Source organism: Leucobacter sp. UCMA 4100 (assembly GCF_027853335.1).
Classification (GTDB): Bacteria; Actinomycetota; Actinomycetes; order Actinomycetales; family Microbacteriaceae; genus Leucobacter_A.
The window spans coordinates 2,179,302-2,236,972 of the sequence record NZ_JAFEUS010000002.1 but is presented as its reverse complement, the minus strand read 5'-3'; the positions used below and the strand labels follow the sequence as shown (position 1 = coordinate 2,236,972).

Sequence of the window (57,671 nt, the reverse complement as noted above, 5' to 3'; positions counted from 1 at the left end):
GAAACGTCTCGGTGTTGAACTCTTCGCCCGCACGAGCAGAAGCGTCGCCCTGACACCGGCAGGCGAAGCCCTCCTCGAACACGGGCGGCACGCACTCAACGCAATTGATGCTGCCGCTCGCGCCGCCCGAAGGGCAAGCGAAACCGCTTCCCTTCGCTTGGCGATGAAACCAGGCGGAGACGGCGGGGCTCTCTCGGCCCTTTTGGAAGGATACGCGCAGCACCCCGGAGCGAGACAAGTCGACATCCTGTTTCACCCAGGAGCAGAGCGGGCTTCGCTCGTTCGCGAAGGTCTCGCCGATGCCGCGCTGCTCTACACCCCGTTCGAAGACACGGCAGGGCTCACGACGATCACCATTCACAAAGAAGGGCGGATCGCGCTGCTCCCCTCTCATCACCGCTTCGCAAGCCGAGCAAGCGTTGACACTGCCGAGCTCGACGGCGAGATGTTCGCCCAGTGGTCTTTTGACCGCAGCGAAACGACCGGTGCCCATACCGTGACAAGCGTCACCGAGCTCATGCCGCTAGTGCGCCTCGGCCGTGTGATCGCGGTGCTGCCTCGTTCACTCGCGGGAGCCCCCGCAGAGGGTGTCGCATACGTGCCGGTGGCCGACGCGTCACCCAGCGCAATAGTTATCGGCTGCCGAGCGAATGACACCAGGGAGGCGGTTCGCGGCCTCATGAATGCTGCTCTCGCCCTCCGATAATCGCTCTCTCATGCCCTCAGCGCGCGCAACGCAACTGTGACCAGAGCGCAAGCAAGTAATCAGGGCGGGCACCTTCGAGCGGCAAGAGCTCGCGTAGCCGCCGCAGCCGGTAGCGCACGGTTTGCTCGTGCACCCGTAACTGCTCTGCGGCTCTGCCCACGTTTCCCGCCGCCGCAAGCCACTCAATGAACGTCTCGATGAGCTGCTGGCGACCCTCGCCCGCGTCGAGCAACTCTCGCACTTCTGGCAGCATCAGCCGGTCGTCAAGGTCGAGCTGGGCTCGGCAGGCAGCCAGAAACAGCTGGGTGCGAACCCCGGCAACCGTGCCCACTGGTTCAGCCACATCACGTGAGTGCTTCGCAACATCGCGCGCTTCGTTCACTGCGAAGGGCAGCCGTGTCGTAATCGTGTGCGGATCGCTCACGCCGACGCGAAGGCCGCTGGCGGTGTCGGCAGAGAGGTCGGCGAGCGCTTCAAGCGCCCACCCACGCACCTCGTCGACGCGCTCGGTGGGGCACAGGGCGATGATCTCGTTGGCTTCTGCCGAAACAACAACGTTCGGAATATACATCGCAAGATGCCTCGCAAACACTCCCCTCGCCTCAGCGATACGCCCGGCCGAGCGTGGGCCGGCAGCAACCTCGGCAACGAGAATTACCCCCGCCGCTTCCCCCGTCGGATCGAGCGCTTCACGATCGCCCTGCTGGGCGGCAGCAATGAGCACCCTGCGTAGCGCCGACTCCCTGCGAGACGTTGAGCGATTCGTCGCTTTCCACGCCTCGAGTAGCGTTCCCGCGGCCATCGTAGCCGCCTGTTCAAGCACCTGCGTCTTCGCTTCGGCGAGCGCTGCGCCCTCGGCCTCAGTATCTGCTTGCGGATCGAGGGCCCAGATCGATCCGAGTGGAATAGTACCCGCCCGAACCGCGATCGCTACTCGTGGCAGATAGTCTCCGTATCGAATGAACCGCACGGGACCCTCGGCTTCGAACACTCTGCGGTAGCGATCCTCATTGACGGGTGCGTCACCCGCGCGACGAAACAAGATGCCCGTTGTACGCAACTCGTCGATGGCTTGGCCCGAGACCGAAGAGTGGGCGAGAATGCTGCGTTGGTGGTCTTCGATCGCGACCGATCCGCCGAACACCCGAGCCACGGTGTTCGCGAGGGCAAAGAGCTTGTCGCCAACCGACGGGGCGAGGGTGAGCGACTGTGCGTGTTCGCCAAGCGTGGTCGTAAGCAGCCCGTCAAACTCCCGCCAGCCAACATCAGGGTGCAACGCCACCGACGCAAGGCCAGCGTTAAGAATTTTCGCTTCAATCACACTGCGCGCTCCCTCGTCAGAGAGTTTCGTCACGACCGCTGCACACTCACTCGCGACCGCAAAGTCGAGGGCACGCTGAACCTCGCGCTCACGCATCGCCTCGGCCGAGACGAGACAGAGCAGCATCCCTCCCCCGCCCTGGTCATTCGACTGGGCGGAGCTCGAGGCATCATAGAGGTCGAGCGAACGAACGAGAGGGCTCTGAGCACCCGGCGGCAGTTCGACCTTCATCACGTCACTACCAAGGCGTTCCTCGACCGTGAGCAGCGCGAGCCCGGCTTCTTTGCCGTCGGCACGTAAAATTATCGGTTTCAACACTGACATGACAAAACCCTATCGAAACCGATAAGAATCGCGCACCCGCACTCATCTAGCGTTGAAGAAGCGGGCCAGTAAGTCGGCCCTCCAGACACCGCGACACCCGACAATGAAGCCGAGGTTTGATTCGATGAGCGACACTTCCCTACCCCCATCCCTTGCCCGCCTGTTACCTAGTACAGCGGGGATCGACGACACGGGAGCACTCACCATTGGAGGGTGCTCGGTGACCGACCTCGCGGGCCGCTTCGGCACCCCACTCTTCGTGTACGACGAACTGCATCTTCGAGAAACCATGCGGCGATACCGCGAAGGGTTGCGCAGTCGGTGGCCCAAGTCGCGAGTGTGTTTCGCCTCGAAGTCGTTGCCGTGCATCGCCGCCTACGCGATCGCAGAAGCCGAGGGACTCTCGGTCGATGTCGCGGGTGAGGGAGAATTGCGCATGGCTCTCGCAGCCGGGGTGACCGCAGCCAACATTGTGTTGCACGGCAACGCAAAGAGCAGTGCAGAAATCAATCTTGCGACCAAGGTCGGCGTCGGCCTCATCGTCATTGACAATGACCACGATGTCGCCCTCATCGAAGAGCACGCGACGACGCCACAAGACGTACTCATTCGGGTTCTTCCCGGTGTCGAAGCCGACACCCATCCCTCCATTCAGACCGGCGGCACGCACTCGAAGTTTGGCATGCCCATCGAGGCAGCTCTCGCGCTCATCAGGCGGATCGAAGGGAGCGAACGAGTACGGGTGCGCGGCGTGCACGTGCACATTGGTTCGCAGATTCTCGACGTCGAGCCGTTTCTCGAGGCGCTTCGGGTCATCGCGAACGTTGGCAGTTTCGACGTATACAACCTCGGCGGCGGGCTCGGGGTGAACTACTCAGAAGCCGACGACGCCCCTGAAATCGAAGAGTACCTCGATGGACTCTGCGGGCTCGCCGCAACGGTGCTTCCTGACGACGTCGAGCTCATCATCGAACCGGGTCGCTCGCTCGTCGCGCGTAGCGGCATCACGGCCTATACCGTGCGCACGGTGAAACGCTCGCTCGAAACATTCGTCGCTGTCGACGGCGGCATGTCAGAGCTCATGAATATCGCGCTCACCGACGACCGGTTCACCGCGGTCGTAGCCGATCGCGTCACCGAGGCACCCGACACCCTCGTGCAGCTCGTTGGCAGACAGTGTGAGTCAGGCGACCTTCTGGTCGACCGAGCACCACTTCACGCACCGGCCCCCGGCGACACCGTTATCATCGCGGCAACCGGTGCATACGGCTATACCTTCGCCAATAACTACAATGGCGCGCTGCACCCGGCTGTCGTGTTCTGCCGCGACGAAGAAGCAACGCTCGCGGTCAGGCGGCAAACGTACGAGGGCTATCTCGAAGCCCACGAACCTGCACTAGAGCACGACTGGACGCGATTGCCTGTTCTTACTTCCCAAAAATCCTGACCAGCCCATTTCCAGACCACCAGAGAAACAATGCCGTTTCAGTTTGAAAGGAACACCCATGTTACGAAAGACTCGACCCCTCATGCCCCTCGCCGTCGCAGCAACCGCCTTGCTCGCGCTCAGTGCTTGTAGCGCTGAGACCTCAGGCGAAAACGACGATACGGTCGCCGCCAACGGTGGTGGTAGTCAGGGCACGCTCTCACTGCAGCAAACTACCGACTTCAGTGTTGAGACCGACGAGGCAGCATCAGCCCTTCTCCCCTCAGAAATCACTGAACGGGGTACCGTTCGGGTCGCAATGGGAGTGCCTTACCCGCCCTTTATCGAGGTCAACGATGACAACGACCTCATCGGCGTTGACGCTGACATGTCAATTGCGCTCGGCGCTAAACTTGGCGTCGAGTTCACGGTCGAGCACCAGCCCTTTGAATCAGTGATTCCCTCGCTACAGTCTGACCGCCACGACATCATCATGATGGGCATGAACGATTCAAAGGAGCGCCAGCAGACACTGAACTTCATTGAAGAGATTCAGGCTGGCTTTGCAATCGTCGTCGCCAAGGGAAACCCAGAAAATATCAAGACCCTCACCGACCTTTGTGGCCACAGCGCCTCAACGCAGAAGTCAACGCTTCAGGCCGAGCTGCTCGCAGAGCTCTCAGAAGAATGCATCGCGAGTGGCAAAGAGGGCATCGAAGTGCAGGCGCTTCCCGTCGCCCAGGACTCACAAACCGCGCTCCGTGCGGGCAGGGCCCAGGCCTACATCGTTGACGCTCCCGTCGCGGCCTATACCGCCCGAACCGCAGGAAACGGTGAGTACTTTGAACTCGTCGAAGACCCCGAGAACCCCCAGGGGTTCAACCCGGTATACACGGGATTCGGTCTTCTCAACGACCGCACCGAGCTGACCGACGCACTCCAGGCGGCTATGCAATCACTCATCGACGACGGAACCTACCAGGCCATTCTCGATGAGCATGGCATGGGATCACTCGCGCTTGACTCAGCGCTCGTGAACGCAGCAACCGAGTAAGGCGAACGCTCATGACGAAGGCAATAACGCCGCAGGGCCCGAGCAGGGAGTTCGACAACGTCGTTCACTCGCTGCGCCGCCCCTGGCGCTGGGTCAGTACCGTCGTGATTGTGTTTTTGTTGGTGGCGTTTGTGCAGGCAATCGCCACCAACAAAAACATTGATTTCGCGACCATTGGTGAATTCATGTTTCACCCGCGCATTCTCTCGGGGGTGCGTCTCACCCTCATCATCACCATCATTGCCATGTTTGCCGCCGCTCTTCTCGCGGTACTCATCGCGGCAATGCGAATGTCTGGTAACCCGGTACTCGTGGCGGTTGCTGCGGTATACGTTTGGGCGTTCCGAGGAACTCCACTGCTCGTGCAAATCGTTATTTGGGGCTACTTTGGTCTCATCTTCGAGAAGATCACCATCGGTATTCCATTTACCGACATCGTGTTTTGGCAAGAGGACACGAACAAGCTCCTCACCGCGCTTGTCGCAGGCATCATCGCACTGACGCTCAACGAGGCCGCATACTCCTCTGAGATCGTTCGCTCGGGCATGCTCTCGGTCGATGAGGGCCAGCAGGAAGCCGCTGCGTCGCTCGGCATGAGCCCGAGCTATTGCTTCAGACGTATCCTCCTACCACAGGCGATGCGAGTCATTATTCCGCCCATGGGCAACCAGCTCATCTCAATGATTAAAAACACCTCGTTGCTCTCGCTCATTGCCGTTCTTGAGCTCTACACACAAGCCACACAAATTTCGGCCCAGAATCTGCGTCAGGTCGAGCTACTCATCGTGGTGAGCATTTGGTATCTCGCCATCGTCTCGGTCCTCTCGGTGCCACAGCACTACCTCGAGCGGCACTTTGGCCGGGGTAGCAGCCGCAACCAACCGCAGTCACTCATGGCGAAAGCGAAAGAGTATACCGGCTCAATTCAGGTCCAGAGAGCACGCAAGAAGCAGCGTAAGGAGCAGCGCAATGCCTGACCAAGTACTCGATGAAACTGCATTTGTGCGCCTCCGAGGTGTACGCAAACGCTTCGCTTCGCTCGAGGTGCTTAAAGGAATCGACATGGATGTGCGCGAGGGTGAAGTGACCTGCTTGCTCGGGCCCTCTGGCTCAGGAAAGTCAACCCTCCTGCGTTGCATCAACCACCTCGAAACCATCAACGGTGGCAAGATCTTTGTCGACGACGAACTCGTTGGATACCGCGAGAAAAATGGTGAGCTCTACGAGCTGCACCCTCGCGCGGTCGCGAAACAGCGCCGCAAGATCGGAATGGTGTTTCAGCGCTTTAACCTGTTCCCGCATAAAACCGCCCTCGACAACATCATGGAAGCTCCAGTAGGAGTTGCACACCGGCCCAGGTCTGAAGTGCGTCAAGAAGCAATGCACCTGCTCGACAAGGTGGGGCTCGTCGAGTGGGCCCAGCATTACCCGGCTCAGCTCTCGGGCGGTCAGCAGCAACGCGTGGCGATCGCACGAGCCCTCGCGATGAAGCCAAAGATCATGCTGTTCGACGAGCCCACGAGTGCGCTCGACCCGGAACTCGTTGGCGATGTTCTCGAGGTTATGCGTGACCTCGCGCAGGCCGGCACAACGATGGTCGTCGTGACCCACGAAATCGGCTTTGCGAGAAGCGCCGCCGACACTGTGGTCTTCATAGACGATGGCGTGGTCGTCGAGTCCGGTAACCCGAATGAGGTATTCGATAACCCGCAGAGTGAACGGACCAAGAGCTTTCTCGCAAGCGTGCTTTAGCTCGGCAGGAGTGCTGTTGACGGCCATAAAGAGCAGCCGTTCGATTCTTCGGCTGCGCCACTCCCGCGTCTACTTGACGAAAAGCAGGGTGTTTGAGCGCTCACACCCTACTTTTCGTCAAGTAGACGGTAAAACCCCGCGCAAGAGCCGCGCGAGCCCCGAGCAAAGCCCGAGCAAGCCCCACACACGCGGATCGCCGACCGGTACCAAGCACGCCACGAGAACCGGCACTCTCAAGAACCGACCCCCACAAGAACCTGCACCCACCAGAACCGGCGGCAGCAGACGACCCGGCACCTCAGACGAACGACTAACGCGGGAAGGCGGGAGCGATCCGCCGCCTGGACAGCGAAGCGCAAGCCTCGATAGGCTTGCCTGTGACCTAGGGGTCATCGTATCGATGAAAAGAGTCAAGTCGCGCGACTCTCAGCATTCGCGTTGACACATACACAGGGGGAACGATGGGGAACGTTCGAGGTCTCACACTTCGACCACGGTTCGCACGGGCTGCGCTCGCAATTGGCACGGCTTTCACACTGGCGTTCGGGGCGCAGGTGGCGCTCGCGCCGCAAGCTTCGGCCGATGAGTCAGACGCACCGATCGTGTTCGCTGACGATCAGCTCACGGCGTGCATCAACAAGGGGATCGGCTCCGGGCGCGCGCCCGACGAGACCATCACCGAGGCCGATCTGAAGAAGTTCTTTTCGCTGAACTGCAACGACTCGTTCGCGGTGAAGAGCCTCGAGGGCATCGAGCAGGCCAGCGAGATTCGGAACGTGACTTTTATTGGCGCACAGCACACGTTCCGAGATGCCGACTCGCTGAAGCCACTCTCGGGGCTCCCCAAGATGACTTCGCTCATGCTCACGAGAACCGATCTGACCAACGAGGCGTTTGCCGGGCTTGAGCTCCCCAAGGCGCTCAGCACTCTCAAGGTGACGTATAGCCCAGAGCTTTCAGACATTAGCGCGATGAAAGAGATGACCGGTCTCAGGACCGTTGACATTTCGTTCAACTCGCCGAAGCTCACTGATCTCTCGCCGCTCTCGGGCTTGACAAAGATCACGTCGCTCAGCGCGGCGGCGCTCTCTGATCTCGAGAACCTTGAGCCCCTCGCCAGCCTCGAGTCACTGCAGTACCTCAACGTTCAGAAGTCGAAGGTGTCTGATCTCAGCCCGCTCGCCGAACTCACCTCGATCTCGACGCTGACCGCCTCTTCGACGCTCGTTGAAGATTTGCGCCCGATCGCGGGACTCGTCAACATGAAAAACCTCGACCTCGACCACGCGAAGTTACAGAGCCTCGAGGGCATTGAAGCGATGCACAAGATGACCGACCTGCACGTCATGAACAACATCGGCATCGCCGGCAACCTTGATCCGCTTCGCAACAACCCGACGCTCTCGCGCATTCACATGAACGCGATCGGCGTCACCTCGATTGACGCACTGTCGAACCTGCCAAGTCTCAAGAACATCCAGGCCCTCTCAAACCACGTGACCTCGCTCGTGGGCCTGCCTGCAGCACCAGAGGCCGTGTCAGTGGGCACCTTCGCGATCACTGCGCAGGACATTTCTTTCCCCGACCAAAAGCAGTACGTGCCCACCGGGGCGAAGCGCTTCATGTATGACACGACGGGCGACCTTGAACTGCGCGAGCAAGGCCAGTTTCCAGACTTCGGGGGCAACCTCGAGCCGCTCGAAACCGACGCCATGCCGGTCGTCACGATCGAGGTGCGCAAGGCGTGGCCAGATCTTGAGTACTCGTTCTCGCAGAATCCGAAAGGCAACGACCGCTTCGCAGGTACCGTCAAAATGCCCATTGTGTGGAGCTCGATCACGAGCGAAGATAGCGCGACCGTAAGCCTCGGCGAGCACTTTGAGCAGCAGATCGAGACCACCGAGGGCTTCCCCGCAGCCACCTACACCATTAAGCCAATGGACGACGACTCTGCGATGCCCGACTGGGTCACGCTCGACGAGTCGACCGGCGTTCTCACGATTGAGCCCGAGGGGCAGGACGCCATCGGCTATTGGGCGTTCACCGTGCAGGTTGCTGACGCCCTCGGCAACACCATGACCGACCGGTTCGACCTCCTGGTTCCTGAGCCGGGGAAAACGATTTTTGAGATTGGCGAAGACCAGCAAGTCGAGGCGGGCGAAGACCTCGTCTTCACCGTGACCCGTGCCGACGCCGACGAGAACCCCTTCACCGGAGCGGCAAGTGTGCAGTACCGCACGGTTGATGGCAGTGCCGAAAGCAGCGTGCACTACACCAAGACCGAGGGAACCCTCTCCTGGGGGCCAAACGACACCGCGGACAAAACGGTCACCGTGCCAACGCTTACCGACGAGAACGCGGCGGGGTCGCCCGGCGTCGCCATGACGCTTGAGCTCAGCAGCCCTCTGCCAGACGGCGTCTCTGAGCTCGGTGGCGGTTTTTCGAGCGACGGCTTCATCGAGTTCCCCGCCCCAGAGCCGTCATCGTTCACGATCAATGAGGCATACGAGGTCGAGGCGAGCACGGTAGACACGCAAAAGGCAACGCTCACGGTTTCTCGCAACAAGGCAGCCAAGAACCACTGGAATGGCGCGGCCAGCGTGCACGTCATGACGCAGGACGGCTTTGCGCGAGCGGGAACGCACTATGAGCCCGTGAACACCGTGCTTGAGTGGGGCCCCGGCGACTTCGAAGATAAAGAGATCGAGGTCACCGTACTTCCCGGTGCGGCCGGAACCCCCGACCTTGACTTCGGAGTCGAGCTCGTGGATCCGAGCACGCACATGGAGCTCGGGGTTCCAGAAACAACCCTCATGACCATTGCATACCCCGTTCCCGAGCCTTCGCTCCTGTCGCTCGGCGGCGATCAAACGGTAGAACCGGGCGCCGAGACGGTCACCTTTACCGTCAGCCGAACCGATGCCGATAAGAACCCCTGGCTGGGTGAAACGAGCGTTCGCTTCATGACCCATGATGGGACCGCGAAAGCGGGCGAGCACTACGAGGCCGTCGATACGGTGCTCACTTGGGCCGCGGGCGAAACTGACGATGTAACCGTTGAGGTGCCGCTCAAGGCCGGCGCCGCTGGTGACCCCGAGCGACACTTCACGGTCGAGCTCAGTGACCCCAGCGAGTACGCCATCGTCGGCGCGCGAGCAACCGCGTCAGCGACGATCCCCTACCCCGTGCCGCACCCAACAACGCTGAGCATCTCGGGTAAGCAAAGCACCCGTGCTGGCGAACCGCTCGTTTTCACGATCACTCCAGAACAACTCGACGAGCCTGCGTGGGCAGGCGAACTGAGCGTTCGCGTGTTCACGAACGACCAGGAGGCAGAGGCGGGCACGCACTATGAACCGGTCGACGAGGTGATCACCTGGCAGCCAGACAACCGCGACCCGATCGAGGTCACGGTCACCACCATGTCTGGGTTCAAGGGAAGTAGCCCGAGAGCCTTTACCATCGAGCTCGCCGATCCGAGTGAGTACGCCGAGCTGGGCGAAAGCGCCACCTCGGTTGGCACGATCATCTACGAAGCCGATGACCAGGTCGTACCGAACCCCGGTGACGGGGGTGGCGACGGTAGCGGAGGCACAGGCGGCGGCACCGACGGCGGCTCGAATGGCGGCGGATCAAGCGCTGGCGGCGGGACCGGCGGCGGGAGCGGATCCGCACTCGCCGACAACGGCAAGAGCGACGACGCGCGAGCCCTCGCAGCCACGGGCGCACCTTGGACACTCGGGATCGCGATTGGAGGAGCGGCGATTCTGGCGCTCCTCGCTGGCTCGATGCTCCTCGTGGCGTGGAACAGGCGGAGCCTGCGCAACTAACGCGCCGCAGGATGCATAACCGGTTTGCGCGGGCCAGAACGGCTCGCGCAAACCGGTTTTTTGTTAAACCGAGGTGACGGCGTCTTCTTTGGGCCGGGGCGCAAACCAGAGGGTCACGATAGCGCCGATAATGATCGCCACGGCCGGCAGCAGTATTGACTGGGCCATCGCCTCGGCGTAGCCATCTCTAAACTGTTCAGCGAGCTGCCCCACCGTTTCAGTGCCGATGCCAGCATCTTCACCAAGCTTGCTGCTCAGACGTGCCGACATGAGCATGGCCATGGCCGCCGAGCCGAGCACCGCACCAAGCTGGCGGCTCGTGTTGTAGACGCCAGATGCGGCGCCCGCGTGAACCGGGTTGACGTTGTACATCGTGATCGAGGCGAGAGGCCCCCACATCATCGAGTTAGCGACGCCGAGAATCGTACTCGGGATGAGCAACAGCGCGATGTGCCCCTCGCCCAGCATGAGCGGAACATAGCTCGCGATACCGATGCCCTGCAGTGTGAGGCCGAGGGTGTTGACGCGGCGGCTGTCGCGGCGGTCGACGAGCTTACCGATGGGCCTCGCGAGAATAATCGAGAGCACCGCCTGAGGCAAGAGCATGAGCGCCGACTGAGCCGGGGTCAGGCCGCGAACGAGCTGCAGGTAGAACATGAGCGGCAGCGCGAGGGCCGTGGTGGTCAGCCCAACGAGCATGATGGCGATGCTGCCAACCGAGAAGTTGCGGTCTGAGAACATAATGAGGGGCATGAGCGGCTCGCCGCGCTGCACCTTTTGCCACACGACGAAGAGCGCCAGCACGATAACGCCGGTGATGATGAGGCCCCAGATGCTCACCGGGCCCCACATTGTGCCCCAGTCGAAGGTTTCACCCTCCTGAATTCCGAAGACCACGAGGAAGGTGCCGAGGGCGCTCAGCACGACGCCGAGAATGTCGAAGCGGTGTGCGTTGGTGGGCAGCACCGGCACGTTGCGCATGGTCAGCCAGAAGGCGACGACGCCCACGGGCACGTTGATGAAGAAGATCCACTCCCAGCCCACGGCACCGAGCAAGAAGCCGCCAAGAATGGGCCCGACGAGCATTGCAACGCCAGCGGTCACGCCCCAGATCGCCATCGCGCTCCCGCGCTGGTTGGGCGGGAAGATGCGGGTGATGACCGACATCGTCTGCGGGGTCATGCACGAAGCGCCAATGCCCTGCAGCGCGCGGGCCGCAATGAGCGTCTCGATGTTCGGCGCGAGGCCACACATGAGCGAGGCAATCGTGAAGGTCGCGAGGCCGACGAGGTACACGCGGCGCGGGCCGAAGCGATCGCCAAGACGACCGGTAATAAGCAGCGGCACCGCGTATGCGAGCAGGTATGCGCTCGTGGCCCAGAGCGTGGCCGTCATCGTGGTATCGAGGCCACGCATGATGGTGGGGTTTGCCACCGACACGATCGTCGTGTCGACGAGAATCATGAAGAATCCGAGCACCAGGGTCCATAGGGCCGCCCACGGTCTAATGGTCGTATTCTGCTTCATGGATCCCTCTCTTCGTGAACCCTCAGAGTCTACTCCAGCGCTGTTCGACTCTCCTGAGCCTCGGTCGCCCTTTTCGCCTTGACTTTTCGCGGTCGATACCAGACGGTAAACCACACGGTCGCGAGAATCGCGAGCGCGACAAGCGCCGAGATCGCCGGCGGAATAGCGCCGGCAAAGCGCATAACCGACGACTCAAGCGTGAACTGTTGCTCGACGGTAAAGACGCTGCCGAGGCTCGCCGTTCCGTTCGTGATCACGAGCAGCACCCCGACAATCACCGTGAGCGCTCCCCCAATGATCTGGGTCCACGTGTTGCTCCAGCGCCCGATCTGAACGGTTCTTGGCCGAACGAGGGTGCGGATCGCGGGAGTCTTTTCCCACAACAGCGCGAGCACGAGCAGCGGAATCACCATGCCGGTCGCAAACGCGAACATAATGAGCCCGCCGTACAGCGGGTTCGCGCCTGCGCCAGCGACCGTGAGCACCGCGCCAAGCAGCGGGCCGGCACACACGCCAGCGACGCCGTAAATCGTGCCCAGCGCAAAGACCGAGGCCACCGAGGTCGACTCTGCACTACGCTGTCGCGTCAGACCGGGAATGGGCAAGCCGAGAAGCATTGCCGCCCCGAGAACAATCACGAGCACGGCGGCGACGAGCACAATGGTTTCTCGGTACTGCTGAATCCACAGCCCAAGCGAGCCCGCGAGCAAACCGAGCGGAACGAGCGTCACCGAGAGCCCCGCGAAGAAAATGCCCGTGCGGGCGATGATGGCGCCCGGGTTGGTAAACGCGTAAGCGAAGAAGGCGGGCAGAAGCATCACCGAGCATGGGCTCAGGAGCGTGAGCATGCCCGCGAGCAGCGCCCCGAGAAGACCGATCGACACGGGTTATCGACCCGCGCTCTCCAGCTGCTGGTCAATGACCTGCCTGAAGGTGTCGATCTCTTGAGCACCGTTGAGCTGCTGCGAGTCTGCGAGCGTGCCCGAGGTTGCAACGACGAAGAATGGCACCCCGCTGATGCCCATCTGCTGGGCCTGCTGGGTGCTCGCCTGCACCTCCTGGCGCAACCCTTCGCTCGCGAAGTCTTTCGCGAAGGTGTCGAGATCAAGGTCGAGCTCGGCAGCGAGATCGGTCAGCTGCTGCTCGTCGAGGTTTGGCTTAGCCCCGTCAGCGCTCAGCCCGTACACCTTAAAGAGGTAGTCAAAGTAGTGGTCTTGCAGACCGGCGGCCCTGGCAGCAACAGCCGCGTCTTCGGCCTGTTCACCGATAAAGGTCACGTCGTGCACCTCGAGGCGCACCTTGCCGCTGTCGATGTACTCCTTCACGATCGTCGGGAGCGTCTCGCGGTGGTAGAGGCCACAGTATGGGCACGTGTAGTCGGTCCACTCATAGATCGTCACGGGAGCATCGGCCTCACCGAGCACCATGTAGGGTTCTGCGCTGAGGTCGGGCTCGGCTGCGGTCTGGTCACCGCCGTCGGCGATCTGCTCAGTGTCACCCTGCGCATGATTCCCATCGCTCTTCGTCTCGCTCCACAGGAGACTATAGGCGACCCCCACAAAGACGAGCGCAATCGCAAGAATGAGGCTCAGGATACGCTGCTGCCGCAGCTTCTTTGAGAGCTGGGCAACGGTCTGTTCAGAGTGTGTCACGTTCATGGCCTTTCAACCCTATAAGACGCTTGTGCTTTTGACCTGGACAGCCTTCGACGTTCTAGCTGAGCGACATCGGCTTCACGATGTCGGCATAAATGAGCAGGAGCGTCATGCCGAGCAGGAGCGTCGCGACGACGAGGGTCACGGGAACCATCTTTGCGGTGTCAACCGGGCCGGGATCTCCCTTGCCGAACAGCTTCCAGAGGCGGCGTTTTGCCCCCTCGTATACAGCGCCGGCAATATGCCCGCCATCGAGTGGCGTGAGCGGAATGAGGTTAAAGACGAAGAGCGCAACGTTCAGCGAGGCGAGAAGCCCAACCATGGCTTGTGCTTTGTCGACGACCGGTGTCGCGTCGTTACTCACGAGATCACCGGCGATGCGGCCAACGCCGACCACGCTCACGGGGCCGTTCAGTGCACGCTCTTCGCTCCCGAAAGCCGCCTGCCACACATCAACGAGACGCTGTGGCATGTGGATGATCACGTCGCCCACGGCCCGAATGTTGTCAATAACGAGGGCGGGCGCCGCGGTCACGGGCTGGCGTTCGAGTTCCATGGTGGGCACGACGCCCATCATGCCGACCGATTCAACCTCGACCTCACCGTCTGGTCCAACAATCTTCGCTCCAGAGGCATCGGCACGCGCACGCTCGTTGACCGCGGGGGTCAACTGCAGCGTCTGCGTTTTCCCTTCACGTTCAATTTCAAAGTTCAACGGCTGTTCCGGATTCGCCGCGACGATCTCGCGAACACGATCCCACTCGGTCATCGCTTCGCCGTCGATCGCTACCACTGTGTCGCCGGGTAGCAGGCCCGCGGCCGCTGCCGGGGCCTCCGGCATGTCGCTCGTGCACTCCGTCGCCTGCGCATTTGCAGACACGAGACACTCGTTGACCTGCCCTACCGTGGTCGTTGCCTGAGGCACGCCAAACCCGGCAACGAGAATCGCGTAGAAGACGATCGCGAGCACGAGATTCATGAGCGGGCCACCGAGCATGATGATGACCTTTTTCCACTCGGCAAGCCGGTAGAACGCTCGGTCGTCGTCACCGACGGTGATCGTCTCGGCGCTCGCTTTTCGGGCCTCACCGACCACTTCCTGGAAGAAGCCAGTGGTTGATTCTCGCGAGACCTCGCCCGGATGCTTCGGCGGGTACATGCCGATCATCGAAACGTAGCCGCCCAGCGGAATCAGTTTGAACCCGTACTCGGTTTCGCCTTTCTTCCGGGACCACAGGGTCTTGCCAAAGCCCACCATGAACTGCGTGACCTTGACCCGAAAGAGCTTTGCGGGCAGCAGGTGCCCTACCTCGTGCAGGGCGATCGAGAGCGCGAGGCCCACGAAAATAATGAGCACCCCGAAGAGGTAGAGCAGCGCGTCTTGCACGATCGGGGGCTACTGCACGGTGGCGGGCATTGAGCCCAGGATATCGAGCACGAAGACCATCACGTCGTCTTCTTCGTGGCCCATGCTCTTCAGACGCTCGCCGCCGTAGCCACCGTCTTCGGCAGGCACGATCGACATCACGCGTGAGCCAACGGTTTGCCCCACGAGCGCGTCACGAAAACCGCGAATGACGGGTAGCTTCGCGCCGACCTCAGCTGCCTCTTCATCGGTTGCAGCATTGAAGTGGCTGAATTCGCCACGCGACCAGCTTGAGTCGAACTCTTCTCCGGTGCGCATGATCACGCCGCGGTAGTGAACGAAGACGGTGTCACCGGGCTTAATCTCGTCGCCTTTGCCCTTCACCATCGTCTCGACCGTCAGCGTTTCAGGCGCCTTCGCCGAGTCAGGAATCGTGATGGTCGGCTCACCGTTCTTGGCGACCGACACTTCGGGCAGATCGGCAGGAAGCTTCACCTCTTCGCCCTCGGCTTTTTCGAGCTCGGGAACATAAAGATCAGAAACGATGACGAGCGTCTCGTCAGCCTTTGCTTTGTCCTTACCCACGACGTCCTGCTTCGGGGTTACGATGACGACGCGCTCGCCACCTTTGGCGCAGTTCAACGTCTGCTTCACCCAGGGCGAGTAGCTGCCCGTCGCGGTGAGCATCGTCTGGGTGAACTCGGTCACGCTGCCATCAGTGCCGTCAAAGACGGTGAGGCTCGTAAAGACGTTCTCGTCTTCGCCGATGGCGTCGCTCTTGCCGCGTTGGTCGGTCTCGAGCACGGTGCGCTCAACCTTGTCAGCCTTGATGGGCTTATCGACGTCAAGCTTCAGCTGCTCACCGAAGCCACCCTCGACCTTCACCGAGTCGCTCAGCGACCCCGGCTCGACACAGCCATCGGCGACGGGCTTCTCATCGCTCGTGCACGAGGTGAGCGTGCCGGCGAGCAGCAAGACGGCAGGAATAAGGGCGAGCGTACGTTTCACGAGACTCCATCCAGGGGTTCAGCGGCGCCACTTGGGCGAAGATCATTCGCTATCGAGTATCGCGCGTGAAGCTCTCGAAAAGCTGAAGATTCGCGGTGTCTACTATTCTGTTGAATATGCCTTCTCACGTTGCGACTCGCCCGGGGTGGCTCTACTTCGTCGGCAGAAGCGTTTTACGGCCTTTGCTCTGGGTTCGTTACCACCCACGCGTCATCGGTTCGGAATCGGTGCCGCACAACGGGCCTGTGCTGCTCGTCAGCAACCACCTGTCGGGCCTCGACACCATTCTCATCCCGTGTTTCTCACCACGACAGGTTCGCTTTCTCGCGAAAGCATCGCTCTTTTCGAACCCGTTCAAGAACTGGGTCATGCGAGGCGTTGGCGCCGTTCCCGTACAGCGAGAGGCGAGCAACGAGGCCCAGGAAGCGCTCGAAACCGGTCGTGACCTTCTGCTCTCGGGTAGCGTCTTCGCCGTTTTTCCCGAGGGCTCCCGTTCGACCACGGGGCTCTTAAACAAGGGCCGCAGCGGGGCCGCCTGGCTCGCCCTCGAAACGGGTGCGACCATCGTGCCCATAGGCCTCCAGGGCACGGGCCATCACTCCCCCGAGGGCCACGGGAAACAGCCCGTCGTCATGCGTTTTGGCGCGCCGCTCGAACTCGATGATCTCAGCGATCTGCCGCGCGGCCGTGCCCGCCGAGAGGTCACAGAACGCATCATGCGCGCGATCCAGGAGCTCAGCGGTCAGGAATTCTCTGGTGAATACGCCGAGGGCGGCAGGGGCGCCTAGACCGTCGAGGGCTCACTCTTCGAGGGCGTAGGGGCGCCCATTCGGGCGAGAATGCGACCCGACTGCCGAACGACAAATACGACGAGGAGCGCTAACAGCACGAGGTCGAGTGCAATATAGATATAGTGCCACGGCGACTGCCCCGGATCGGCTCCCGCGAGCACCTCGTTCGTGCGGGCATTGAGCGGCGGCCGAACGACGGCAACCTTGAGCACGAGCACGATGACGATGCTCAACAGCAGCCCTTTGAGCCCGGCGGCGAGCGCCGTCGCACGCGGCCAAAAGCTCACCACGATGAGGGCGAGCGCCAGGACAACCTCAACGGCGTTGAGTGCGGTGAACACGAGGCGGCCGATGCCGAGCCCCAACGGAATCGTGATGCCGGGTGCCTGAAACTTCAGCGGCGCCTCGATAAAGGAGATGGCGAAAACGACGCCGATCCACAGCACCGGCAATACCAGCTGCCAAATCATCGCACGCTGTTGCCGCACGCCTTGCTCACCCATCGTTATCCCTTCTCAGCGAGCGCTTGCTCGTACAGTTCTCTCGCGACGAGACCCGTTTCTTGAGCGACCTGCTTGGTCGCGTCTTTGAGGCGAACACCGGCCGCGACCCGGTCACGCACGAGCCCGAGCCCGTCGCTCAGCGAAAACACCGCTGGTTCGCCACCGGCGACAACGATCACGACTTCGCCGCGTACGCCCTCGGCTGCCCAGTCGGCGAGCTCGGTGAGCGTTCCGCGCTGCACTTCTTCATAGAGTTTCGTCAGTTCACGGCACACCGCCGCGCGGCGCTCTGCCCCCATCGCTTCGGCCATTGCACGCAGCGTCGCTTCGACCCGCTGCGGCGCCTCAAAGAACACCATCGTGCGCCGCTCTTCGGCGAGCGCAGAGTACGTACGCGCCTGCTCTTCATGCTTTCGCGGCGCGAAGCCCTCGAAGCTAAAGCGGTCGGTCGGCAGCCCCGAGAGCGCAAGAGCGGTCGTCACCGCCGACGGCCCGGGAATCACCGTCACATCGACACCCTGTTGCACAGCCTCTTGCACGAGTCGGTAGCCCGGGTCAGAGACCGTCGGCATACCCGCGTCGCTCACAACGACGAGGTCTTCATGCCTGGCGCGCTCGACCAGGCCCGCTGCTCGTTCGCGCTCATTGTGATCGTGTAGCGCGAGCAACTCGGGCCGGTTTTCAATCTCGAGCAGACGCAGCAGGTTTGCCGTGTGGCGCGTATCTTCGCAGGCGATCACCGTCGCCCCCTCAAACACCTCACGCAGTCTCGCCGAGGCGTCGCCGAGGTTACCGATGGGCGTTGCGGCGAGAATAATCATGGTGCCATCGTACCGTTCAGGGGCGCGTCGGGCTTTTTCATACACAGGCACTAGACTTCGTACGTTCAGCAGTGAGTGAAGTTTACGGTAGAGAGGGCGAATCATGGACGGCATCAAGCAGGTTCTCTCTCATACCGGCAAAAGCTACTTTCCCATTGCGTTTGTAGCGCGCCTGCCCTACGCGATGATGGTCGTGGGCGTACTCACCCTCGTCGTTTCGGGACGCGGCTCAATGCAGCTCGGTGGCCTCAACTCTGCCGCGGTCGGGCTCGGTGCCGCAATCTTCGGTCCGCTCATCGGTGCCGCGGCCGACCGCTTCGGCCAGCGAGCAACCCTGCTCGTCACCGCGTCGATTAACGCAGCGGCCCTCGGAGCCCTCGCGTGGATCGTCTACAGCCCCCTGCCCAACTGGGTCATGCTACTCGGGTCGTTCGTTGTGGGAGCCTCTGCCCCGCAGACCTCGCCCATGTCCCGTTCACGCGTGGTCACGATCGTGAAGACGAAGGTTCCCGCTGCTGGCCGAGACCGCGTGCTCGGTGGAGCGATGGCCTACGAGTCAACAGCCGACGAGCTCGTGTTCGTCTTCGGCCCCTTCATCGTGGGCGTGCTCGCGGTCGCGTTCGGCGCTGGTGCACCGATTATTGGCGCGGCGATTCTCACCGTCTTCTTCGTGGGGGCCTTTGCACTGCACCACACGGCAGCTCCGTCGCAGTCGGCCGAAGAGCGAGCCGCAACGCTCGCCCCGGCGAAAGAGCTGTTCGCGCCGCGGCTCATCATCATCGTCGCCGGCATTCTTGGCGTCGGCCTCTTTTTCGGATCGATGCTCACGGCCCTCACGGCGTACATGCAGAGCTTCGGAGCTTCAGAGCGCGCCGGCATTCTTTACGGCATCATGGGCATTGGATCTGCAATCTTCGCCCTCTCGGTTGCGTTCTTCTCGCCACGTTTCACGAAGCGTTCACGCTGGCTCGTGTTCTCGCTCGTGATGCTCATAGGCGCCGTCTTTTTGCAGTTTGCGACAAGCCAGACAATGATCATTATCGCCCTCGCATTCATTGGCTGCGGCATCGGCCCGGTGCTCGTCACGCAGTACAGCTTCGCCGCCGACCGCAGCCCCGAAGGGCGTAGCGCAACGGTCATGACGATGCTCGGCTCGGCGATCATCGTCGGCCAGTCGACCACGTCGGCAATTACCGGGTGGATCGCAGAATCGCACGGTCCAGACGCCGCTTTCCTGGTGCCGCTTGGCGCCACGATCGTGGTTGTCGTTACGGGCATCGCAAACTTCTTCATGACCCCCGCCGGTTTTACGCCGTCAACGCACACTGGCCAACTCCCTGTGCAACCATCAGCATGAAGTGGAACAATGGAGGAATGGCTACGGTTCTCTCTCCACAAGAAGTTCAGCACCACCGTCAAGGCTTTCCCTTCTTTGCCAATCCACCGGTGGTGAACGGCAAACCACTCGCCTATCTCGACTCGGGGGCCACCTCGCAGCGCCCGGCGCGTGTGCTCGACGCCGAGCGCGACTTTCTCGAACGGGCAAATGCCTCGGTGCACCGCGGCGCAAGCGTCGCAACCGGCTCAGCCACTGAGGCGTTTGAGGGCGCCCGCCAGGCCGTCGCAGGCCTCGTGGGCGCGCAAAGCGACGAGATCGTGTGGACGATGAACGCGACTGATGCGCTCAACGTGCTTGCCCAGGGCATTGCCGAGGCAAGCGGCCCCCTCGCGGGCGTCGGGCTCGGCGGGGCAACGAGCGAACGTTTTGCGCTTTCTACGGGCGATGAAATTCTCGTCACCGAGGCAGAGCACCACGCGAACCTCATCCCGTGGCAGCGCCTCGCTCTTCGCACCGGAGCAACACTGAAGTGGATCCCGGTCAACGAGCACGGCACGTGGTCGCTCGACGATATGCGCGAGGCCATCACCGAGCGAACGAAGATCGTAGCGTTCGCCCACGTTTCGAACGTGACCGGGTTCGTCGCCCCCGTCGCTGAGGTGGCCGAAATTGCCCGCGAACGCGGAGCGTTGACCGTGCTCGACGCCTGCCAGTCGGTGCCCCACATCCCCGTGAACCTCGCCGACTTAGGCGTTGACTTCGCCGTGTTCTCTGGCCACAAGATGCTCGGGCCGAACGGCATCGGGGTGCTCTACGGCAAGGCAGAGCATCTCGCAGAGCTGCCCCCAGCGCGCACCGGCGGGAGCTCGATCATGCGCGTCACGATGGAAGAAACCACGTTCTTGCCCGCACCGCTCAAGTTTGAGGCCGGCACGCAACCCGTGTCACAGGTCATCGGTCTTGGTGAGGCGGCTCGCTACCTCGCAGAGGTCGGCATGCCCCGCATCGAGGCAAGCGAAGCGGCGCTCGTTGAGCAGCTCGTCGACGGAGTGCAGGCCAATCAGGGCCTCCGCCTACTCGGCTCGCCGGGCGCCCAAAACCGCGTGGCGCTCGCTTCTGTCGAGGTGCTCGACATTCACGCGCACGACGTGGGCCAGGTGCTCGACGGGCTCGGCGTGCAGGTTCGGGTCGGCCACCACTGCGCCCAGCCCCTGCACCGCGCGGTCGGCATGACCGCGAGCGTTCGCGCAAGTGTGCACCTCACAACAACCCCCGATGAAATTGACCGTTTTCTTGAAGGCCTGCGCGAGGCGCAGCGCTACTTCGGAGTGGAGTAAACCCCTTTGTCACACGAACTTGACGACCTCTACCAGCAGCTCATTCTCGAACACTCTCGCCGCCCCATGGGCAAGGGCGAGCTCGACGCTCCTGAGGGGGCAATAACCGCATCACACCACGAGTACAACCCAAGCTGTGGTGACGAGCTCACCCTCTCGATTGCGGCCGACCCCGAGACGGGCAAGCTCACCGACCTCAACTGGGAGGGCCAGGGTTGCTCCATCTCGATGGCCTCAGCGTCGATCCTCTCCCAGCTGTTCAAGGAAGAGGGCGGTTTCACCCTCGAAGAGGCTGAAACCCGCATCGCAGCGTTCCGCGAGATGATTCAGTCGCGCGGCGCGATCGAGCCCGACGAAGATCTGCTCGGTGATGCGGTTGCATTGCGTGGTGTTTCGCAGTTTGTCATGCGCGTCAAGTGCGCCATGCTCGGCTGGGTCGCCCTTGAAGCCGATCTGCGTCACGTGCGCGCCGCACTCGTGCGAGAATAGAGCCGTGACGAATACGCAAACCCCCGCGCAATACGCCAACTGGAACCACCTGTACTCGGGCAAGGTTCGCGACCTCTACGAACCAGCTGACGGCTCACGCGAGCATCTACTCGTCGTCACGAGTAACCGGGTGAGCGCATTCGACTTCATGCTTGAGCCCCCCATCCCTGAGAAGGGTGCCGTGCTCACGGCGCTGTCTCGTTGGTGGTTTGCCGAGCTCGGGGTTCCCCACCATCTCGCGAGCGAAGGCCCAGAAGCCCCAGCCGAGGTCGCCGACCGCTCGATGGTCACCATGCGTCTCGACATGCTCCCCATTGAGTGCGTCGTGCGCGGCGCGATCACCGGGTCGGGCTACGCCGAGTACCGCGAGACCGGTGCCGTGTGCGGTATCGAGCTGCCAGAGGGACTCTCAGACGGCGACCTGCTCGAGACGCCCATCTTCACGCCCGCGTTCAAGGCAGAACTCGGCGATCACGACGAGAACATCACCTTCGAGCGCGCTTGCGAAATTGTAGGGCCTGAAATCGCGGCCGAGTTGCGCGAGCTCTCGCTCACGATCTTCACCCGTGCTCGCGACCTCGCTGCCGCCCGCGGCCTCATTCTCGCCGACACCAAGTTCGAGTTTGGCCGGCACCCAGAAACGGGCGAGCTCATTCTCGCCGACGAGGTACTCACGAGTGACTCAAGCCGCTTCTGGGATGCCGACGCATATGAGACCGCAACCGGGACTCAGCGCATGCAGAGCTTCGACAAGCAGATCGTGCGAGATTGGCTCAGCGCCAACTGGAACAAGCAGGGCGAGCCGCCCGTGCTCCCCGACGAAATTGTTGAGCGCACGCGCGCCCGCTACCTCGAGCTGTTCACCCGCCTTACCGGCAACGAACATCTCGCCTAAACTGCTGGCCGCTCTTCAGCTATCGACCGTTAAACTACCAATACCCCATCAATACAACGCAGAAACGGAGCCACCCGTGCCCAAAATTGTTGTCGAAGTCATGCCGAAACCGGTACTGCTTGATCCGCAAGGAAAAGCAGTCTCAGGCGCCCTCGAACGCCTCGGCAAGGGAAAGTTTCACAGCGTGCGCGTAGGCAAGCGCTTTGAAATGGTCGTCGACGGCCCCATCACCGAAGAAGTGAAGTCAGAGGCCGCGCAGGTCGCCTCGGTCGTATTCGCTAACTCGGCAATTGAAGACGTCGTCTCAATCACGTTTGAAGAGGCCGAGTAATGCGAGTTGGCGTTCTCTCTTTTCCCGGCTCACTCGATGGCCGTGATGCTGAGCGGGCCATCTCGCTCTCGGGCGGCGAAGCCGTAGCCCTGTGGCACGCTGATGCCGATCTCGACTCGGTAGACGCCCTCGTCATTCCCGGCGGCTGGTCATACGGCGACTACATGCGTGCCGGTGCCCTCGCTGCGATGGATCAGCCCATGCGTGCCGTCGCTGCAGCAGCCGAGGCGGGCATGCCCATCATCGGTCTTGGCAACGGCTTCCAGATTCTTGCCGCGGCCGAGATTCTGCCCGGCACCTTCACCGTCAACGACGGCCAGGAGTTTCTGCGCGCCGATCAGAAGATCAGTATCGAGTCGGTCGCAACCCCGTTCACGAGCGCATTCGAAAAGGGCGAAGAGATCGTTCTCCCGCTTCGCGCCAAGAGCGGCCGCTACGTGCTCGACGCCGATACGCTCGCATCACTCGAAGACCAGGGCCGCATCGTTGCCCGCTACGTCGGCGAGAACCCGAACGGCTCTGTCGGAGCCGTCGCTGCTGTCTCGAACGAGCGCGGCAACGTCGTTGGCATCATGCCCCACCCCGAGTTCGCCGTTGAGGCTGGCTTCGGCCCCGATACCCCTGGCGCGATGCGCTCGGGCATCGACGGCGCACGCTTCTTCGACAGCTTGCTCGCGACGGTGAACGCGTAACCCCTTCGAATAACGAAAGCGGCGGATCCACTCGGGATCCGCCGCTTTTTCATGTCACGAGATCGACCGCTCGCGCGCCCCTCGCGCTAGTCGCGGTTGAGCACCGAGAAGTCTGGCTGCCCATCGGCCTTCATCGGGAACGGCGTTCCATCGGCAAAGGTCGGCCACGGGAGCAACGGCTGGCCCTCGGCATTTGTGGCGGGGGCGGGCTGCTGGGGCTGCGGCTGGGGTTGTTGCTGCTGCGCCGGCTGGGGCTGCTGCGGCGCCGGCGGGAGCTGCTGCGCGACAGGCTGGCCCTGGTAGGCAGCGGGAACTTGGAGGCGCTGCGACGGCGCGTACGGCGGCTGACCCATCGGATAGTGCGGCGCCTGCTGGAGCGTCTGCTCTGCGGCTGCTGCGCGCTCCTGCGATTTGAAGTACCAGGTGAGCAAGAGCGTCACCGCGATACCGAGGCCAGCGAGAATGAGCGTTGCCACCGCGAACTTCCAGTAGAGCTCAGGAACCCAGACCCGGAACGCATCAAACGCCAGCGGAGCAGTAAAGAGCACGAGACTGAGCGATGAGAGCACCGCGGTGATCTGTGCGGTTTGCGCGAGCGCCGACTCGGCGTGACGCGCGCGCCTGAACAAGAACTCGACGCACAACACGAGAAGCCTCGTCAGCACGATCACGTAGACCGACTGCCAGAAAATCGTGAAGCTGAGCGAGAAGCTCGTGTACGGCGTGACCCAGATCACGATGAGGAGCAAGCCCAACAGGTACGTGTTGGCCATGATGGCAAACGGGGCGTACCAGTCGTTGCCCTTCTCGCGCTTCGTATCGATCATGGTGAGCACCACGAACACCGCAAACAGGGTGAGCGTTGAAAACACGCGCTCTGAACGGCCCTGGAAGTCACCGATGAACAGCAGCGCGATCGCCAACACGGTCACGATTGAAAGCACCGTGATGCTCATCTTCATAAAGGCAGACAGTTTCGAGTGCGGACGGTTCGGCGCACCAACCGTTTCTTCGTTTTCAGTCATGGCACCAGTATGTCGCATAGGGAGGTTTTCGTGCTGAATACACAGTTTTCTCGAACCTCCCACGGCGAATGTATATCTTGCAGACCGATAGAATGATCTTGTTCCAGCTTCCCTTCCACCCATGGAGTATTACGCGTGAACATTTCACCCTCACAGCAGCCCGACACCGTTGCCAACGCACAGGCAACGCCCGAACTCGAACAGCCCTATGCGGCCCTCGGTCTCGCAGACGACGAGTACCAGCAAATTCGTGACATTCTCGGCCGCCGCCCAACCTCGGGCGAGCTTTCGATGTACTCCGTCATGTGGTCTGAGCACTGCTCATACAAATCGTCGAAGGTTCACCTGCGCCAGTTCGGCCAGAAGACCAACGAAAAGATGCAAGAAAACCTCATCGTCGGCATCGGCGAGAACGCTGGCGTTGTTGACATCGGCGAAGGCTGGGCCATCACGTTCAAGGGTGAGAGCCACAACAGCCCCTCGTTCATCGAGCCGTTCCAGGGTGCCGCAACCGGCGTTGGCGGCATCATTCGCGACATCATCTCAATGGGCGCTCGCCCCGTCGCAATCATGGACCAGCTGCGCGTAGGCGACATCGACCACCCCGACACCGCTCGCGTACTGCGCGGCGCCGTTGAGGGCGCAAGCTTCTACGCCGGCGCACTCGGCCTGCCGAACATCGGCGGCGAGACCGTCTTCAACAAGGTCTACCAGGGCAACCCCCTCGTGAACGTGCTGGGCGTTGGCGCACTTCGCCACGAAGACCTGCACCTTGCCAAGGCCTCGGGCAAGGGCACCAAGGTCGTCATTTTTGGTGCTCGCACCGGTGCCGATGGCATTGGCGGCGCATCAGTGCTCGCCTCGGCTGACTTCTCAGAAGACGGCCCGACTGACCGCCCCGCGGTTCAGCTCGGTGACCCTTTCCTCGAGAACCTCATCATCGACTGCTGCCTCGAGCTCTTCGCTGAGGGCCTCGTTGAGGGTATTCAGGACCTCGGTGCCGCTGGCATCTCGTGTGCAACGAGCGAGCTCGCAGCAAACGGTGACGGCGGCATGTACATCGAGCTCGACAGCGTCCCCGTGCGCGACGAGGCGATGACCGCCGAAGAGATCCTCATGTCTGAGAGCCAGGAACGCATGATGGCGGTCGTTACCCCCGCCAACCTCGAGCGCTTCCTCGAAATCGCCGACAAGTGGAAGGTCGAAGCAGCCGTCATCGGTGAGGTCACCGACAACGGCCGCCTCATCATCAACTGGCGTGGCGAAGAGATCGTGAACGTCGACCCTTCGACCGTTGCCAACGACGGCCCCGTCTACGAGCGCCCCATGCAGGAGCCTTCATGGCTCGCCGAGCTGCAGGCCGACAGCGCCTCGAAGCTCGCTCGCCCCACCACCGGCGCCGAGCTGCGCGACCAGTTCGTCAGCGTCGTCACGAGCCCGAACCAGGCCTCGAAAGAATGGCTCACGAACCAGCTCGACAGCTACGCGCAGGGCAACACCGCTCTCACCTTCCCTGACTCGGCCGGCATGATCCGCGTCGACGAAGAGAGCGGCCTCGGCATCGCGGTTTCGGCCGACGCCAACAGCCGTTACTGCCAGCTCGATGCCTACCGCGGCACGCAGCTTGCCCTCGCCGAGGCTTTCCGTAACGTCGCCGTCACCGGTGCCGTGCCGATGGCGGTTACCAACTGCCTCAACTTCGGCAGCCCCGAGAACCCCGAGGTTATGTGGCAGTTCGCAAAGGCCGTTGAGGGCCTTGCCGACGGCTGCCTCGAGCTCGAGATTCCCGTCACCGGCGGCAACGTCTCGATGTACAACTCGACCGGTCAGACCCCGATTTACCCGACCCCCGTCGTGGGCGTCGTGGGCGTCATCGACAACGTCGCACGCCGCATCCCGAGCGGCTGGCAAGACGAGGGCGAGAACCTCTACCTGCTCGGCGTAACGCGTGAAGAGCTCGACGGCTCGGCATGGGCTGAGACGCTGCACGACCACCTCGGTGGCGTGCCTCCCCTGCTCGATCTCACGGCAGAGCAGAACCTCGCTGGCCTTCTCCAGGCCGCAACCATGGGTGGCATCATCTCGGGCGCAACCGACCTCTCAGACGGTGGCCTCGGCCAGGCCGTTGCCGAGGCATCGCTGCGCTTCGGCGTCGGTGCCCGCGTCTGGCTCGACGAGATCATCTCACGCGACGGCGTTGACGCCGCGACCGCGCTCTTCTCAGAGTCGCAGGCACGCGCCCTTGTCTCGGTACCCCGCGAAGAAGACGTGAAGTTCCGCGGCCTCTGCGAGGGTCGTGGCGTTCCCGTACTGCGCGTCGGCGTGACCGACGGCACCGGCGATGCTGCTCAGATCGAGATTCAGGACCAGTTCACGATCTCGGTCGCCGAGCTCGGCGCTGCTTGGCGCGAAACCCTGCCGAGCCGCTTCGCGGTCACCCCGGCAGAGTAACCGCCGCCGCCGCGGCCGTGCCGGCCGCAACCGCGCTGGCCGCAACCGCGCTGGCCGCAACCGCGCTTCAAGGGGGCTCCCACCGTTCACTCGGTGGGAGCCCCCTTTGCGTTTATGTGGCCGTTCTCGCCCGTCACGGTCTCGTTCTGCGGGGCCCTAGGCATCGGCCTTCTTCGCCTCACGGCGTCTTCACCTTAGAAGCTTTCACTTTCGAGATTCTTCGCGGTTGGGTGCCTTCAGCGCTGCGGGAACTCGGTCTTCCCTCCCCTGCGCCGGTCTACTTGACGAAAAGCAGGGTGTTTTCGCCTCAACACCCTGCTTTTCGTCAAGTAAACGCAAAAAACCTCAGCAAAGTGCCGCAGCACGCAGAAAGAGCGTCGCACCGCGCGACGAGTGATCCGCACAACCCAAAGCAGTGTCAGACGGCGCGGCAAAGCGTCACGAGACGCGGCCCAGTGTCAGTGGGCGCGGAGCGGCGTCACCCGGTGCAGCCAGAACGCACTGCAAAAGGCGGTCGGCACAGGTACGCGGTGCGATGCAGCGCCTCCCTACCGAGACTGCACCGCCATCAAGCAGCAGCCGGTAGAAGCGGCGCGAGCCGCTCGCGAATGGCCTGCTGAATGACGTCGCGAGCTGATGTCGCATCGACGATGAGGTAGCGCTCGGGGTGAGCCGCGGCAAGGGCGAGGAATCCCTCGCGCACCGCCGTGTGAAAGGCGACGGCCTCGCGCTCGAGACGGTCTGGGCTCTCGCCGCGGTGCGCCATGCGGCTCGCTGCTGCGGCAGGGTCGATGTCGAGCAGCACCGTGAGATCGGGCCACAACGTTCCGGTCGCCCACTCGCTAAGACGCAGCACCTCGTCGGTATTGAGTACCCGGCCTGCGCCCTGATAGGCCAGCGACGAGTCGATGTACCGATCTTGCACAACCACTTCACCGCGCGAAAGCGCCGGGCGAACGATCTCAGCGACATGCTGCGCGCGGTCGGCCGCGTAGAGCAACGCTTCGGCTTTGGGATCGATCGCAACGTCGGTGTGCAGAAGCAGGTTACGAATGTTCTGCCCGACAGCGGTACCACCCGGCTCACGGGTGCGGCACACGGTGTGGCCGCTGCTCTCAAGCCATGCTTGCAGGGCCTCGGCCTGGGTCGTTTTGCCGGCCCCGTCGCCACCTTCAAAGGTGACGAAGAGACCGGCTCGCGTTGCTGGCATTAGCCGTCAGATTTCTGAGCGGCCTCGGCCGCTGCCTTGTTTGCTGCGCGCGTCGCGGCAGCTTTCTTGGCTGCGGCGGATCGGGCGGGATCCACGGCTTTTTTCGTGGTTGCGGTCGCCTTCTTTGCCGCGGTCTTCTTCGCAGGTGCTTTCTTCTTCGCGGGTGCCTTCTTCTTGGCGGGGCCCTTCGCTCGCTTAATCGCGATGAGTTCGACGGCACGTTCGAAGGTGATCTCTTCAACGGTTTCGCCACGGGGAATCGTCGCGTTCGTCTCGCCGTCGGTGACATACGGGCCGAAACGGCCATCTTTCACCTTGATCGGCTTGCCGCTCACCGGGTCAGCCGCGAACTCCTTGAGTGCGCTTGCCGCTTTGCGCCCGCCGTACTTCGGCTGCGAGAAGAGCTCGAGAGCACCAGCAAGATCAATGTCAAAGATCGCGTCTTCGCTCGGCAGCGATCGAGTGTCGGTGCCCTTCTTGAGGTACGCACCGTACCGACCGTTCTGAGCGGTGATGACGTTCTCGGTTTCGGGGTCGACTCCGACCTCGCGCGGGAGGTTCAAGAGTTTGAGCGCGGTTTCGAGATCAATCGTCTCGGTCTCCATTGACTTGAAGAGCGAGGCGGTGCGTGGCTTCTCACCCTTAGGCAGCGGATCTTCGTGCACCTCGGTGACGTAGGGACCGAAACGGCCGTTCTTGGCAACGACGTTGAGCCCGGTGTCGGGGTTCACGCCGACAACGCGGTCTTCAAGCGGCTCCTGGTCAGCGAGCTCATGCGCTTTTTCAGGCGTGAGCTCGTCGGGAGCGAGGCCGTCGGGAATGTTCACGATACGAGGTTTCACCTCACCCGTCTCTTCGCTCACCTCGCACTTATCGTCGAGCACTTCGAGGTACGGGCCGTACTTTCCGTTGCGCAGCGAGATCTCATCGTCGATACGAATGGTGTTAATCGCTCGCGCGTCAATCTCACCGAGGTTGTCAACGACTCCACGTAGACCTGGGTGGTCGTCAGCACCGAAGTAAAAGCCTTTGAGCCACTCGGTGCGATCGGTGTTTCCCATCGCGATTCCGTCGAGTTCGCTCTCCATCTTCGCGGTGAAGTCGTAATCGACGAGCTCATCAAAGTGCTCTTCGAGCAGGCGAACAACCGAGAAGGCGATCCAGCTCGGCACGAGAGCCTGCCCCTTCTTGGTGACATAGCCGCGATCCATGATCGTGCTGATAATGGCGGCGTACGTTGACGGACGCCCAATGCCAAGCTCTTCGAGACGCTTCGTGAGGCTCGCCTCGGTGTAACGCGGTGGTGGCGAGGTGCGGTGTTCTTTGGCCTCTGGTTCTTCGATCGTGAGCGGATCGCCCTCAGCAAGCTGCGGCAACACGACGTTCTGGCGGGTCGCGTCGCCGCGTCGCTCATCGGTGCCTTCTTCATAGGCCAGCAGAAAGCCGGGGAACGTGATGACCGTTCCACTCGCGGTGAACTCGATGGTTTTTCCAGTGGCATCGGCGGTGAGTGTCACCGTGTCGGTCGAGCCCTTGGCGTCGGCCATCTGGCTCGCGACGGTACGCTTCCAGATCAGGTCGTACAGTGCGAACTCACTCGAAGTCAGCGTCTTTTTCAGGGCGCTTGGCTTCTGGAAGGCATCGCCGGCTGGGCGAATTGCCTCGTGGGCCTCTTGAGCACCCTTCGACTTGCCCTGGTACACCCGGGGTTTGTCGGGCACCGTCTGGGCGCCATAGAGCTCAGCTGCCTGTGACCTGGCGGCGTTGATGGCCTGTGCCGAGAGCGTCGGTGAGTCGGTACGCATATACGTAATGTGACCATTTTCATACAGTGACTGCGCAATCGACATGGTCTGACGCGAGCTGAAACGCAGCTTACGCGACGCTTCCTGCTGCAAGGTCGATGTGGTGAAGGGAGCTGCGGGACGGCGTGTGTGTGGCTTCGTTTCAACGCCAACGACGGTTGCCCGTGCTGCGGCCTCGAGCGCCTTTTCGATCTCTTTCGCCTGCGCCTCGCTGAGCACGGTTACAGCATTGCGCTCAGCAGAGGAAGTGAGCTGGCCGTCATCACCGAAGTCACTGCCCGAAGCAATCTTCTTGCCGTCGAGGCGAACAGCCCGCGCTTCGAACGCGGTGCTGTCTTTGGCCTCGGCGCCCGGTACGAATGAGGCAACGAGGTCCCAGTACTCTGCGGTGCGGTAGGCAAGACGCTCACGTTCACGATCAACAACGAGCCTCGTCGCGGCCGACTGCACGCGACCAGCCGAGAGCTTCGGGGCAACCTTGCGCCAGAGCACGGGCGAAATATCGTAGCCATACAGCCGGTCAAGGATGCGGCGGGTTTCTTGAGCATCGACGAGTGCGTGATCGAGATCGCGCGTGTTTTCAACCGCGTGTTCGATAGCTTCCTGCGTGATCTCGTGGAAGACCATTCGACGAACCGGGACCTTCGGCTTCAGCACCTCAAGAAGGTGCCACGCGATTGCCTCTCCCTCGCGGTCCTCATCAGTTGCGAGCCAGAGTTCGTCTGCTTCCTTGAGCGCCCTCTTCAGGTCGGTAACCGTCTTCTTTTTGTTCGCACCCACGACGTAGTACGGCGCGAACCCGTTATCGACGTCAACGCCAAACTTGCCGAAGGGGCCTTTTTTCAAGTCAGCTGGGAGCTCTGAAGGCTCAGCCAAGTCACGAATGTGACCGACAGAGGCGATCACATCGTACTCGGGACCCAAAAAGGCGCCAATGGTCTTGGCCTTTGTCGGTGACTCGACAATGACTAGCTTCTTGGATTTCGCCACGGTACTCCTTATATATAGGGCATCAGCGATGAGGTTCTCGGCTGCAACGATACACAATTACCCCTAATACTACGTGTCCTTTCCTGCTCACATGCCCAACCGGGCACCGTTGATGCCAGCTTTCGCCGTGTTCGTGGTGGCGCCAAGCCCGGTTATGACCCTCACAGAAACGATGACGGCATCGCTCGCTACCTCGCACGAGGTGACCTCGGCCTGCCCGGCGGACGCAACGAGAGCGGCACCGTCACAGGGGTCACCCGAAGCCCAGCCAAAGGCGCGGTCAGCGGCGGCGAGCGCAGCATTATCGGCAACGCTCGCCGCCCGCTGGCTCCCCTCAAGCGCGGAAGCGACGTGCAAACCTGCCGCCCCGATCACGAGGGAGCCAGCGATAAGGGCAACGGTCACGGGGGCGCTCACGCCGTCTCCTGAGAAACGAGAGCGCAGCCCTCGCCCGATACCCTCAGTGCCGCGAGCACCCCGGTACGTTTCGCAAAACTCACCTCAACGCAGAGCAGCTGACCACGTTGCTCCCTGACCACAACGGCACCTGGAGGCAACCGGGCCTCGCGAGTCGCGGCAAGAGTGTTGTCGCCCCTCGCTTCAAGTCTCGCGATGTCGTGCGCTCCCGCGACGAGAGCAACACGGGTTCCTGAGAGCACCAGAGCAGTAACCACGATGGCGACAACCATGGCAATAATCGGAACGAGAATCGCGAACTCAGCGGTGCTGGCCCCACGTTCACACTTGAGAAGGTTCATCCCGCAGCTGAGAAGGCCTGCTGCACGAGATTCAGGAGCATCGCCTGCACCTCGCCACTTCTCATGATGGCAACGAGTACGCCAGCGAGCGCAACCGCAGCCATAATGACAATGGCATACTCGGCGGTGGCGGCTCCCTTGTCATCTCGAAGAGGCGAAAGCAATCGCTGCGAGAGTGAAGAAGGGCTTTGACCTTGAGCACAAGCCGCCAGCTCTTCGTCTTCATACGGCTCTGCCTCCCGTCCCGGCACCTCTGTTCTGTCGCGCCTACCGGTCGAGAAGCCCTCGGGCCGGTTCGTGGGCGGTGAAATCGTGTTCATGATGTTTCCTTTCTCTGTGGTGTGGGAGCCAGTCTGCTCGTTTCGTACTCCTCGCCGCAGAAACCATCAACACCCCTCATCCCCCTAAAAGCCCCAGCATGATCGGAACAACCCCGAGGCAAATAAGCGACGGAAGCACACACAACCCCAACGGAACCAGCACCTTCACGGCAAGTCGCTCCGCCGCGGTTTCTAGACCACTCCTGCCATCTGCGCGCCGTTCAGCCGCATGTAACAGCAACAGCTCATGCAACGAAACACCGCTCTCTCGGCCTCGCTCAATGAGCAACGTCAGAGCACCCTGTTCAGCAAATGCGTCAAGATCGGCCCACAACGCCTGCGCTTCATCGACGGTGTGAACGACGATTCGTTTTGCCTCACGAACCCCAGCACCGCCCATCAAGGCGATGGCGAGGAGCTCGGCCTCGCTCCCTCCAACATGATCGTGACGCCCCACGCTCCGCACCATCGAGAGCCCCCAACTCACACCGAGCACGAGCAACAGAAGCCCGACCACCCCAGCAATCGCCCCCTGCGGTGTCGCCAGCTGAGCAAACGCATCGATTCCAAGCAGTTGCCCACCGAGCAGCGCAACAAGCGGCAGCGCAGAAATCAGCAACACTGTGCTCTGGGGGCCAGCAAGCAACACCCTGCGTTTCCTCGACACCTCAGAAATCTCGCTGAACGCTTCGGCCATGCGCTCAAACGCCCCGGCAACCGGAGCACCCGACAGCTCGGCAATGATCCACGCCGCGGTGAGCAGCCTCCATTGCTCGCCTTGCTGCGCTTCGAACACCAGCGCGCCTTCGCCCCCGCGTTCTCCCTGGCGGATCGCCGAGCTCGCGACCGCGGCAGAAGGCCCCTGGCTCGCCGCGAGATGCGCCAGGGCCCGACGTGGCAACATGCCACCCCTCATAAGCGAAGCAGCCTCGGCCGCAAACACCGCTGCCTCACGGGTCACGAGCCACGCGCCGCCCCACGATGAATCGTGTGAACCTGTAACGTGTGCGCATCATTCAACTCGAGTGCACCGACCGCGCTAATGCGGTGTCTCTGGCCTTCGCGCTCAAGATGAACCACGTACTGGAAGGCCGAGGCCGCTTGCCTCGCGAGGGCCTCGCGCGAAAGGCCAGCGAGCAGTCCCAGGGCCTCGAGTCTCGCCGGAACGTCGTCGAGGGTGCTCGCGTGCAATGTGCCGGCCCCGCCATCGTGCCCGGTGTTCAACGCCGCCATGAGCGTCACAAGTTCTGGCCCACGGCACTCACCGACGACGATGCGGTCAGGGCGCATGCGCAGTGTTTCGGCGAGCAACACGTCGACCGAGACGGCGCCACGGCCCTCGGCATTAGCGAGCCGTGCCTCGAGTGCGAGGTGGTGCGGGTGTCTGAGCTTCAGCTCTCTGACGTCTTCGAGCGAAACGATGCGTTCGTTCGAAGGCACCTCGTCGAGCAAGGCGGCGAGCAGCGTCGTCTTGCCGCTACCGGTTGCACCTGTCAGAAGTAGATTCTTCTTCGTTCGCACCGCCTCGTACAGCATCAACGCGACCGCTGGCTCGCAGAGCCCGGCTCGAACGAGTTTGCGGTAGTCAGGACGTTCGGGGCGAGGCACACGAATCGAAAGAGCAGCGGCCTCTGGCACGAGGGGCGCGAGAACCGCGTGAACGCGAATGCCGCTGCCTAAACGCACGTTCGCGTACGGATGCAATTCGTCAAGACTACGACCGCCCTGCTCAACCATCGAGCGGGCAAGGTCGGCGATTTGCGAGGGCGCGGGCGCTAACCGGTCAAGGTGTTGCACGCCCTGCCCCACGTCGACCCATACCTCGCCTCGCCCGTCTCTAACCTGCACCAAAATGTCGCGCAGCCCAGGCTGCTCAAGGAGCGGCGCGAGCGGCCCGAAAGCACGCAGCTGGACAAAGCTCAGCCCGTGTTGAGCGATGGGCGATGTCGCGTGAGCAGTCATGGTGCGATGATACGAAGGCCGGTGGCCGAACAACGGCTTTATCCACAGCTCTCGCCACTTCTGCAGCACTCAAACGAGTGTGAACGGAGAACCCTGGCCCCGGAAGCAGCCGCTCGATAGTCTGGTCGCATGAGCACAGCAGCACACCTCGACGTCATACCTCGCGGCACTGTTTTCACGCCCGAGAGCATCACACACTATGCGCATCCGCAGGAACGTAGCCTCGAACAGGCCATCAGCGATGCCGACGTGCTCGTCACGACGCCCCACTCAGGCGCGGCGATTCCTGAGGAGGTCACTGAGTTCCTCTCCCCCTCACTCACCCGACGCCTGCAATACGATTACAGCGATGTCGCCACAGCGGCGATCGTGCGACGATGGGCCGAGATCGACCCGCGCATCGTTGCGGTGATTAATCCGCACCCGAGGCTGATCCGCGACCCGAACCGGGCAAAGCCCGCCGACGTACGAGCCGATCTCGCCGAGGCGATTCGGCGCGTACGCGAGGCCGGGCCGTGGCAGCGCGTCGATCTCACCGGCGTTGATGCCGTGCGCCCCGTGACGTTCTCGTTCTTTCCCATTCTCGAGATTCCTCATTCTGAGGCCGGGTTGAAACGTCTTGTCGACACATTTGCCGAGACCGCTGAGCAGGGGCTCGGGGTATACGAACGCACCCGCGACGACCTCACGCAGCGGTTCCTTGAGCAGGGGCTGCAACGCGGCGGCCACTTCACGCGGCTTTCGTTTCACGACACGATGAACACCACAACCACGAGAGACGGGGCTGTGAACGTCGAACGAAAGCCCGAAGACCGCCTACCCGATGTCGTCGCGCTCTCAAACCGTGGCGACCACCGCGGCGAACAGCGGCCAGGTGCCGAGCACCCAACCATGCAGCCTGCAGCGCTCCGTGCCCTCGCTGAGGCACACCGCAGCGGCTTCGAGGTGACGCACGACGACGCCGTTCAGCTCAATCAGCCATACCTCGGAAGCCAGGAAATTCTCGCGGCCGGCAGCCAGTTCGATTCGATGCGTGACGAGGCAGAAGCAGCGAACCTTACGCTCGCGGCCGTTCAAGCAGAGTTTCTGCGCGAGTTTTTACTCGGCGCGCGTGCAACCATCGAGCTCCACGAGCCCGGAACCGAGTGGATCGAAGAGAACGACCGGCACATCGATACCATCGCTCACGCGTGCAAGCGGTCATGGGATGCTTTTCGGACTGTGAACGGCTAACCCCAGACCATCCCGAAGAGCGCTCCGGCGGCGATGGTTGTCACCGCGAGGATGATGCTGGGCAGGAAGAACGAGTGGTCGACGAGCTTTGTGCCGAGCTTCGTCGAACCCGAATGGTCGAAGTTAGCCGCGGCAATTTGCGAGCCGTTGGTGGGCAACAGATAAATGCCGGCGAAGGCGCCCGCCCACATGCCGGTCAGAAGACCGAGCGGAATACCCGCGGCGAGTCCGATTGGCACGATGGTTCGCGTCGCCGTCGACTGGCTCGTCGTGAGCACGCACACGAGGAAGACACCGAGCGCGAAGATCCACGGTGCGGCAGTAACAAGGCCGCCTACCCCTCCAGCGATCGCTTCTGAGTGTGCCCCCAAGAAAGTGTCGGTGAGCCAGGCAAGCCCGAAGAGAGCGATGGCTGAAACCATACCCGCCTTGAACACCGACATTGTCGGGATCTCGGAGACCTTAGGGCGGCAGATAACGAGGATCAACGTACCGACGACGAACATCACGATCTCGATAATCGGAGTCATCGCGATGGGGCCGCCATCGGCGTCAAGTGGGCGCAGTCCTTTGAAAAGGCCAAAGCACACGATCGCGGCAACTCCGAGCAAAAAGATGATTGCTGCATTGCGGCCCGTCTTCGTCACGGTGACCTCGGCTTGAACTGCGGCGGCATTCGCCGACGGAGCAGGGATCTCGCCTGAGGCAATGCGTGCCTGAATCTCTGGATCATCAGCGATCTCTTTGCCGAGTTTGTTGACGACGATGCTCGAGAGCACGATGCCAACGATTGCTGCGGGGATCGTGACCTTCAGAATGTCAACGAGTTCGAAGTTCCATGGAGCAGTGTCGGTCAGTGTGACCATCGCGGCCATTGCGGCAGAGACGGGGCTACACGCGAGGGCAACGCCGGTGGCGACAACCGAGAGCGAGAGTGGCCTCGAGGGCCTCACGCCGTTGCGATACGAAAGATCTTGAATGACCGGCAGGAGCGGGTAAAGAATGTTTGAGGTGCCTGCACCGACCGAGAAGAGAAACGACACGAGCGGAGCCACGAGCGTGATCTGCTTCGGGTTTCTCGCGATCAGTTTTGCAGCAACCGAGACCATCCAATCGATGCCGCCCGCTGACTGCATCATCGATGATGCGAGAACCACTGCGAGCACGATCAGGAGCGCATCAACGGGTGGCGCACCCGGCACGAGCCTGAAGACGAACACGAGGATTGCGACGCCAGCGCCGCCCCAGAGGCCGAGGCCTACTCCGCTTGATCTCGTGCCCATCACGATGCACCCGAGCACGACCAGCAGTTGCGTTACGAAGAGCGCGACATCCACCTGACCCCCACTTTCCTTCTGAGCATCAGCGTACCCTCACGTGTCGCTTTGCGCATCCCTTCTGTGCCCTGTTCATCCTTTCGGCCCCCTCATCTCGGGGAACGAAAACGCAAAAGGCCGGGTCGAAAACCGACCCGGCCTTTATTGTTTGAGAATCGTTACTCAGTAACCTCAAACACAAACTCAACCTCAACGGGAGCGTCAAGCGGCAGAGCCGCAACGCCAACGGCCGAGCGAACGTGAATGCCCGCGTCGCCGAAAACCTGGCCGAGGAAAACCGATGCGCCGTTTGCTACCGCTGGCTGGCCGGTGAATGAAGGATCTGACGCGACGAAAGCCGTCACCTTAACAACCTGCTTGATCTTGTCGAGCGAGCCGAGCACACCGCGAGCAGCAGCGAGACCGTTCAGTGCGCACACGCGAGCGAGCTCTGCGGCTTCTTCTGGGGTAACGCCCGCGCCGACCTTGCCGGTGTAAGGCAGCGCGCCCTCGACGAGAGGCAGCTGGCCGCTCGTATATACAAAGTTTCCGTTTCGCTGAGCCGCAGCGTAGGCCGCAACAGGTGCCGCCACCTCAGGGACCGTGAAACCGAGTTCTTCGATGCGCTGTTCAATTACTGACATTAGTGTGCCTTCCTTTTAAGATATGCAACGTTACCGCCCGCTGGGCCCTCAATAATCTGCACCAATTCCCACCCCTGGGCGCCCCAGTTGTTCAGAATCTGTGCTTCAGAATGAAGCATCAGGGGAGTAACAAAATACTCCCACGTCACGTGAGTTTCTGATGGCTCTGCGGTCATCGAGATCCCCTCATTTCTTGGGTTACATGGATATTGAAGCCGGTTTACAGGAACCTCAATTATTCTAGATTCTATGTCTGAAACCCCTGAGTCGTCTTCACGTGTGAGAAAACACACGCCGACTGCCATCAAACAGCGTAACCCGATGACTGCTCTCGGGGGTCTCATTGGCGCACTCGCCATGAGCGTTATCGCTGGTGTACTCATCGCCGTTGCGGTAACCCCCGCCGTCGCGCTTGCCGGCACTGCTGCTGGTGCAGCGGTTGATCTCTTCGAAGAGCTGCCAAGCCACATTGACCCAGGTCAGCAGGCTCAGCCCTCGACGCTGTACGCGAAAAAGGGCGGAGAACGGGTACCCATTGCCAGCTTCTACGTGCAAAACCGTATTGAGAAAAAATGGGAAGACGTCAGCCAGTACGTCAAAGACGCTGCTGTTGCCGTTGAAGACCCAGGTTTCTACAGCCACGGTGGCGTCAACGTCATCTCTGCAGCCCGTGCTGCACTCCAGAACGCCGTCGCAGGCGATGGCCCGGGTGCTTCAACGATCACGATGCAGTACGTGCGAAACGTGCTCATCATGGAAGCCGCGGCAATCCCCGACAAGGAAGAAAGCGATGCCGCTTTCGATGAGGCCAATGCTCGCACGACCGAGCGTAAGCTCAAAGAGATGCGCCTCGCGGTCAGCATTGAGAAAAAGTTCACGAAAGATGAGATTCTTCTCGGCTACCTGAACATTGCGCTGTTTGGTGGCCAGGTCTATGGCATCGAATCGGCGTCAAACTACTTCTTTAATAAGTCAGCCGACGACGTCACCCTGCCAGAGGCAGCAAGCCTCATCGCGATTGTGAACGCTCCCAACGCCTACCGCATTGACCGCGAAGACAACCTCAAAGCCAACAAAGAGCGCCGCGATTACATCCTCAAGCGCATGCTCGTGCACAAGAAGATCACTGAAGCGCAGTACGAAGAAGCGGTAGAGACCCCGGTTGAGCCGAACATCACGCCCCGTGCGTCAGGCTGCTCGGCCGCGACCGAGTACGGTGTTGGTCACTTCTGCAACTACGTCAAGCTCTCGATCGAAAACGACCCGAGCTTCGGCAACGACAGCACCGAACGGTACTTCAACCTCGCACGTGGCGGCTACGAAATCGACACCACGCTCGACCTCGATCTGCAAGAGGCCGCAAATAACGCGTTCCTTGAAAACATTCCCGCCGAGTACCCCGGTTTCGATGCTGGCGGCGCTGCGGTTACCTCTGAGACCGGTACCGGACGCATTCTGCAGATGAGCCAGAACCGGCCTTTCAGCGAAGACCCTGATGCGCTTGAAAGACACCCGAGCCTCACCCCGATTAACTACAACACCGATTTTGAATACGGTGGATCGAGCGGGTTCCAGATCGGTTCAACGATTAAGCCGATTAACCTTGCAAACTGGCTCAAGCAAGGCCACTCGCTCAAAGAGACCGTGCGTGGCGATCCATACACGGTTCAAGAGAGCAGCATCAAGATGAAGTGTGCTCCGGGCGGCGTGTACGGTTACAACACCTTCCCAGTGAATAACCACAACGGTTTCCGCTACGGCAACCGGAGTGTGCTTTACGCTACTGCTTACTCGATTAACTCTGCCTTCATCAACATGACGCAGAAGACCGACCTGTGCGACATCGTTGACCTTGCTGAGGCGATGGGCATCAAGCGCGCATCAGATCAGCTCGATGCGAAGCTGCCAAACTACGGAACGCGTGAGCTCTCGCGCATTCCTTCATTTACCTATGCAGGAACCGACGAGATCGCGCCGTTGACCATGTCAACCGCGTATGCCGGCTTCGCTGGCAAGGGCATTGTTTGCTCGCCCACCGCTATTGACCGCATCACCGACCGTGACGGCAAAGAGGTTCCGTTCACCAAGAATGAGTGCAACCAGGCGTTAGACCCCGACGTCGCTGCAGGCGTCGCGTACGCCCTTGAGTACACGGTCACCAACGGTATTGCCGGCCATGCCCGATCCTCGACGGGGGTTCCCCACTTCGCAAAGACGGGTACCACGAACAACTACTGGGATCACTGGACTGTTGGCGGCTCGACCAAGATTTCAACCGCGATCTGGACGGGTAACGTCGTTGGCAAGGTTGACACCGAAACGAGTGGTCTGCCGTATGACGGCGACCGGGTGTTCGGCATGATTCTGAACGCCGGCGACGCGCTGTACGGCGGCGATGCCTTCGAGAAGCCGAACGCCAACGCGTTGACCGTCAAGATGAAGAACGTCCCGAACACCGCCGGTAAGACCGTTGAAGAGGCAACCCAGATGCTCGAGACGCTCGGCTTCTCGGTCACCCAGGGCGGCGAGCGTGATTCAAGCGTGACCGCAGGCCTCGTCGCAGAGAGCGACCCGGCTGGTGGCGGTCAAGCCCCCGAGGGCTCGACCATCACGCTCTACACGAGCAACGGCCAGATGTCGAAGGTGCCCGATGGCATCGTCGGGCAAACCGCGAAGGAAGCCGAAGCAACGCTTCGTTCAGCAGGCTTCAGCTCGGTCTCAACGACCTGTGGTTCTGGCGACAAGAAGAAGAACAACAGCGTCGTAGAATCCGTGAACCCTGCAAGCGGTGCCGATGCGAAGAACGACAGCAACATCACGCTCTCGCTCACGTGCGAGAAATCAGACGACGAAGACGACTAGGCTCACACCCGTGCCCCGTCCTTCTTCTCCAGTCCGTACCGCCGCGCTCACCCTGGCTTTAGCCGGGGGAAGCGCGGCGGTCTGGGCAACGTGCATCGAACGTCACTGGTACGCGCTTCGCAGCGAAACACTCCCCCTGCTCCCCAAGGGGGCACGACCGATTCGCGTGTTACACCTCTCTGACCTGCACCTCGCCCCGTGGCAGCAAAAGCGCATGGAATGGGTTCGAGCGCTCTCAGACGAGCAGCCAGACCTCATTATGCTCACGGGCGACCTCATGGGCCACAAAGACGCGCTCGGGCCGCTCAGGTATGCTCTCGAGCCGTTCAAGGGCGTTCCTGGTGTCTTCGTGCACGGCTCGAATGATTACTACGGCCCGATTCTCAAGAATCCGTTGCGTTACCTCAAAGAGCCAAGCCGACTCGGCACTCGGGTTCCAGACCTCGACAATGAGGCTCTCACCTCGATGCTCAGAGACGATTTCGGCTGGCTTGACCTCAACAACCGCGCAGGAGACCTGCTCGTGGGCGACTCGCGGCTGAGGTTTTTCGGGCTCGGCGATCCGCATATCTCACTCGACGATCACGAACTGATGCAAGAGGCGCTCGGCAGCCTCGACGAGCAGCACGCAGATGATGAAGCGACCCGCATTGGCGTCGTTCATGCACCCTACACCGATGCGCTCGATGGGCTTCTCGCGATGGGCGCGAGCATGCTGTTTGCCGGCCACACGCACGGCGGTCAGGTTCGGGTGCCAGGAGTTGGGGCTCTCACCTCAAACTGCGACCTCTCCCCCAGCAAGGCTCGGGGGCTGAGCGTCTGGTTCTCGGAAGAGAACGCCGCGTTCTTGCATGTCAGTGCTGGCCTCGGGCACTCGATCTACGCGCCGGTTCGCTTTGCGTGCCGGCCCGAGGCCACACTCGTTACAATGACTGGGCGATAAGCTCGGCGATCTGAACGGTGTTCAAGGCCGCGCCCTTGCGCAAGTTGTCGTTTGAGATGAACAGCTGCAGGCCACGTCCCTTGGGCGCAGACTGATCCTGGCGAATACGGCCAACGAGGCTCGGGTCTTTGCCCGCGGCATCAAGTGGCGTAGGAATCGCTTCAAGGGCAACGCCGGGCGCTTTCGAGAGCACCTCAGTTGCCTGCTCTGGAGTGATTTCACGAGAGAACTCAGCGTGGATCGAAAGCGAGTGCCCGGTAAAGACGGGCACTCGAACGCACGTGCCCGCGACCAAGAGGTCGGGAAGTTCGAGAATCTTACGGCTCTCGTTGCGCAGCTTCTTCTCTTCGTCGGTCTCACCCTCGCCGTCGTCGACGATCGCGCCGGCCAGTGGCAGCACGTTGAACGCGATGGTCTTCGCGTAGACCTGGGGTTCTGGGAATGAGACGGCTCCGCCATCAGTGACGAGCCCCTGGATCGCACCGCTTTCAACCGCGGCGGTGGCCTGGGTCGCGAGTTCGGTGGCGCCAGCAAGTCCTGACCCTGAAACCGCCTGGAACGTGGTGACGACGAGCCTCTCGAGGCCTGCCGCCGCATCGAGCGCCTTCATGACGGGCATCGCTGCCATCGTGGTGCAGTTCGGGTTCGCGATGATGCCCTTCTTCGCCTGCTGAATGGCGTGAGGGTTCACCTCACTCACAACGAGGGGAACCTCGGGGTCGAGACGCCACGCGCTCGAGTTGTCGACGACCATGGCGCCCGCCGCGGCGAAACGCTCTGCGTAGGCCCTGGATGCCGCTCCGCCCGCAGAGAAGAGTGCGATGTCGAGCCCTGCCGGGTCTGCGGTTTCGACGTCTTCGACGGTGATGTTCTGGCCGCGAAACTCAATCACGCTTCCCGCTGAGCGGGCCGACGAAAAGAGCCTCAGCTGCTCAATGGGAAAATCACGCTGCTCAAGAAGGGCCAGCATGACGCCGCCGACCTGGCCGGTGGCGCCGACGATACCAAGATGTACTGCACTCATGGAATTCCTTCTTTCGCTCTACCGGCCGGTGCCGGCGTAAACGGTTGCGTCGTGGTCTGCGTCGAGGCCGAAGGCGGTGTGAAGCACACGCACGGCGTCGTCGAGAAGATCGGCACGCGTCACCACTGAGATGCGGATCTCTGAGGTCGAGATCATCTCGATGTTGATGCCCGCATCGTAGAGCGCCCGAAACAGCTGGGCCGATACGCCAGCGCTCGTGCGCATGCCAGCGCCGACCACGGCGATCTTGGCGATCTGATCGTCGTAGTTGACGGCCTCATAGCCGACCTCAGCCTGGTTCTTGTTGAGCACGTCGATGACCTTGCGGCCGTCGGCAACGGGAATCGTAAACGAGATGTCGGTACGATTCGTGTCGGCCGGAGAAACGTTCTGCACGATCATGTCAATGTTGGCGTTGGTGCCAGCAACGATCTCAAAAATCTGGGCGGCTTTGCCGGGAACGTCGGGCACGCCGCCGACGGTCACCTTTGCCTCGTTAAGTTCGGCTGCGATACCGGTGATGATCGGGTCTTCCACTGTTTCTCCCTTCGGGTGACCCTTCTCAGGGTTGTACACGATTGTGCCGACGTCTGACGTAAATGAGGAGCGAACGTGCAGCTCGACGCCGTGACGGCGCGCGTATTCAACGGCACGAATGTGCAAAATCTTTGAGCCCGATGCCGCGAGTTCGAGCATCTCTTCGCTCGTGATGTAGTCGATCTTTTTGGCTTTGTGCACCATGCGCGGATCGGTCGTGAAGACGCCATCAACGTCTGAGTAGATCTCGCACTGGTCAGCATCAAGCGCCGCAGCGAGCGCGACAGCGGTCGTATCTGAGCCACCCCTGCCGAGCGTCGTAATGTCTCGTGAATCTCGGCTAAAGCCTTGGAAGCCTGCGACGATCGCGACCGCACCCTTGTCGAGTGCTTCACGGACGCGACCTGGCGTCACGTCAACGATTTTTGCAGCACCGTGCTCTGCCGTCGTGATCATGCCGGCCTGACTCCCTGTGAAAGAGTAGGCGTCGACCCCCATGCCCTTAATGGTCATCGCGAGGAGGGCCATCGAGATGCGCTCACCCGCGGTGAGGAGCATGTCGAGCTCACGGGGAGCGGGAACTGGCGTGCAGTCGCCGGCAAGGTCGAGCAGTTCGTCGGTTGAGTCGCCCATAGCGCTCACCACGACGACGACATCGTTGCCGCTACGCCTGGTGTCGACAATGCGTTTTGCGACACGCTTGATACTGTCGGCATCTGCTACAGATGAGCCACCAAATTTTTGCACGATGAGTGCCACGTTTTGACCTCCGGGGTGTGGCTCTGACAATGAACCAAGCTTTATTCTATCGCGAACAGCAAAGCCGAGAGGCATGTCTCTTGCTGTATGACGCCGCACAACTGAAGTGCGCGGCTGGTTTTTGAGCCCTACGGGTTCATGATGTGTCGCCCCTCGAGAGCCCTGCCGAGGGTAATCTCATCGGCGAATTCAAGGTCGCCCCCCACAGGAAGGCCTGACGCCAGACGTGAAACGGGAATCTCGAGCGTCGAGAGCATGCGAGAGAGATAGGCAGCGGTTGCCTCTCCCTCGAGGTTCGGATCGGTCGCGATGATGACCTCTTGCACCTCGGTTGAGCCGAGCCTACGCATGAGCGAGGTGATGTTGAGGTCGTCGGGACCAACACCGTCGATCGGGCTAATTGCACCGCCAAGCACGTGGTAGAGGCCACGAAACTGACGGGTTCGTTCGATCGCGATGACGTCTTTGGGCTCTTCGACAACGCAGATGATCGTCTGATCGCGTCGCGCGTCGCGGCAGATCGCGCACTGTTCTTCTTCGGTAATGTTGCCGCATATTTCGCAGAATCGTACTTTGTCACGAACCTCGACGAGGAGTTCGGAGAGTCGGGACACGTCAAAGTTCTGCGTTTGCAGAATATGAAACGTGATGCGCTGGGCTGACTTCGGGCCGATGCCCGGCAGTCTTCCAAATTCATCGATAAGTTCTTGCACGATACCGTCGTACATGATGACCTCCTGGCCGTTCGTTCAAGTGGTGCTGGCGGGCAGGGTTACAGGAGTTCTTCTCCGACGAACTTCGCGCCGAGCACCTCGCGCACAACCGATTCACCATAGCGGGTGAATGCGGGCGCGTTACGGTTCGCGGGTACTGCCGCAGTCTCGGGCTTTTCTGCCGGTGCCGGTGCCGGTGCCGCTGGGGCGCTCGGTGAGGCTGACGTATCTGGAGTTACCGGGGCTGCCTGCTGCGCCTGGGTCTGTGGTTGCGCAGGCGGCTGCTGGTCACTCGGCTGAGCGGTTGCCCCCGTGCCCGGACCTGGATCTTCGTACGGGGGCTCATCGACGGGTGGAGCCTCGTATGGCGGCTCGCCGTACGGTGGTTCGTCGTGCGGAGGTTCATCGCGCTGAGGCTCGTCTGCTCGAGGCCCGCCCTGTGGCGACTCGTGGTGTGGCGCCGGGGGTTGCGGCGCTGGAGTCTGCTCGGCGGCTTCGGTGGCTTGCTTTTCGGGAGTCACAGCATTCGCTGCCGCCGGCTTGGCCGGTTCCTGCGGAGTCACGGTTGCCACGGGCGCCGAACCACCGAAGAGTTGCCTACCCTCGTTAATCCTGTCGTCGCCGACCCAGGGCTGATAACCAATGGTCACGCCGAAGACCGTTTGAAAGTGCGTTCGAATCGGACCAGCACACAGTCGTTTAAATGCGTCGAGCTGTGCCGCGTCTGAAAAACCGAGATGCAGTGTCGTGTGATCAATGCCGAGCACCGCCGCCTCGCGAGCAGCGCTTGCGGCCGCCTCATTCTGCTCAGCGAGCGTCGCTAGCGTCGCCGGCCACTCCTCGAGAGCGGTTGCAGAGTTCAGCGGCTTCGGCTGCGATACGGCAGCGTCTGATGGGACACCCGCGTCGCTCTGAGTGCTGGTGGGCGCAGGAGTTCGCTCAGGCTCTGGCTCAGGCCGTGACGCTGCAGCTGGTGTTGCTGAAGGCTGGGGAGTGCCCGCCGCTGGGACTCCTCCGGCGAGAAAAGCCCTTGCGTTGCGAATCGCATCGGCGGGAGAAAGCGTCGCTGCGGGTGGCTGGCTCACCGCCGGTTGGGCGGCAGCTGGCTGCGGTGGAGCAGCGGTGACACCTGGCTGAGATGCCTGTTGCACGGGCTCTGGCTCTGGTGATGGCGCTGGAGCTTGTGGCTCAGGAGCCTGCTGTTCAGCTTCCGGTCGCTGAGCCGCTGGCTCTTGCACCGCTTCGGGTTCGACCGGTCGAGGCGCGGGAGCGGGAGCTGCTGGGCTCTGCCGTTGCACCGGCGCTTGCTGACGCGGCTGAGCGGCCGGAGCCGGAGTATGGGCGCTCGCAGAGGCAGCGGGAACCTCAGGGGCTGTCGCGACCGTCACAAAGATGCGGGCCATCATGAGTTCAAGGTGCATGCGTGGAGCGGTGGCACCCGTCATGTTGTCGAGCGCCTCGCTCACGACGTCAGCGACCCTCGAGATGGCGCCACGACCGAAGCTGCTGGCCTGTTCAACCATGCGCTGCAGTTGCTCATCAGCAACACCCCTCAGCACCGCCGCCGCACCGTCAATGTCGGTCACCTGCACGATGATGAGGTCACGCAGTCGTTCAAGGAGATCTTCGACAAATCGGCGGGGGTCTTGCCCGGTCTGCACAACTCGGTCGACCGAGCGAATACCAGCTGCCGCATCGGCGGCGCCGATCGCGGTCACCACCTCGTCGAGGAGGTCATCGGGGGTGTACCCGAGCAAGCCGACCGCGCGGTCGTAGTCAACGTGGTTACCCTCTGAACCCGCGATGAGCTGGTCGAGAATCGAGAGCGTATCGCGAGCTGATCCGCCGCCGGCGCGAATGACGAGTGGCAGTACCCCCTCGTCGACGGTAATGCCCTCCTCAGCGCAGAGACGCTGCACATACTCAAGAAGCGCAACAGGAGCAATGAGACGGAACGGGTAGTGATGGGTGCGCGAGCGAATCGTCCCAATGACTTTCTCGGGCTCGGTCGTCGCGAAGACAAACTTGACGTGCTCAGGTGGCTCTTCAACGATTTTCAGGAGCGCGTTAAAGCCCTCCTTGGTCACCATGTGGGCCTCATCGATGATGAAGACCTTGTAACGGTCACGCACGGGAGCGAACACGGCTCGCTCTCGCAGGTCACGCGCATCGTCAACGCCACCGTGGCTTGCAGCGTCGATCTCAATCACGTCGAGCGAACCGCCGCCGTCTCGGCTGAGCTCGACACAGCTCGGGCACACACCACACGGAGTATCGGTAGGCCCCTCAGCACAGTTCAGGCACCGGGCAAGTACGCGGGCAGAAGTCGTCTTACCGCAACCGCGTGGGCCGCTAAAAAGATAGGCATGACCAACCTTGCCACCCCTCAGGGCGGTCATGAGGGGTTCGGTCACCTGAGCCTGGCCGATCATCTCGGCAAAGGTTTCAGGTCGGTAACGTCTATACAGTGCTGTGGCCACGAACCCTATGGTACCGGCAGCCTCTGACACTCGCTGAAGTTGTTCGGCTCTCGCCCACGAAACAGTGCGGCTCCCCGGTTCACCACATCATCGTGTCGCGCTCAATGCGATACGACTCGAGCCCCTCAGCCTGTTCCAGCGCCTCAGCGCAGGCAAACGAGCAGGCAACGAGTGTCGAATCAAAGTCGATTTCACTCACCAAAAACCATGCCCGGTCCATGGGCCAGAGCAGGTTCGGCGTTTGTGGCGAGACATCGAAAAACCGGTGATCAACCCAGGGCGCACGCTCCCGCCACGAGGCGTCACCAAAGTCTCGTGGCGCGGCTTCGAAGCAGATGTAGTCGCGCCCCGGCAGGCGCAGCCTCGGCCCTCGCGCGATCTCCTCACCAAGCAACCCGTAATCATCACTCTCGGGCGCCATGAGCGCTTCATGAGCAGCATGGCTGAGCTGCGCAAAGGCCGCCTCGTCTGCCTCCGCAACGGCTTCGCCGGGTTCCTCGTATGCGACGAGCATCTCGGCCGATCCGCCGCTGACGAGACCGCCGTAGCCCTCCCACACCGCCGCGATGCCGGCTTCGGGGGTTGTCGTAAAACGAGCGAGCACCTGCATCAGCGAGCGAAAAAGAGGCTCATCGAGTGACCCTACGCTCGGCACACCGTACGTCGGGTCAGCACTCTCCATGTCTCGCTCGACGACGCCGCTCTCGTGAAGCAATCGCGATGACTGTGTGTCTGGCCGCATTGCGAGTTCGAAGGTTTGGGCAAAACTCGTCCATGAAACACTTTCTTCCGCGGTGCTATCGGTGGCATAGCGGGTGAAAGGGTGCATGATGCGCACGAGCGCCGCGTACCCCTCGGGCACCGTGCTCTCGAGCCCAGGAGAGCGCTCATCAATCGCTTGTTCGAGCCATCGGGTCTCTGTAAGATCCGGGAGCCACTGCAGGCGATCGGGCGGGTTCTGAGACCGTGTCATGGGCTCACATTACCCCGACAACCATGAGGCCACCAGCGCCACACAAAGAAAAGACCCCTCACGCACCCACCAGAGCCCGGGTACCCTTGCTGCATTTCTGCCCTGGGGGAGTTAACCGAGGTAGTGCCACGTGAGGGGCATGATCTAGTCTAACTGATCTTTTTCTTCTTCGTGACCACCAGCGAACTGCGACTGGTACAGCGTGTGGTATTCGCCACCCTTTGCCAGCAGCGACTCGTGGCTACCCTGCTCGACGATCTCGCCGTTTTTCATCATGAGAATGAGGTCAGCATCGCGAATCGTTGACAGGCGGTGCGCAATCACAAACGAGGTGCGATCGGCGCGAAGTGCCTGCATCGCCTGCTGCACGAGCATCTCGGTTCGGGTGTCGACTGACGACGTCGCCTCGTCGAGAATGAGCAGTGATGGCTGAGCAATAAACGCGCGCGCAATCGTCAAGAGCTGCCGCTCGCCCGCCGAGAGCGACGAAGCGTTCTCAGAAAGCAGCGTGTCGTATCCCTCGGGAAGCTGGCGTACGAATCGATCAACCATCGTGGCCTGCGCTGCTTCGACGACTTCGTCATCGGTAGCGTCAAGCCTGCCGTAGCGAATGTTCTCTCGAATCGTGCCGTCGAAGAGCCAGGCATCTTGCAACACCATGCCGACGTGGCTGCGCAGCTCTGCCCGTGAGACAGCGGTGATATCAACTCCGTCGATCGTGATGCGCCCGCCGTTGAGCTCGTAGAAGCGCATCACCAGGTTCACGAGCGTTGTTTTGCCCGCTCCCGTCGGCCCAACGATCGCGACCGTTTGCCCTGGCGATACCGAGAGCGAAAGGTCTTCGATGAGCGGCACGTCTGGCTCGTACCGAAACGAGACGTTCTCAAACACGACATTGCCGTGGGCGCGTGCGGGCAGCTCTTCGGTCGCGGCGTCGTTCTCTTCTTCTTCGGCGTCGAGTAGTTCGAAGGTGCGCTCTGCAGAGGCCACGCCAGACTGCATCATGTTGGCGATGCCTGCCATGCTGCTGACCGGCTGCTGGAACTCGCGAGAGTACTGAATGAACGCAGTCACGTCGCCAAGCGTCATCTGGGCATTCGTGACGCGGATCGCCCCCACGACAGCAATGAGCACGTACACGAAGTAGTTCACGAACATCATCGCCGGCATCATTGCGCCAGAGATGAACTGTGCCTTATATGAGGCGTCGAAAACGCGCTCATTGCGCTCGTTGAACTCTTCTGACATCTCGGTGTTGCGGTTGTAGATGCGAATGAGCTCATGACCGGTGAACGACTCTTCGATGTGACCGTTCATGTCGCCCGTGTGCTTCCACTGCGCAACGAACAGCTTTTGCGCCCGCACACCGAGCACTCCGGCGATGATGGCCGACAGTGGCAGTGAGATGAGGGTGATGAGCGCGAGCTGCCACGAGACCACAAACATCATGGCGGTGATTCCGATGAGGAGCAACAGGTTTTCAATGAGCTGCGAGAAGCCCTGTTGAAGCGCCTGCTGGATATTGTCAACATCGTTCGTGACGCGAGACAGCACATCGCCACGCTGGCGTGTGTCGAAGTACTTGAGTGGGAGCTTGTTGAGCTTGTCCTCAATGTCTTGGCGCAGCTTGTACACGACGCGCATGACGAGGCCGTTGAGCAGGTAGCCCTGCATCCACATCAGCATTGCTGCACCGAGATACAGCGCGAGCACGACGAGAATCAGCTGGCCAAGCTTTGCGAAGTCCATGCCAGCCGAGCCCCGAAAGCCATTCCAGATAACGTCGATCGCGGCACCGAGCACCTTGGGTGCAATGACCGTGAAAACAACCGACCCGATCACGAGCAGAACGATCACACCGAGCCTGGCCTTTTCGGGCCAGAGCAGCGCCATCATGCGCTTTGCCGAGGGCCAAAAGTGCTTCGCTTTTTTTGTGGGGCCACCGAATTCCATTGCATCACCGCTCGGTGAATAATCGTCAGGCAGCTCGATAACTTCTTCGGGTTGCGCCTTCGTCGCTGACGCCTCTTTCTTTCGCATCATGATTCAACCGCTTCCAGCTGTGACTGCACGATTTCTTGGTACACAGCGTTCGTTTTCAAGAGTTCGGTGTGGGTTCCCTGCCCCACAATTTCACCGTCTTCGAGCACGATGATCTTGTCGGCTTCGGTAATCGTCGAGACTCGTTGAGCCACGATAATCGTGGTTGCGCCCTTTGTCGCCTCTGGCAGAGCTGCCCTCAGTTTGGCGTCAGTCGTAACATCGAGCGCCGAGAATGAGTCATCAAAGAGGTACACCGTTGGCTGTGCCACGAGGGTTCTCGCGATCGAGAGTCGTTGACGCTGGCCACCCGAAACATTCGTGCCGCCCTGCGAGATACTTTCGTCGAGCCCGTCGGTCATCTCTCGCACGAAATCGGCCGCCTGGGCGGTTTCGAGCGCCGCCCAGAGCTCTTCATCGGTTGCTGCCGCATGACCAAACCTGAGATTCGAAGCGACGGTACCGGCAAAAAGGTATGGTTTTTGCGGTACGAGCGAGAAGGTCTTGGCAAGCTGCGCCTGAGTGAGCGCTTCAACGGGCGCCCCATCGACACGAATGGTTCCCTGGCTCGCGTCAAAGAGACGGAGCATTAGGCCGAGCAATGTCGTTTTACCCGAGCCGGTCGAGCCGATGATCGCGGTGGTCTGGCCAGCCTCTGCAACGAAGTTGGCCCGCTTAATGACGTCGAGTTCTGCTCCGGGAAACCCAAACGAGACGTCGTCGAACTCAATACGTCCTTCAGTCGGCGTTGCGACGCTCGGGGTCGTTGCGAAGCTCTGCGACGATTCGGTTTGCAAAAGCTCATCGATGCGCTCAGAACACACCACGGCACGCGGAATCATCATCACCATGAAGACCCCCATCATGACGGCGGTGAGAATCATGATGAGGTACTGCATGAAGGCGGTCAGCGAGCCAACCTCGATGAGGCCGTCGTTGACCCTAAACGCACCGAACCACAGCACCGCACCGGTGGCAGCGTGCAGCACGATCGTGATGACGGGAAACATGAGCACAAAGATGTTGCCGACCCGAACCGAAACCTGGGTGATATCGGCATTAGCTTTGCGATACCGCTCAGTTTCAAAGGGCTCTCGCACGAAAGCGCGCACGACACGAATACCCATGATCTGCTCCCTGAGCACACCGTTGATGCGGTCGATCTTGTCTTGCATTGTGCGAAACAGCGGCACGAGAAAAGAGACGAGCACGCTCACAATGGCCGCGAGGGCAATGACGGCGAGCCAGACGAGCCACGACAACCCGGCGTCTTCTTGCAGCGCCATAATGACACCGCCGACCGCCATGATCGGGGCTGAAACCATGAAGTTCAGCGTCATCAGCGCAAGCATTTGCACCTGCTGCACGTCATTGGTGCCCCTCGTAATGAGGGTGCCGGCACCGAAGCTCGTCGCTTCGAGTGTCGACAGGTCGGTGACTTTGCGATACACATCGCGTCGCAGATCACGCCCAATGGCCATGGCGGTACGAGCGCCAAAGTAAACGGCCGAGACCGCTGCAGCGACCTGGAGCAGCGACCCGAGCAGCATGATGCCGCCTGTACTCCAGATAAAGCCGGTGTCGCCGACGGCAATGCCCTCGTCAATAATGCGGGCATTGAGGTTCGGCAACCACAGCGCGGCCAAGACTGACACGAGCTGCAGAATCACCGAAGCAAGAATAAATTTCCAATAGGGTTTGGCGTAGCGCAAAAGGATGGTCAGAAGAGCCAAAGGAATCCTTTGTATTAGCAAGCGAACAAGGGCAGAGCAACCAGAAAAACCTCAGTGTACGATCATCTCAAACTTTCTTTCCACATACCACACTTTTCTGCTCTCAGCGCATCTTTTTCCGGGAACCCCTACTGCGACAGAGCTCATTCCGACAACCCGTGAGGCGGATCAAGGCGATCATCGGGCAACGATTGTCCGTTCACATCTGCTCCCCGCATCCCAACACCGGACTCCCTTGTGAGTAACCCCGGCCGGGACGCTCCCGACCAACAAGCTTGAACGCATGAACACACCTTCACGCTCAGAGTCATCGCCCGCCCCAACCGTTGTTCGATGCGAAAGCCCGGCAGATTTTCTCGCTTCTCTTCCCGTATTGCTCGGCTACGTTCCAGAAGACAGCATCGTGCTTACACTCTTCGAAGGCTCACAGGCCAAGAGTGCGGCACGTTTCGACTTGCCTCAAGCCGATGTTCCGCTCGAGTCGACGCAGCTTGACCGAGCCATGCTTGAACTCATCGAACAGCATCCATGGGTCAGCGCCGTGGCTCTAGTCGCATATTGCTCCGATTCTTTCGCAAATCAACCGGGGGCGCCTCACGCGCTACTGGCAATGTGGCTCGAAAGGGCCCTCGAAATGCACGGAACCCCGGTACGTGAGCTCGCATGTGTGGCAAGCGATGGCTGGGCCGTCTACCGGTCTTCCGAAGCAAGCAGCGGCGGCAACCCGCTCTCCGAGATTGCACACTCACAGTTCGTTAAGCGCAAGGGCCTCACGGGATTTTCACCCCCAGAACCACTCAGAGAACTCGGTAGCCTCCCCCACCCTCAGCCAAAGCTCGCGAGCGCATTGCGGCAGGCCTTAGCCCGCGCTGAGACGGTGCCACCAAAGGCGCTCACGGCCGACCACATGCAGGCCATGCTTCAACAGTGCCATCAGGCACTCTCAGAGGGCCTGAGCCCCGGCACCGCACAAGAAACTGCCTCGTTCGTTCACACACGCTCCGAGCTCGAGACCTGGCTCACACCGGTGCTCCTCATCGCTGCCGGTGGTGTTGGGGAGCCGCTCACCGTCGACGATGACCTCGCGCAAACCTTCCTTGAGTTCGTTCAAGACGACGCGAAAACAACACGCCCAACCGTCGTGAAACGTCTGAAACTCTTTTCGAGCGAACGGCTTGAGCCCTCACAGCTTCGAGCGACAGTGCAAACACTCACCGAGGTCGCAGCCCACACCCCCGACGCATTGCGCCCGGGAGTGCTTGCTCTCGCCGCATGGGCGTGGTGGATGGGCGGAATGACGACCCCGGCCATCACGCTGCTGCGAGAAGCAGCTGGGATCGACCCCCATCAGGCATCAGTGACGATCGTTCAAGAACTCTGCGAATCGGGCCCTCCGCTCTGGGCTTTTTCTGACGACACGCGCTAAGCGACAAATGTACAAACAGGTTCCATTCATGAACTGCCGGAATAATAAGGTGGGTGAACATTGACCCACGTTTTCTTCGCTCTCAGGGGCGGTTGCACGAAGCGATTCTCTCGCTCGCCGCCTCTCAGCGCCCGGACACCATCTCGGTTACCCAGCTCGCTCGAGTTGCGGGGGTACACCGCTCTACCGTCTACGAGCACGCTGACTCACCAGAGCAGCTCCTCAGGCAAGCGGTCACCGCCGAGCTCTCACGCCTGCATGGCGACACCGAGGCGATTGGGCAAGAGCCGTTCTCGCAGCATGATGCGATCGTTGAGCTTCTCGACTACTTCGAAACGAGAGAAGAGCTCTACCGCAGAATGAACGACAGCTCGGGAGTTGTTGTGACCGAGGCACTCTCTTCACACCTCGCTTCTGTTCTGGTGTCACTGTGCAACGCCCAGGTCATCTCACTCCCGGTAAACATGACCGAGCTCGACGACGAGACGTTCACCCGGATCACCATTCGCGCGCTCACCGACGCACTCGTCAGGGTGTTTTCACAGTGGCTTGCCCTCCCAGCGCCCCGAGATATCAACCTCGCTCTCCAGCTCACTGACTACGTTCTTCCCGTGTGGTGGGACAACGCAGAAGAGCAAGCGAGCTAACCCTTCGCATCTTGCGCCTCGAACATTTGCGGCGCAACGCTACACAACGAACAGGCACCAATCCTCCTGCGCAAGCTTCATTAGTTCTGCCATAAAAGGACCGCCCGTCACGCCGCCCGGGTGAGTTTGCCAGCATGGCGACCAGCGATTCCTCACGGTTTTTAAACCATGGTCTATGGCCTTCAAGACACGTGCCGAGAACACCGCAATTGCGCCATGATCAACGAACCCAAGCGACGCTGCCGTCATTGCGAGAGAGTATTTTCTCGTTTTTCTTGCGCGGGGTGAGTCGATATCACCGCTTTCAGAGAACGCGAACGGCCACATTTGGCCAATACACAGTGCAGAGCAAGGCGCAAAAGGGTAGTCTTTCGATATGGGCAAGAACGATCAAGGCACACTCGGCAAGTTCCTCTTCGGCACCGCGACAGCGGTGGGCGCCAGCGTCGGCGCTTTGGCTTTATACGCCAAAAAGAATAGCTTCCAAAGCCCCGTGTTCCTTGCGAAATACTTGGCAACGCCGAACTCACTCGTTGGCCCACTTTTTGCACTGAGAAGGCTCCGCAGGGCAGACAACCCAACCGAGACTCCAAAGAACCTCACGCCGCTTGACCGAGTCGTTGAATGGCGCGGGACACACCAGGGCCTCAACCAGGTACTTCGCGAAACCGAGACGAATACCTTCATGGTCGCCAAAGACGGTGTCGTTGTTCACGAGTGGTGCCGAGACGGCTACACCGTGGCTACCCCTCAGTCGTCATGGTCGGTAGCGAAGTCGGTCGTGAGCCTCATCACAGGCCAACTCATCGGCGAAAAGAAGCTCACAGAAGACACCCGTCTTGTCGAGGTGATGCCCGAGTATCAAACCGGCGGCCCATTCGACGCCATCACCGTAGGGCACCTGCTCGACATGCGCTCGGGCATCGACCTTCCCGAAGAATACGTTGAGTGGAAGGCGTACTCGGGCGTTGGCGGCATGATGACCACGACCGACGTTGCAAACTACCTCATGCGTTCGCGCAGCACCTTCGCCGTGCCAGGAACGGTCAGCGACTACCGCTCGGTCGATACGCAGTTCCTTTCGATGATCGTTGCCCGAGTCGAGGGTGAGCCCCTCGCTGATATCGTGCGTCGCCGACTCTGGGATCCGCTCGGAATGCTCGATGACGCAACCTGGAGCCTTGATGGCGACGACGGTCTCGAAAAGGGCTTCATGGGGCTCAACGCTTCAACCAGAGATTTCCTCAAGATCGGCCTCCTCGTTGCCAACAAGGGCAAAGTCGGGCGCAAACAGATCGTGCCCAAAGCGTGGATCGAACGCATCACCACGCCGGTCGACCTCATCGAGACCGAGAACCACACGTGGGGCTATGCAGCCCAGTGGTGGCACCCAAGCGGCCACGAAGAGCACGAAGACATGACCGCGCTCGGCGTCTACGGCCAGTACATCTATGTGAACCGCAAGCACAATGTCGTCATCGCGAAAAACAGTGATCACGGCGCGGAGCAAGACGAGCAAGCGCTCATTGCTGTGTTCAGAGAAATAGCTGCAAGCCTGTAGCACGACCCTGATGACCGTTCACCAAGCCCACCTACCCCAGTGGGATGCACTGCCCCACACGATGGTGGCGTCGATGCTTAGAGCAATCGTGAACAGTTCTCAAGACGGTGTTATCGTGCTCGACCGCAACCGCGAAGCTATACTCATGAACGAGCGGTTCGTCGAGATGTGGTCCCTGCCACCAGAACTCACGGTTGAAGGCTCCGGTGTTGCCAGGCGAGAACACCTGTCGAGGCTCGTTGATGATCCATCGGTCATCCCGTTCTTGCACACGATTCCGCCAGAAAACGACTCTCACACCCGGTCGCAGTGCGTTTCGCTCAAGAACGGCCTCACCATGGTCGGCATGAGCACTCCCGTTCTCGATGAGCACGGTGCATTTCACGGCCAGCTCATCATTTACCGCGACAGAACCGATCTCAAGACCGCTGAAGATCAGCGCAACTTCTTCGAGTCGCATGACCCCGTCACCGGCCTCATGAACCGCTCGGCGATGTTCGCGACCATCGAACACCGACTGCGCAGTTCAGGCGAAAACGCACCCTTCGCGCTCATCGTCATCGACTTTGATCGTTTTTCGAGACTCAACGAGCAGTTTGGGCACGCATTTGGCGACCGGGTACTGCACCACAGCGCTGAAACCATTTTGCGCATTGTCGGGAGTAAGCGCCCCACCTGCCGCCACGGCGAAGACGAGTTCATGGTACTGACCGAGTACTCGTCAGAGCACTGGGTGCACGACCTCGCACAGGAGATCGTCGATGCGCTCTCAGAAGAGGCGCTCATCGACGGTGTTCCCGTCACCGTCAGCGCCTCGGCCGGCCTCAGTTTTTACCCCCACGACGGTGACGGCGCAAACGACCTGGTCTCGGCAGCGATGCTCGCCCTGCAGCAAGCCAAAGAGACCTCGGGCGGGCGCGTATCACGGTACTCGCAGGCCTACGGCAGGCTCGAAGAGGAGCGGCGACAGTTCGAATCACAGCTGTCTCATGCCGCAGAGGGCGAGGGGCTCGAGCTTCTCTTCCAACCCGTCTATGACCTGCGACTGCACTCGCTCTCGGGCTGCGAGGCGCTGCTTCGCTGGCGGTCACAAAAGCTCGGTCTCGTCTCTCCCTCGGTCTTCTTGCCCTATGCCGAAGAATCGGGACTCATCGTACCCATCGGCGAGTGGGTGCTGCGCAACGCTTGTGCCCAGGTTGCGAAATGGAGCGATGACTCTTACGGCGCCGTACCCATCTCGGTCAATGTGTCAGCAAAGCAGATCGTCGATCCTGGTTTCGCCGACACCGTGGCGAGGCTACTCGAAGAGACCGGCTGCTCCCCTTTCTTGCTCAGTCTCGAACTGACCGAGACCTCGCTCATCGAAAATCTGGCGCAGGTCTCACACACCATTGATGCCATTCGGCGGCTCGGTGTCAAAATCTACATCGATGACTTTGGCACGGGATATTCGGGCCTCAGCTACCTCAAGCACTTCAACGTCGACACGCTCAAAATCGACCAGTCGTTTACCCAGAGCATCGGTCACTCACGGCAGGAAGACGCACTCATGCAGGCCGCGATTTCAATGGCGCATGCGCTCGGCCTCAACGCGCTGGCCGAGGGCGTTGAAACGCAAGAACAGCTACGCTTTCTCATGAACTCTGGGTGCGACCAGGCGCAGGGTTTCTTCCTCAACCGCCCAATGAACGCCGAGCAGTTCACCGAGCTGCTCACCGAGACCGACATTCGTTTTGATTGGGCTGCTGAGTCTTGAGCCGCACCATCACCGGCACAAAGGTGGCGCTCGTGGGCCTCGGCGGAGCGCTCGGGACCCTCGCCCGCGCCGTCATCACGATAGACTTCGACGCGCACGAGCCAGTTGCCCTGCTGGCAGTGAATCTCAGTGGCGCCCTGCTGCTCGGAATGCTCACGGCGCTACTCAAACCCCGGTTCTCGCCCGGCGCAGCTCACCTGCAAGCGTTCTTCGGCGTCGGACTTCTGGGAGGGTTCACCTCGTACAGCGCACTGAGCGTGCAAGCGTTAACGATTGGCGCTCAGGTCTCCCCCGTCGCCTCCATCGGCTACCTTGCTGCCACGCTCTTCGGCGGGCTTATCGCTTCAGGCCTGGGCCTCGCGCTCGGCACCGTCATGACCGGCAAGAAAGTCGCATCATGAGTGTCTGGGGGCTCGCTACGATCGCAGCTGCGGGCGGAGTCGGGGCCATTGCGCGATTTCTCCTCGACTCGTCGATACCCGGCAAGGGCGCTACCCCGCTCGCGCTCCTCATTGTGAACCTCTCGGGCTCGCTCGTGATCGGCGTCGTGCTCGGCCTCGCACCGCTGCTGCCCGAAGGGCTCAGCCTCGTGCTCACCGTGGGTTTTCTCGGCGGCTACACCACGTTCAGTACCGCAAGCCTTCGCACCTTCGAGCTCATCAGCAAACGGCAGTGGTGGCCCGCGCTCATCACGGGCGTCGGGCAACTCGTCGCGGCGGTCTTGCTCACGCTTGGAGGGCTTGGCATCGCTGGCCTCATTGCGGCGGCGATCGCCTAGCAAACCCCGCAGCGAGTGCCCCCTACAACGATTCAGGGCCGGCTCTTCGTGAGAAGAAGCCGGCCCTGAACCGTTATGAGAGTTCGCGGTTAAGCGAGGCGTGCCTGAAGGTTCTCGTCGATCGTTGCGAGGAACTCTTCGGTGGTCTGCCATTCCTGATCTGCACCAACGAGCAGGGCGAGATCCTTGGTCATCTTGCCCGACTCAACGCTCTTGATGACAACATCTTCGAGCGTGTTCGCAAAGTCGATGAGCTCCTGGTTCTCATCGAGCTTGCCGCGGTGAATGAGCCCGCGGGTCCAAGCGAAGATCGACGCGATTGGGTTCGTCGAGGTGGGCTTGCCCTGCTGGTGCTGGCGGTAGTGACGGGTCACGGTGCCGTGAGCTGCCTCTGCTTCAACCGTCTGGCCGTCTGGCGTCATGAGCACTGAGGTCATGAGGCCGAGCGAGCCGAAGCCCTGAGCAACGGTGTCTGACTGCACGTCACCGTCGTAGTTCTTGCAGGCCCAGACGTAGCCGCCCTCCCACTTCATAGCCGATGCGACCATGTCGTCAATG

Annotated in this window: 51 protein-coding genes and 1 other RNA gene (2 of these 52 cut by a window edge); 23 read left to right on the top strand and 29 right to left on the bottom strand. The window is 61.3% G+C overall.

The window, feature by feature from the left end; translation table 11 throughout:
• Window positions 1-706: the 3' portion of a LysR family transcriptional regulator gene (locus tag JSO19_RS10365; RefSeq protein ID WP_270911581.1), read on the top strand. It extends 128 nt beyond the left edge of the window; 706 of the gene's 834 nt are visible here — the last part of the coding sequence; its start codon lies beyond the left edge, outside the window; the stop codon is at window positions 704-706.
• 16 nt (window positions 707-722) lie between these two features.
• Here JSO19_RS10365 and JSO19_RS10360 read toward each other — a convergent pair whose 3' ends face one another.
• Window positions 723-2,351, bottom strand: coding sequence for a helix-turn-helix domain-containing protein (locus tag JSO19_RS10360; RefSeq protein ID WP_270911580.1), 1,629 nt, complete (start codon window positions 2,349-2,351; stop codon window positions 723-725).
• Window positions 2,352-2,475: 124 nt separating this feature from the next.
• Between JSO19_RS10360 and lysA the strand changes: the two genes are divergently transcribed.
• The 5 genes from lysA to JSO19_RS10335 all read left to right on the top strand — a co-directional run bounded on the left by lysA (window position 2,476) and on the right by JSO19_RS10335 (window position 10,413).
• The gene (lysA, locus tag JSO19_RS10355; RefSeq protein ID WP_270911579.1) at window positions 2,476-3,798 is read left to right on the top strand and encodes a diaminopimelate decarboxylase; all 1,323 of its coding nucleotides are present in this window, start codon (window positions 2,476-2,478) and stop codon (window positions 3,796-3,798) included.
• Between the two features lie 58 nt (window positions 3,799-3,856).
• Entirely contained in the window at window positions 3,857-4,831 is a 975-nt protein-coding gene (locus tag JSO19_RS10350; RefSeq protein ID WP_270911578.1) for an ABC transporter substrate-binding protein, read from the top strand.
• Window positions 4,832-4,842: 11 nt separating this feature from the next.
• Complete coding sequence (locus JSO19_RS10345; protein WP_270911577.1) at window positions 4,843-5,808, top strand: amino acid ABC transporter permease; 966 nt, start codon at window positions 4,843-4,845, stop codon at window positions 5,806-5,808.
• On the top strand, window positions 5,801-6,583 hold the full coding sequence (locus JSO19_RS10340) for an amino acid ABC transporter ATP-binding protein (RefSeq protein WP_270911576.1): 783 nt from the start codon (window positions 5,801-5,803) through the stop codon (window positions 6,581-6,583). The genes JSO19_RS10345 and JSO19_RS10340 overlap by 8 nt, the downstream gene beginning before the upstream one ends.
• A gap of 461 nt (window positions 6,584-7,044) precedes the next feature.
• Entirely contained in the window at window positions 7,045-10,413 is a 3,369-nt protein-coding gene (locus JSO19_RS10335; protein WP_270911574.1) for a Calx-beta domain-containing protein, read from the top strand.
• Window positions 10,414-10,476: 63 nt separating this feature from the next.
• Here the strand turns inward: JSO19_RS10335 and JSO19_RS10330 are convergent, their stop codons facing one another.
• The 5 genes from JSO19_RS10330 to JSO19_RS10310 are packed head-to-tail and all read right to left on the bottom strand — an operon-like array spanning window position 10,477 to window position 15,969.
• Window positions 10,477-11,940 carry an MFS transporter gene (locus JSO19_RS10330; RefSeq protein WP_270911573.1) on the bottom strand — a complete coding sequence of 488 codons (1,464 nt, stop codon included), beginning with the start codon at window positions 11,938-11,940 and terminating at the stop codon, window positions 10,477-10,479.
• Window positions 11,941-11,969: 29 nt separating this feature from the next.
• Window positions 11,970-12,824, bottom strand: coding sequence for a cytochrome c biogenesis CcdA family protein (locus tag JSO19_RS10325; protein WP_270911572.1), 855 nt, complete (start codon window positions 12,822-12,824; stop codon window positions 11,970-11,972).
• A gap of 3 nt (window positions 12,825-12,827) precedes the next feature.
• Entirely contained in the window at window positions 12,828-13,598 is a 771-nt protein-coding gene (locus JSO19_RS10320; RefSeq protein WP_270911570.1) for a DsbA family protein, read from the bottom strand.
• Between the two features lie 55 nt (window positions 13,599-13,653).
• Window positions 13,654-14,982 (bottom strand): M50 family metallopeptidase, encoded by a 1,329-nt coding sequence (locus tag JSO19_RS10315; protein ID WP_270911569.1) that lies wholly within the window; start codon window positions 14,980-14,982, stop codon window positions 13,654-13,656.
• Window positions 14,983-14,991: 9 nt separating this feature from the next.
• Complete coding sequence (locus JSO19_RS10310) at window positions 14,992-15,969, bottom strand: FKBP-type peptidyl-prolyl cis-trans isomerase (RefSeq protein WP_270911567.1); 978 nt, start codon at window positions 15,967-15,969, stop codon at window positions 14,992-14,994.
• A 116-nt stretch (window positions 15,970-16,085) separates the two neighbouring features.
• On the opposite strand from JSO19_RS10310, the gene JSO19_RS10305 reads away from it, so the two are divergent.
• Entirely contained in the window at window positions 16,086-16,757 is a 672-nt protein-coding gene (locus JSO19_RS10305) for a lysophospholipid acyltransferase family protein (RefSeq protein WP_270911565.1), read from the top strand.
• Here JSO19_RS10305 and JSO19_RS10300 read toward each other — a convergent pair.
• Both JSO19_RS10300 and rsmI read right to left on the bottom strand, forming a co-directional pair.
• Window positions 16,754-17,263 (bottom strand): hypothetical protein, encoded by a 510-nt coding sequence (locus JSO19_RS10300; RefSeq protein ID WP_270911564.1) that lies wholly within the window; start codon window positions 17,261-17,263, stop codon window positions 16,754-16,756. The two genes, JSO19_RS10305 and JSO19_RS10300, sit on opposite strands and share 4 nt — an antisense overlap.
• A 2-nt stretch (window positions 17,264-17,265) precedes the next feature.
• Complete coding sequence (gene rsmI / locus JSO19_RS10295; RefSeq protein WP_270911563.1) at window positions 17,266-18,084, bottom strand: 16S rRNA (cytidine(1402)-2'-O)-methyltransferase; 819 nt, start codon at window positions 18,082-18,084, stop codon at window positions 17,266-17,268.
• A gap of 103 nt (window positions 18,085-18,187) precedes the next feature.
• Here rsmI and JSO19_RS10290 point away from each other — a divergent pair, with 103 nt between their 5' ends.
• The 6 genes from JSO19_RS10290 to purQ all read left to right on the top strand — a co-directional run bounded on the left by JSO19_RS10290 (window position 18,188) and on the right by purQ (window position 23,167).
• Entirely contained in the window at window positions 18,188-19,441 is a 1,254-nt protein-coding gene (locus JSO19_RS10290; protein WP_270911561.1) for an MFS transporter, read from the top strand.
• 17 nt (window positions 19,442-19,458) lie between these two features.
• Window positions 19,459-20,760, top strand: coding sequence for an aminotransferase class V-fold PLP-dependent enzyme (locus JSO19_RS10285; RefSeq protein ID WP_270911560.1), 1,302 nt, complete (start codon window positions 19,459-19,461; stop codon window positions 20,758-20,760).
• A 6-nt stretch (window positions 20,761-20,766) separates the two neighbouring features.
• Window positions 20,767-21,249 (top strand): Fe-S cluster assembly sulfur transfer protein SufU, encoded by a 483-nt coding sequence (gene sufU / locus JSO19_RS10280; protein WP_270911559.1) that lies wholly within the window; start codon window positions 20,767-20,769, stop codon window positions 21,247-21,249.
• Between the two features lie 4 nt (window positions 21,250-21,253).
• Window positions 21,254-22,144 carry a phosphoribosylaminoimidazolesuccinocarboxamide synthase gene (locus JSO19_RS10275; RefSeq protein ID WP_270911556.1) on the top strand — a complete coding sequence of 297 codons (891 nt, stop codon included), beginning with the start codon at window positions 21,254-21,256 and terminating at the stop codon, window positions 22,142-22,144.
• 76 nt (window positions 22,145-22,220) lie between these two features.
• A complete protein-coding gene (locus tag JSO19_RS10270) occupies window positions 22,221-22,475 on the top strand; it encodes a phosphoribosylformylglycinamidine synthase subunit PurS (RefSeq protein ID WP_217134049.1) in 255 nt (84 codons plus the stop codon).
• The gene (gene purQ, locus JSO19_RS10265; RefSeq protein ID WP_270911555.1) at window positions 22,475-23,167 is read left to right on the top strand and encodes a phosphoribosylformylglycinamidine synthase subunit PurQ; all 693 of its coding nucleotides are present in this window, start codon (window positions 22,475-22,477) and stop codon (window positions 23,165-23,167) included. The genes JSO19_RS10270 and purQ overlap by 1 nt, the downstream gene beginning before the upstream one ends.
• A gap of 86 nt (window positions 23,168-23,253) precedes the next feature.
• On the opposite strand, the gene JSO19_RS10260 is transcribed toward purQ, so the two are convergent.
• A complete protein-coding gene (locus tag JSO19_RS10260; RefSeq protein WP_270911554.1) occupies window positions 23,254-24,192 on the bottom strand; it encodes a hypothetical protein in 939 nt (312 codons plus the stop codon).
• Between the two features lie 135 nt (window positions 24,193-24,327).
• Between JSO19_RS10260 and purL the strand changes: the two genes are divergently transcribed.
• Window positions 24,328-26,643 carry a phosphoribosylformylglycinamidine synthase subunit PurL gene (gene purL / locus JSO19_RS10255; RefSeq protein WP_270911553.1) on the top strand — a complete coding sequence of 772 codons (2,316 nt, stop codon included), beginning with the start codon at window positions 24,328-24,330 and terminating at the stop codon, window positions 26,641-26,643.
• Between the two features lie 568 nt (window positions 26,644-27,211).
• Here purL and tmk read toward each other — a convergent pair.
• From tmk to JSO19_RS10220, 7 genes are all read right to left on the bottom strand, one after another.
• Window positions 27,212-27,853 carry a dTMP kinase gene (gene tmk / locus JSO19_RS10250; protein WP_270911552.1) on the bottom strand — a complete coding sequence of 214 codons (642 nt, stop codon included), beginning with the start codon at window positions 27,851-27,853 and terminating at the stop codon, window positions 27,212-27,214.
• Window positions 27,853-30,648 (bottom strand): type I DNA topoisomerase, encoded by a 2,796-nt coding sequence (gene topA, locus JSO19_RS10245; RefSeq protein ID WP_270911551.1) that lies wholly within the window; start codon window positions 30,646-30,648, stop codon window positions 27,853-27,855. The genes tmk and topA overlap by 1 nt, the downstream gene beginning before the upstream one ends.
• An 87-nt stretch (window positions 30,649-30,735) precedes the next feature.
• Window positions 30,736-31,065, bottom strand: coding sequence for a helicase (locus JSO19_RS10240; protein ID WP_270911550.1), 330 nt, complete (start codon window positions 31,063-31,065; stop codon window positions 30,736-30,738).
• Window positions 31,062-31,406, bottom strand: coding sequence for a TadE/TadG family type IV pilus assembly protein (locus tag JSO19_RS10235; protein ID WP_270911549.1), 345 nt, complete (start codon window positions 31,404-31,406; stop codon window positions 31,062-31,064). Before JSO19_RS10235 ends, JSO19_RS10240 begins: the two co-directional genes overlap by 4 nt.
• Window positions 31,403-31,726, bottom strand: a complete 324-nt coding sequence (locus tag JSO19_RS13065) for a DUF4244 domain-containing protein (protein ID WP_333735212.1) — start codon at window positions 31,724-31,726, stop codon at window positions 31,403-31,405. Before JSO19_RS13065 ends, JSO19_RS10235 begins: the two co-directional genes overlap by 4 nt.
• Window positions 31,727-31,802: 76 nt before the next feature.
• Window positions 31,803-32,687, bottom strand: coding sequence for a type II secretion system F family protein (locus JSO19_RS10225; RefSeq protein ID WP_270911548.1), 885 nt, complete (start codon window positions 32,685-32,687; stop codon window positions 31,803-31,805).
• On the bottom strand, window positions 32,684-33,688 hold the full coding sequence (locus tag JSO19_RS10220; RefSeq protein ID WP_270911547.1) for a CpaF family protein: 1,005 nt from the start codon (window positions 33,686-33,688) through the stop codon (window positions 32,684-32,686). The genes JSO19_RS10225 and JSO19_RS10220 overlap by 4 nt, the downstream gene beginning before the upstream one ends.
• 129 nt (window positions 33,689-33,817) lie before the next feature.
• Between JSO19_RS10220 and JSO19_RS10215 the strand changes: the two genes are divergently transcribed.
• Window positions 33,818-34,921 carry an N-formylglutamate amidohydrolase gene (locus JSO19_RS10215; protein ID WP_270911546.1) on the top strand — a complete coding sequence of 368 codons (1,104 nt, stop codon included), beginning with the start codon at window positions 33,818-33,820 and terminating at the stop codon, window positions 34,919-34,921.
• Here JSO19_RS10215 and JSO19_RS10210 read toward each other — a convergent pair.
• The 3 genes from JSO19_RS10210 to JSO19_RS10200 all read right to left on the bottom strand — a co-directional run bounded on the left by JSO19_RS10210 (window position 34,918) and on the right by JSO19_RS10200 (window position 37,057).
• On the bottom strand, window positions 34,918-36,258 hold the full coding sequence (locus JSO19_RS10210; protein WP_270911545.1) for an anaerobic C4-dicarboxylate transporter family protein: 1,341 nt from the start codon (window positions 36,256-36,258) through the stop codon (window positions 34,918-34,920). The two genes, JSO19_RS10215 and JSO19_RS10210, sit on opposite strands and share 4 nt — an antisense overlap.
• 158 nt (window positions 36,259-36,416) lie before the next feature.
• Window positions 36,417-36,881 (bottom strand): RidA family protein, encoded by a 465-nt coding sequence (locus JSO19_RS10205; RefSeq protein ID WP_270911544.1) that lies wholly within the window; start codon window positions 36,879-36,881, stop codon window positions 36,417-36,419.
• Window positions 36,881-37,057, bottom strand: a complete 177-nt coding sequence (locus tag JSO19_RS10200; protein ID WP_217135346.1) for a DUF4177 domain-containing protein — start codon at window positions 37,055-37,057, stop codon at window positions 36,881-36,883. Before JSO19_RS10200 ends, JSO19_RS10205 begins: the two co-directional genes overlap by 1 nt.
• A gap of 145 nt (window positions 37,058-37,202) precedes the next feature.
• Here JSO19_RS10200 and JSO19_RS10195 point away from each other — a divergent pair, with 145 nt between their 5' ends.
• Window positions 37,203-39,743, top strand: a complete 2,541-nt coding sequence (locus tag JSO19_RS10195) for a transglycosylase domain-containing protein (protein ID WP_270911541.1) — start codon at window positions 37,203-37,205, stop codon at window positions 39,741-39,743.
• Window positions 39,744-39,753: 10 nt separating this feature from the next.
• Entirely contained in the window at window positions 39,754-40,686 is a 933-nt protein-coding gene (locus tag JSO19_RS10190) for a metallophosphoesterase (protein WP_270911539.1), read from the top strand.
• Here the strand turns inward: JSO19_RS10190 and JSO19_RS10185 are convergent.
• The 8 genes from JSO19_RS10185 to JSO19_RS10150 form a co-directional block, all read right to left on the bottom strand.
• A complete protein-coding gene (locus JSO19_RS10185) occupies window positions 40,667-41,710 on the bottom strand; it encodes an aspartate-semialdehyde dehydrogenase (RefSeq protein ID WP_270911537.1) in 1,044 nt (347 codons plus the stop codon). The genes JSO19_RS10190 and JSO19_RS10185 overlap by 20 nt on opposite strands.
• 18 nt (window positions 41,711-41,728) lie before the next feature.
• Window positions 41,729-43,006, bottom strand: coding sequence for an aspartate kinase (locus JSO19_RS10180; RefSeq protein WP_270912133.1), 1,278 nt, complete (start codon window positions 43,004-43,006; stop codon window positions 41,729-41,731).
• Between the two features lie 128 nt (window positions 43,007-43,134).
• Window positions 43,135-43,734 (bottom strand): recombination mediator RecR, encoded by a 600-nt coding sequence (gene recR, locus JSO19_RS10175; protein WP_217135311.1) that lies wholly within the window; start codon window positions 43,732-43,734, stop codon window positions 43,135-43,137.
• A gap of 44 nt (window positions 43,735-43,778) precedes the next feature.
• Window positions 43,779-46,199, bottom strand: a complete 2,421-nt coding sequence (locus tag JSO19_RS10170) for a DNA polymerase III subunit gamma and tau (protein WP_270911535.1) — start codon at window positions 46,197-46,199, stop codon at window positions 43,779-43,781.
• 79 nt (window positions 46,200-46,278) lie between these two features.
• Window positions 46,279-47,172: a hypothetical protein gene (locus tag JSO19_RS10165; RefSeq protein WP_270911533.1), complete on the bottom strand. Its 894-nt coding sequence runs from the start codon at window positions 47,170-47,172 to the stop codon at window positions 46,279-46,281.
• Between the two features lie 46 nt (window positions 47,173-47,218).
• Window positions 47,219-47,315, bottom strand: an RNA gene (gene ffs, locus JSO19_RS10160) — signal recognition particle sRNA small type.
• Window position 47,316: 1 nt separating this feature from the next.
• Window positions 47,317-49,215 carry an ABC transporter ATP-binding protein gene (locus JSO19_RS10155; RefSeq protein WP_442915686.1) on the bottom strand — a complete coding sequence of 633 codons (1,899 nt, stop codon included), beginning with the start codon at window positions 49,213-49,215 and terminating at the stop codon, window positions 47,317-47,319.
• Window positions 49,212-50,945: an ABC transporter ATP-binding protein gene (locus tag JSO19_RS10150; protein ID WP_270911531.1), complete on the bottom strand. Its 1,734-nt coding sequence runs from the start codon at window positions 50,943-50,945 to the stop codon at window positions 49,212-49,214. Before JSO19_RS10150 ends, JSO19_RS10155 begins: the two co-directional genes overlap by 4 nt.
• Before the next feature lie 283 nt (window positions 50,946-51,228).
• On the opposite strand from JSO19_RS10150, the gene JSO19_RS10145 reads away from it, so the two are divergent.
• Window positions 51,229-52,371, top strand: coding sequence for a DUF4192 family protein (locus JSO19_RS10145; protein WP_270911529.1), 1,143 nt, complete (start codon window positions 51,229-51,231; stop codon window positions 52,369-52,371).
• Window positions 52,372-52,424: 53 nt separating this feature from the next.
• Window positions 52,425-53,018 carry a TetR/AcrR family transcriptional regulator gene (locus tag JSO19_RS10140; RefSeq protein WP_270911527.1) on the top strand — a complete coding sequence of 198 codons (594 nt, stop codon included), beginning with the start codon at window positions 52,425-52,427 and terminating at the stop codon, window positions 53,016-53,018.
• Window positions 53,019-53,057: 39 nt separating this feature from the next.
• Here the strand turns inward: JSO19_RS10140 and JSO19_RS10135 are convergent, their stop codons facing one another.
• Complete coding sequence (locus JSO19_RS10135; RefSeq protein ID WP_270911525.1) at window positions 53,058-53,267, bottom strand: hypothetical protein; 210 nt, start codon at window positions 53,265-53,267, stop codon at window positions 53,058-53,060.
• A gap of 127 nt (window positions 53,268-53,394) precedes the next feature.
• Between JSO19_RS10135 and JSO19_RS10130 the strand changes: the two genes are divergently transcribed.
• From JSO19_RS10130 to JSO19_RS10115, 4 genes are read left to right on the top strand one after another with little or no spacing between them, the layout of a single operon-like run.
• On the top strand, window positions 53,395-54,579 hold the full coding sequence (locus JSO19_RS10130) for a serine hydrolase domain-containing protein (protein ID WP_270911524.1): 1,185 nt from the start codon (window positions 53,395-53,397) through the stop codon (window positions 54,577-54,579).
• 10 nt (window positions 54,580-54,589) lie between these two features.
• Window positions 54,590-56,335, top strand: a complete 1,746-nt coding sequence (locus tag JSO19_RS10125) for a putative bifunctional diguanylate cyclase/phosphodiesterase (protein WP_270911522.1) — start codon at window positions 54,590-54,592, stop codon at window positions 56,333-56,335.
• Window positions 56,332-56,736, top strand: coding sequence for a fluoride efflux transporter FluC (locus JSO19_RS10120; protein ID WP_270911520.1), 405 nt, complete (start codon window positions 56,332-56,334; stop codon window positions 56,734-56,736). Before JSO19_RS10125 ends, JSO19_RS10120 begins: the two co-directional genes overlap by 4 nt.
• Window positions 56,733-57,113: a fluoride efflux transporter FluC gene (locus JSO19_RS10115; RefSeq protein ID WP_270911518.1), complete on the top strand. Its 381-nt coding sequence runs from the start codon at window positions 56,733-56,735 to the stop codon at window positions 57,111-57,113. Before JSO19_RS10120 ends, JSO19_RS10115 begins: the two co-directional genes overlap by 4 nt.
• Window positions 57,114-57,202: 89 nt before the next feature.
• Here JSO19_RS10115 and JSO19_RS10110 read toward each other — a convergent pair whose 3' ends face one another.
• On the bottom strand, window positions 57,203-57,671 hold the final stretch of the coding sequence (locus JSO19_RS10110; protein ID WP_270911517.1) for an NADP-dependent isocitrate dehydrogenase. 746 nt of this gene lie beyond the right edge of the window; the window shows 469 of its 1,215 coding nt (coding positions 747-1,215); the start codon falls outside the window, past its right edge — the gene reads right to left on this strand; its stop codon occupies window positions 57,203-57,205.

Bases quoted from the DNA above. Each gene is read 5' to 3' on its own strand.
- JSO19_RS10360 (WP_270911580.1), bottom strand. From the start codon at position 2,351: ATGTCAGTGTTGAAACCGATAATTTTACGTGCCGACGGCAAAGAAGCC.
- lysA (WP_270911579.1), top strand. From the start codon at position 2,476: ATGAGCGACACTTCCCTACCCCCATCCCTTGCCCGCCTGTTACCTAGT.
- JSO19_RS10350 (WP_270911578.1), top strand. From the start codon at position 3,857: ATGTTACGAAAGACTCGACCCCTCATGCCCCTCGCCGTCGCAGCAACC.
- JSO19_RS10345 (WP_270911577.1), top strand. From the start codon at position 4,843: ATGACGAAGGCAATAACGCCGCAGGGCCCGAGCAGGGAGTTCGACAAC.
- JSO19_RS10340 (WP_270911576.1), top strand. From the start codon at position 5,801: ATGCCTGACCAAGTACTCGATGAAACTGCATTTGTGCGCCTCCGAGGT.
- JSO19_RS10335 (WP_270911574.1), top strand. From the start codon at position 7,045: ATGGGGAACGTTCGAGGTCTCACACTTCGACCACGGTTCGCACGGGCT.
- JSO19_RS10330 (WP_270911573.1), bottom strand. From the start codon at position 11,940: ATGAAGCAGAATACGACCATTAGACCGTGGGCGGCCCTATGGACCCTG.
- JSO19_RS10320 (WP_270911570.1), bottom strand. From the start codon at position 13,598: ATGAACGTGACACACTCTGAACAGACCGTTGCCCAGCTCTCAAAGAAG.
- JSO19_RS10305 (WP_270911565.1), top strand. From the start codon at position 16,086: ATGCCTTCTCACGTTGCGACTCGCCCGGGGTGGCTCTACTTCGTCGGC.
- JSO19_RS10300 (WP_270911564.1), bottom strand. From the start codon at position 17,263: ATGGGTGAGCAAGGCGTGCGGCAACAGCGTGCGATGATTTGGCAGCTG.
- rsmI (WP_270911563.1), bottom strand. From the start codon at position 18,084: ATGATTATTCTCGCCGCAACGCCCATCGGTAACCTCGGCGACGCCTCG.
- JSO19_RS10290 (WP_270911561.1), top strand. From the start codon at position 18,188: ATGGACGGCATCAAGCAGGTTCTCTCTCATACCGGCAAAAGCTACTTT.
- JSO19_RS10285 (WP_270911560.1), top strand. From the start codon at position 19,459: ATGGCTACGGTTCTCTCTCCACAAGAAGTTCAGCACCACCGTCAAGGC.
- purQ (WP_270911555.1), top strand. From the start codon at position 22,475: ATGCGAGTTGGCGTTCTCTCTTTTCCCGGCTCACTCGATGGCCGTGAT.
- JSO19_RS10260 (WP_270911554.1), bottom strand. From the start codon at position 24,192: ATGACTGAAAACGAAGAAACGGTTGGTGCGCCGAACCGTCCGCACTCG.
- tmk (WP_270911552.1), bottom strand. From the start codon at position 27,853: ATGCCAGCAACGCGAGCCGGTCTCTTCGTCACCTTTGAAGGTGGCGAC.
- JSO19_RS10235 (WP_270911549.1), bottom strand. From the start codon at position 31,406: ATGAACCTTCTCAAGTGTGAACGTGGGGCCAGCACCGCTGAGTTCGCG.
- JSO19_RS13065 (WP_333735212.1), bottom strand. From the start codon at position 31,726: ATGAACACGATTTCACCGCCCACGAACCGGCCCGAGGGCTTCTCGACC.
- JSO19_RS10220 (WP_270911547.1), bottom strand. From the start codon at position 33,688: ATGACTGCTCACGCGACATCGCCCATCGCTCAACACGGGCTGAGCTTT.
- JSO19_RS10215 (WP_270911546.1), top strand. From the start codon at position 33,818: ATGAGCACAGCAGCACACCTCGACGTCATACCTCGCGGCACTGTTTTC.
- JSO19_RS10205 (WP_270911544.1), bottom strand. From the start codon at position 36,881: ATGTCAGTAATTGAACAGCGCATCGAAGAACTCGGTTTCACGGTCCCT.
- JSO19_RS10200 (WP_217135346.1), bottom strand. From the start codon at position 37,057: ATGACCGCAGAGCCATCAGAAACTCACGTGACGTGGGAGTATTTTGTT.
- JSO19_RS10195 (WP_270911541.1), top strand. From the start codon at position 37,203: ATGACTGCTCTCGGGGGTCTCATTGGCGCACTCGCCATGAGCGTTATC.
- JSO19_RS10185 (WP_270911537.1), bottom strand. From the start codon at position 41,710: ATGAGTGCAGTACATCTTGGTATCGTCGGCGCCACCGGCCAGGTCGGC.
- recR (WP_217135311.1), bottom strand. From the start codon at position 43,734: ATGTACGACGGTATCGTGCAAGAACTTATCGATGAATTTGGAAGACTG.
- JSO19_RS10165 (WP_270911533.1), bottom strand. From the start codon at position 47,172: ATGACACGGTCTCAGAACCCGCCCGATCGCCTGCAGTGGCTCCCGGAT.
- JSO19_RS10155 (WP_442915686.1), bottom strand. From the start codon at position 49,215: ATGATGCGAAAGAAAGAGGCGTCAGCGACGAAGGCGCAACCCGAAGAA.
- JSO19_RS10145 (WP_270911529.1), top strand. From the start codon at position 51,229: ATGAACACACCTTCACGCTCAGAGTCATCGCCCGCCCCAACCGTTGTT.
- JSO19_RS10135 (WP_270911525.1), bottom strand. From the start codon at position 53,267: ATGACGGCAGCGTCGCTTGGGTTCGTTGATCATGGCGCAATTGCGGTG.
- JSO19_RS10130 (WP_270911524.1), top strand. From the start codon at position 53,395: ATGGGCAAGAACGATCAAGGCACACTCGGCAAGTTCCTCTTCGGCACC.
- JSO19_RS10125 (WP_270911522.1), top strand. From the start codon at position 54,590: ATGACCGTTCACCAAGCCCACCTACCCCAGTGGGATGCACTGCCCCAC.
- JSO19_RS10115 (WP_270911518.1), top strand. From the start codon at position 56,733: ATGAGTGTCTGGGGGCTCGCTACGATCGCAGCTGCGGGCGGAGTCGGG.